This is a genomic window from Amycolatopsis sp. (genome assembly GCF_025464955.1).
In the GTDB taxonomy this organism is placed as follows: Bacteria; Actinomycetota; Actinomycetes; order Mycobacteriales; family Pseudonocardiaceae; genus Amycolatopsis.
Genome location: NZ_JAODNM010000023.1, coordinates 1 through 56,019 on the forward strand (window position 1 = coordinate 1; position 56,019 = coordinate 56,019).

Genomic DNA, 56,019 nt, shown 5'->3' on the forward strand with positions numbered 1-56,019 from the left:
GCGGACCCTAACTACCGCAACTCGACGGCGAGTTGCGATGGTTGCGGACCCTAACTACCGCAACTCGACGGCGAGTTGCGATGGTTGCGGACCCTAACTACCGCAACTCGACGGCGAGTTGCGAGTGGGGGTTATGGCCAGGGGGTGATGATGTAGGCGATCCCTCCGGGGCCGCTCGCGACCGCGCCGGTGGCGGTGTAGCGCTGCGTGCGCTGCCAGATCTTCTCGAACTGGGCCCGCTGGTAGACGTTGCGCACGCGGCCGTCGTTGCTCGACGCCGGGTCGTTGACGATCACGTCTCCGGCCTTCGTGAAGCCGACGACGACCATGATGTGCCCGGACGTGCCGTACCCGGCGCCGTCGAGCTCGCTGGAGAGGAACGACTGCGACGTGATCACCGGGATCCCGCGCGCGATGTACCCCTCGAGCTCGTTCAGCGAGTGCAGCCGCGTGATGTGCCCGTGGAGGCCGAGGCTGGCCGCGTAGGCGGTGTTGAACGGCCAGTTCCCGGTGCCCTCGTAGCTGTAGTCATAGGTATAGCGGGCCGCGTAGTCGACGGTCGGGTCGACGGAACCGGTGGGAATCCACGACATGTCGGCCGTGCTCGGGTGCTTGCGCCAGTATTCGGCGACCATCTCCGTCGACGTCGGGCTGCACCAGTTCTCACCGCCACCGCCGTACTCCGGGAACTGACCTTTGTGCAGGTTCTGCGCGTACTCGGGCACCTTCAGTTCGATGCCGGAAGCGATGCCGGGCTTCGTGGCCTGCACGTCGAACCGGTCCGGGACCATCGACGTCATCGCGCCGACGGACTCGACCGACGGCGTGACGTGCGTGCCCGCTTCGCGGTACAGGCTGACGCGCAGCTGGTACGACCGCAGCGTGACGCCTGGTTTGGTGCTCAGCGTGTCGACGTCGATTCCGGCGTTGGAGTCGCTCTGGCCGTCGACGCTGGTGCGCTGGATGTCCGCGTCACCGCTGGCCCAGCGGCCCATCACGTACCAGGCCGTCTCCGTGCCGGTCGACGTCGTGCCCCTGGCCTCGACCTGCAGCCACGTCTTCGCGGGCGTCGAGGCGTTCCAAGACGCGATGAGCTGCGTGGCGTCGAAGCCCTGCCGGTAGGCCGGCGACGTCCATTGCCCGAATTCGTACGTCTTCGTCGTGCCGAGCGCGGGTTCGGTGTGCTGGATGCTGCCGATCGGCCGGCTGATGCGGAGCCCGCCGCGATCGGTGGTCAGCCCGTCGAGCTTCCCCTCGCGGAACGCGCCGGACCCCGTCCACTGGTGGTAGTTGATCGACTCGTCGTCGGCGTGGCCCGGCTGCGCCTGGGCGACTTGGACGGTCATGCTGGTCATCATCGCGACCGTGACGAACGTGATCAAACGACGTGCGCGCATCCGGACTCCATCCCTCAGTATGTCGAGGATTTTCACCCTTTCGTGAGGCCGTGTAAAGAACTACCTACAGGACAGCCTGGGTTTGTGTCGTCTTCGCGACCAACTTGCCGTCGCCGTCGCGCAGTTCGGTCTCGACGACGATCACTCTGCGTCCGGCGTGTAGCGCGCGTGCGGTCGCCACGACGTGCCCTTCGCGGACCGCGCGCAGGAAGTTCGTCTTCGACTCGATCGTCGTCGTGCCCTGGGCGCCTTCGGGCAGGTTGAGGAACGCGCACACCGCGCCGGTGGCGTCCGCCAGCGACATCAGCGCGCCACCGTGCAGCGCCCCGCCGAGCGTGCAGAGGGAGTCTTCCCAGGTCAGCCGTGCGCGGACGAGGTCGGCGGAGTGCTCCAGCGCCTCGATGCCCAGCCGTTCGGCGAACGGCATCGTCTGGTGGAACAGGGCCGTGCCTTCGGTGTCGGTCATACCGGCGAGCCTGCCGGACGCGCTGAGCCGCGTCGATTACCCCTCGGGTAATGGCTGCCGCTTGACTCGGCCGTCTGCTGCCATGATCCAACCGGCAGGCCAGGCGTGCTCGACGTCGTCCGGCAGAGGTCCGGCGTGCGCGTCGTCGAATTCCACGGCGTCGTCGAACTCGGCGCCGTTGAAGTACGCGCGGCCGTCGAAACGGGCTTGTTTGAACTCCGCGAAGGAGTCGAAGTGCGTGTAGGCGAAGCGGGCTTCGCCGGTGAAGTGTGTGCCGCGGAATCGCGCCGGGCCGACGAACTTGGTGCGGGTGCAGAGCATTTTCCGGACCTCGCGGTCCACCAGGTGCCAGTCGAACAGCGTGGCTCCGCGCAGGTCCAGATCGGTGTCCGGCCAGAACTTCGGGTCACCCGGAAGCAGGTGGGCTTGGAGGATGCGCTGGGCGGTCATCCGCACCTGCTGTTCCTGGATCTCGGCAGGCTTTACGGACCGAGGGTTCTTGCTGGGCATCCGGAGGTACGCACAGAACACCTCGACGACGGTCTGCCGGTGCTCGGGACTGTTCTGCGCGAGCCGCTCAAGCGCGTAGAGCCCGGCGAGACGCACCGGCGCCTTGTCCGAGCCGAGCTGCTCAGCGGACTTCGAGTACAGGTCGGTGATCCGCCGCTCGGTGGCGTCGTGGCGGACGTCAGCGGCTGCGCGTTCCTTCTGCTCAAGGTCCAGCTCGGTCGATCGCTGGCGTCGTGCGGCCAGCAGCAACGCCACCGCGCCACCCGTGCCGACCACGATGCTCCCGGCCGTCTTGATGGCGTCCAGGCTCGCATTGTCCCGGGCGTCGCCGGACCCGAACTCGCCCAGCAGCAACCACGCCGACCCGATCGCCACCACGATCAGCACCGCCGCCCCCGCCCAGATGGCGGTGGTGGACAGCGCTCTTGTTTTCCGCATCTGTGCATGATGCCGGTACTAACCCCGCAGCCCCGACTCGGCGACGCCCTTGACCAGGTAGCGCTGGAGGGCGACGAAGACGAGCACGATCGGCAGAATCGACACCGCCGCGGCCAGGAACAGCAGGTTGATCTTCGGGTTCTGCGAGGTCAGCAGGCCGGACAGGGCGACCTGCACGGTCCATGTCGACGGGTCCTGGGCGATGATCAGCGGCCACAGGAACGCGTTCCAGCTGCCGATGAAGTTGATCACCGCGAGCGCAGCGAAGAAGCCCTTCGAGTTTGGCGCGACGATCCGCCAGAACACGCCCCACCGGCTCAACCCGTCCATCCGCCCTGCCTCCTCGAGCTCCCTCGGGAAGTCCAGGAAGTACTGGCGGAACAGAAAAGTGGTGAACGCGCTGAACAGGCCAGGGACGATCAGCCCGCGCAGGTCGGAGATCCAGCCCAGCGTCGACACCACCACGAACGTCGGCACGAAGGTGACCGACGTCGGGATCATCAACGTCGCGATCACCCCGTACAGCACCTTTTTCGCGTGCCGGTAGGGGATCCGGGCCAGGCCGTAGCCCGCCAGGGAGCACAGCAGCAGCTGCCCGAGGGTCTGCAGCGTCGCGACGACAGTCGAGTTGACCAGGCTCCGCGCGAACGGCACGGTCTCGTCGTCGAAGAGCTGGCCGAAGTTCTCCCAGTGGATCTTCGACGGGAAGAACGTCCAGTTCGGCGCGGTGATCTCGGCACGCGTCGCCAAGCCGTTGCGCACGAGCAGGTAGAACGGCAGCAGGAACAGGACCGCCGCGATCACCAGTGCCGTCCACCGCGCGACCGCGCCGGTCGCGCTCCTCACTCGCCCACCCTGGTGAACCGGAAGACGCGGCCCTGCAACAACGTGACCAGCGCGATCAGCAGCGCCAGGATGATCGCGCCGGCACTGCCGCGCCCGAGGTCCTGGCCGCCGGAGCCCAACGACGTGTAGTAGAGATACACCAGCGGCGGCCGCGCGTACGGCGGATAGCCGCGGGAGTCGCCCATGATGTTGTAGAACTCGTCGAACGCCTGATATGCGTTGATCAGGTTCAGCAGTAGCACCGCGACAGCCGTCGCCCGCAGCTGCGGCAGCGTGATGTACCGGAAGATCTGCCAGCCGGGTTTCGCGCCGTCGAGCCACGCGGCTTCGTACAGCTGGTCCGGGATCCGGTGCAGCGCGGCGATGAACAGGATCATGTAGAACCCGAGCTGCAGCCACAGCCGCGCGGTCACCAGCACGATCCAGTACAGCGGCGGGCTGACCGTGCCCGTCCACGCGACCGGGTCGAGGTGGAACAGCCCGAGCACGCTGTTGACCAGGCCGTACCGCACGCCGGAGAACAGCGAAACCTTCCACACCAACGACGCCACGACGTACGAGCAGGCGAACGGCAGGAAGAACACCGAGCGGAAGAACGCCCGCGCGAACCGGAGCCGGTTCACCGCGAGCGCGAGGGCCAACGACAGCACGAACGTCACCGGCACGATCAACACCGCGAACACGCTGAACGTGCCTAGGCTGGACAGGAACGCGTCGTTGCTCAGCATCGCGACGTAGTTGTCCAACCCGACGAACGTCGTCGGGTTCACGGTGTTGCGCGCGTCGAAGAAGCTGAGGTACGCGCTCCAGCCGATCGGCAGGTACACGAACACCGCGAGACCGATCACGAACGGGCCGACGAACAGCCAGAACGCCCGCGCATCGCGGCGGGCCGTCTTCCGCGCCACTAGCCGTACAAGCGCTTGAGCTCGGCCTTGGCGGCGTCGACAGCGGTTTTCGTGGTCGCCACCGGGTCCGCGCCCTCCTTGGCGATCTTCGCGACCGCGTCCGACAGCGCGGTGTTCGCCTGCGCAGTCCAGACCGGACCGCCGACGAGGTGGCTGCTCTCCTTGACGAACTTCGCCGCGTCCGCCGCCGGTCCGGTTTTGAGGTTCGTGGCCCCCTCGATCAGGCTCTGCCTCGCGGGGACGTGGAAGCCGAACTTCGTCGCGAACTCGAGCTGGTCGGCGGTCTGGTCGATCCAGAGCCACTTGACGAAGTCCTTGGCGGCACCGACGTTCGGGCTCTTCGCGTTGATCATCGAGCCGTACGCGCCGACCGGGACCGACACCGCGCCGCTGTCGTCGAGCTTCGGGAATGGCAGCACCGCGAAGTCGTCCTTCAGCGCGGCCTGGATCTTCGGCATGTTCCACAGCCCGGTCCACTGCATCGCGGCGAGCCCGTCGATGAACGCGGCCGGGTCGGACCAGTCCGTCGGTGCCCCGAGCAGCAGCGAGTTGTTCGTGTTCAACGCCCTCAGCTTGCCGAACGCCGTCGCCGCGCGCGGGTCGTCGAAGCCTGCGGACTTGTTGTCCTTGCCCAGGTAGTCGAGCCCGGCCGACCACAGCAGCGGCCCGGTCAGTGTGCCGACGCCGCCGTCGTTGCCGACGAACAGGCCTTTGACGTTACCGGTGGTTAGCTTGGCGGCCGCGTCGATCAGCGCGTCGACGGTCTGCGGCGGTTGGAGCCCGGCGGCCTGCAGCAGGCTCTTGCGGTAGAAGAGGACCTGCGTGTCGGTGGCCTGCGGGATGCCGTACACCTTGCCCTCGACGGTCTGCGCGGCGAGCACGGCCGGGCTGAAGTCGCCCTTGACCGGGTTGATCAGGTCGTCGAGCGCGACGACCTGGTTCTGTCGCACCCAGTCGATCTTGACCTGCGCCTCGAACACGTCCGGGACCGCGCTGTTCTGCAGAGCGGTGACGATTTTCGAGTCGTAGTCACCCGGGTTCCACTGCACGGTGACCTTGGCTTTGGTGTACGCGGCCGCGTAGCGCTTGACGGCGTCTTGCACGCCGTCCTCGCCGTACGCGTGGTACCACTGCTGGAGATTCGCCGGCGGTGGCGGGGCGGGCGTCGCGGAAAACGCCGTCGACGGCGGCGGATCACCCGCCCGGCCCGTGTTGGAACCGCACGCGGCGGCGAACGCGCCCGCGGCGGTCATCCCCGCGACTGAAAAGAATGAACGCCTGCTTCGCGGCGACCCAGAAACCATGCCCCACACCCCATCCCCAGCGCGCCGGAAAATCCATCCGACGCGCCGGAGACTTTCCACCTAGAGGTGGGAGATGTCGAGCTTTCCCTCGTTGTGGAACGCGCGGAGGCGCTTTTTGTCGAACTTGCCGACGCTCGTCTTGGGCACCTCGTCGACGAAGGTCCAGTTCTCCGGCAGCTGCCACTTCGCGACCTTGTCGGTCAGGTAGTCGCGCAGTTCCTCGGCCGTGACGCTCTGGCCTTCCTTCACCACGACGGCGACCAGCGGGCGCTCGTCCCACTTCTCGTCGGGGATGCCGACGACGGCCGCCTCGGCGACGGCAGGGTGTCCCATCACCGCGTTTTCCAGGTCGACCGAGGAAATCCATTCGCCACCGGACTTGATGACGTCCTTCGCGCGGTCGGTCAAGGTCAGGAAGCCGTCGTGGGTGATCTTGCCGACGTCGCCGGTGCGCAGCCAGCCGTCGTGGAACTTGTCCGGGTCGACGTCCGCGCCACCGAGGTAGGCACCCGCGATCCACGGGCCCTGGACCTCGAGCTCGCCGACGCTCTCGCCGTCCCACGGCAGGACGTCGCCGGAGTCGCCGACCAGCCGCGCGGTGACCGATGCCGGGAAACGCCCCTGGCTGTAGCGGTACGCCCAGGCGGCGTCGCCGGTCGCGGCCTTCGGTGGCCGAGCGACGCTGCCCAGCGGCGAGGTCTCGGTCATGCCCCACGCGTGCACGACCGTGACGCCGTGGCGTTCCTGGAAGGTGTGCATCATCGACGGCGGCACCGCCGAACCGCCGATGACGACCTCCTTCAGGTAGGAGATGTCCTGCGGGTTGGCGTCGAGCTGCTGCAGCAGGCCCTGCCACACGGTCGGGACGGCGGCGGCGAACTCGGGCCGCTCGACTTCGAGCATCTCTGCGATCGGCTTCGGCTGGAGGAACCTGTCCGGCATAAGCAGCGACGCGCCGACCATCAGCGCGGCATACGGCAGGCCCCACGACATCGCGTGGAACATCGGGACGATCACGAGCGCCTTGTCGCCCTGGGCGAGCCGCATGCTGTCGCTCATGCAGACCTGCATCGAGTGCAGCCAGATCGAGCGGTGCGAGTACGCGACGCCCTTGGGATCACCCGTGGTGCCCGAGGTGTAGCAGATCGCGGCCGCGGAACGTTCGTCGATCTCCGGCCAGTCGAACTCGTCGGACTGCGCGTCCAGCAGCGCGGAGTAGGAGTGGACCTGGACGCCGGCGGGTGCTTCGAGCGTCGACGCGTCCCCGTTGGCGACGATGACGTGCTTGACGGTCTTCATCTCCGGCAGCTGCTTCGCCAGCAGCGGCACGAGCGTGCCGTCGACGATCACGACGTGGTCCTCGGCGTGGTTCGCGACATAGACGAGCTGCTCGGGGAACAGGCGGATGTTGAGGGTGTGCAGCACTGCGCCCATCGCCGGGATGGCCGCGTAGATGGTCAGGTGCTCGGCGTTGTTCCACATGAACGTGGCGACGCGCTGATCTCCTGTGACACCCAGTCCGCGAAGCGCGTTTGCCAGCTTCGCTGCCTTCTTGCCGACCTCGCCGTAGGTCTCGCGGCGGGCACCTGAATCGGTCCAGGTGATCACTTCGGCCTCGGAATGCACGGTGGACCCGTGGCGCAGCAACCGCGCCAACGACAGCTGCCCGTCCTGCATAGTGCTCAACATCGTGTACTCCCGCTGGTCTGTTCGGCGGTGAACTCCTGGTTGACCGCGACTCTAATCCTGATCAGCGGGGGCGGGCATGCCCGGCGGAAAGCAACCGTTTTGTCACGGCTACCGGTCAGTAGCCCGCAATTCGACGGCGACTTGCGGTCGTTGTGCACGCTAAGTATCGCAACTCGACGGCGAGTTGCGGGCCGGTTCTGGGGCATTCATCCCACTTGCGCGTCGGCGCACGGCGATCGGACGCGTGCGAGCTTGTCCTACTAACGGGTGTCTCGCGCCACGGCTTCGGGACCGTTCGGGACGTCTTTTGCCGACGTCGGGGCGGGGTCTGCAGGTCGCTGACAAGCCGGTCCGGCAGCCTGACCAGCGGTGGCCGCCGCGCTCGTTCGGACTGGGCGTCGCCGGGCGGTTCGGGGGCCCGGCGCCGCCGCCAGGGCGATCGGATCGGCGCGACGCCGCGTGCTTGCCTGAGCTCGGTGCCGAGTGGTTCAGCCGGGTTCACCGGCCACTGTGGTCACGAACCGTGATCATCGGCCGGAACCGTTGAGCGGCAAGCGGAATTGGAGATCCACAACGGATCGGCACGCCCGACGGCCCCGGGTCGGCGCGGGACGGTCAGTCGGCCGGAAATCGGGGGTGACAGGCGCCGTTGATGATCATCCACAGTGGACTAGCGCGGGTCGGGATCGGTCTGCTGTGGGGCCGGCGGCAGGGTGTCCGAAGCCTCGCCCGGCGGGGTGATTCCCCGGCTGCCGACGGCTCGACGAACAGTGTTCGCCGATGCTCCTGAACGCTGTTTTCGCTGGCCGGGGGCCGGGCGCGGCGGGTTGCCCGAAGGTGGGTACCCGGGTAGGAAGTGCGTGTCGGTTTCACGCCCCTGATCTGGGTGGCGTTTACTGGGGCCGTGGTAAGAGACGGCTTGGCCAGCGCTTGCATGAGCAAGCATTGGAGAAGCGAGTCGTCGCCGCGATAAGCGGAACTCGAGATGGAAAGGACTAATACGTTGGCTCTGCCCACGTTGACTCCGGAGCAGCGCGCCGACGCCTTGGCCAAGGCGGCCATCGCTCGTAAGGCCCGCTCCGAGCTGCTTGCCTCGATCAAATCCGGCCAGGAGAGCATCGACAAGGTGCTCAAGAAGGCCAAGGAAGACAAGACCATTGGCAAGACCAAGGTCATGCAGCTGCTCAAGGCCGTGCCGGGACTCGGCGCGGTAAAGGTCGCGGCCCTGCTCGAGCAGGCCGGCATCGACCCGGACCGGCGCGCAGCCGGTCTCGGCGAGCGCCAGCGCGAAGCCCTGCTCGACGCGCTCAAGTAAGACATTTCCGCAGCTCAGCGGGCATGGGTGGAAAGTGTTGCCCCGGTGACACTTTCCACCCATCACCCCGAAATCCTGGGACGCTGGGAAGCGTGACTACTGAGGCGATGCCCCGTACTGGGGCGCAGCTGGTCGAGGCCTACGCGCGCGGCGACTTCCTGTTCGCCAACCCGCGGCGGACCATCCTCGGCCAGGGCGTCGCCCGGTCCCTGACCGATCCGGATCCGGCCAGGCTGGCCGAGTCCGTGGCTGCCGCGCTGGCCGAATCGGCGACGCCGATGGCCGTGGGCATGCTGCCCTTCGACACCAGTCCAGGCTCCGCCGAAGCGGGCCTGGTCGTCATTCCCCGCACGCTGTCGCACACCGGCCCGGCACATCCCGCCGCGGAGGCGTTGCCGCGTGAGGTCCTGCCGGCTCCCGTTGCCACTCGCGAGGTGCCTTCACCCGCGCGTCATCTCGTCGCCGTAGCCGACGCCGTGGCCGCACTTTCCGACCGTGACCTGCGCAAAGTCGTGCTCGCCCGCGCGCTGGACCTCGAGTTCGCCGCTCCCGTGCGGCCCGAACAGATCGTCCGCAACCTGGTCAAGGACAACCCGCGCCACTACAGCTTCGCCGCCGAGCTGCCGAACGCGCGGACGCTCGTCGGCGCCACCCCGGAGCTGCTGCTCGCACGTCAGGGCACCCGTGTCGTCTCCCATCCGCATGCCGGCTCGATGCCCCGGTCGGCTGACCCCGTCGTCGACCGGGCGACCGGTGAGGCGCTGCTGGCGTCGAAGAAGGACCACGTAGAGCACGCCGTGCTGACCGAAGCCGTCGTCGAAATCCTGCGGCCGTTCTGCCGGAAGCTGTCCGTGCCCGCCGAGCCCGCGCTGGTGTCGACGCCCGCGGTGTGGCACCTCGGGACGACCATCACCGGCGAGCTCATCGACGCCGACATCACCGCGCTGCGCCTCGCCGCGGCCCTGCACCCGACGCCGGCGATCTGCGGCACCCCGACGGCCGAGGCTCGGACGCTCGTGGGCGAGCTGGAGCCCTTTGAGCGCGGTTTCTACGCCGGTGCCGTCGGCTGGGTGGACGCCGCGGGCGACGGCGAGTGGGCCGTCGCGATCCGCTGCGCGGAGGTCGCGGGCACGTCGATGCGGCTGTACGCCGGTGGCGGCATCGTCCCGGCGTCGGACCCGCAGGCCGAGCTCGACGAGACGTCGGCGAAGTTCCGCACCCTCCTCCACGCCATGGGCCTGACCCTGTAACTCCTCGCTCGACCCCCGACGTGGGCACTTTGTCCAAAAGTGCCCTGCTTGAGTGTTCAACCAGGGCACAAAAGTACAAAAGTGGTTCTTGTGTCGTATGTGTGGGTCCGCGACGCCTCAGTGGCTGGTGAGGTTCCTGAGGTCAGCGGGTGTGGTCGGCTGTCAGTGACTGTGGGACTCGTCGGCTTGAACGTGGGACTCGCCGGGCCGGAGTGTGGGACTCGCCGACGCGCTGTGCGAGTCCCACGTTCAGCCAGGGCGAGTCCCACAGTCAGAGCGGCGAGTCCCACACCCGGCTCCGGACGCCGGCATTCGCCGTACACCGGACACGACCCGGCCCTTGCTGCGGTAAAACGCAGCCAGTCCACAGCAACCAGCACCCACACATACGACCGAAGAACCACAAAAGTGCCCGCTAGGGCGACCAGGGGAGCTCGATGGCGGACAGGGTGTCGGTCGAGAGGACGGCGACGGCGGCACGGTAGCCGTCGGCGGCCTTCAGGTCCGTCAGGCGGGTGCTGGCCGGGTCCAAGACAGGATCCCCGGACTCCACAAGCACCGCCAGCTCGTTGTACGGCGAGAACGTGATGCTCTGCAGCGGGATCTTCAGGCCTTTGCCCGTCGCCTTCATGACCGCTTCCTTGCGCGTCCAGTACGTGAAGAACGCCGTCGCGCGCTCGTCGTCCGTCAGTCCCTTCAGCGCGTCCCGCTCAGCTGGGCTGAGGGCGTACTCGATCAGCGACGCGTCCGCGCGCCTCTTCACCGTCTCGACGTCGAGGCCGACCGGTGTCCCGTCGGTGGCCGCGACGCCGATCAGCTCACCGGAGTGCGAGATCGACAGCATCAGGTCGGCTCCTGGCACCCGCGGCCTGCCGTGCGGCTTCCCGCAGTCGTCGCAGGCCGAGTCGAACTTGATCTCCGCGGCGGTCGTCCCGAGGCGCTCGGCGGCCAGCGACTTCGCCAGCACCCGGCCGGTCAGGAACCGGCGTTTGTCCAGCTCCTGGCGGTACGCGTCGTAACGGCCTTGCTCGGTCTCGTCCAACAGGCCGAGGAACCGCTCCTCCACGGCCAGCGGGGCCGACCACCACACCACAACATCGATCACGAAGTCTTCTCCAGTGCCGTCTCGTCCAGCGGTGTCGTTTCGTCGAGCAGTGTCGTTTCGTCGAACGGGGCTTGCCCGGAGAGGACGCGTTCGACCTGCTCAGTGTCGACCTCTTTCACCCAGGTTCCCACCAGCAGTGTGGCGACCGAGTTGCCGGCGAAGTTCGTCAGCGCGCGAGCCTCCGACATGAACCTATCGATACCGACGATGAAACCGACACCGTCGACGAGCTCCGGCCGGTGTGACGAAAGTCCTCCCGCGAGCGTCGCGAGCCCCGCGCCGGTGACGCCGGCGGCGCCCTTCGACGCGATGATCATGAACACCAGCAACGAGATCTGCTCACCGATCGACAGCGGTTTGTCGAGCGCGTCGGCGATGAACAGCGAGGACATCGTCAGGTAGATGGCCGTGCCATCGAGGTTGAACGAGTACCCCGTCGGCACGGTGATGCCGACGACGGGCTTGCTGACGCCGAGGTGCTCCATCTTCGCGATCAGCCGCGGCAGCGCCGATTCGGACGACGACGTCGACAGGATCAGCAGGAATTCGCGGCCGAGGTAGCGGAACAACCGGAAGATGTTGACCTTCGCGACGAGCTTGGTCAGCGCACCCATGACAACGAAGACGAACAACAGGCAGGTTATGTAGAACCCGATCATGATCACCAGCAGGCCCTTGAGCGCCTCCCAGCCGGACCCGCCGACCACCGCGGCCATCGCGCCGAACGCCCCGATCGGCGCGGCCCACATGATCATCGACAGGATGCGGAACACCAGCCGCTGGATGTGCTCGATCCCGCGCCGGATCGGCTCGCCTTTGGGGCCGAGCTTCTGCAGCGCGAACCCGGCGAGCAGCGCGACCAGCAGCGTCTGCAGCACCTGGCCCTGCGTGAACGCCGAGACCAGCGTCGTCGGGATGATCCCGAGCAGGAACTCCGTGGTGGTCTGGCTTGCCACGACCTGCGACTGGCCGGCCTTCGCCACCGACGTCGTCAGGTGCAGCCCGGCGCCCGGGTGCAGGATGTTGCCGACGAGCAGGCCGACGGCCAGGGCGACCGTCGACATGATCAGGAAGTAACCGATCGCCAGCCCGCCGACCTTGCCGACGCTCGTGGCCTTCGCGACCGAGCCGACGCCCAGCACGATCGAGCAGAAGATGATCGGCGAGATCATCATCTTGATCAGGTTGACGAACCCGGTACCCAGCGGCTTGAGGTTCGTGGCGAAATGCGGGAACAAGAGCCCCACGAGAATGCCGAGGATCACCGCGCCGATCACGGCTAGGTAGAGGTACTGCGTGCGATCCCGTTTGACGGGCGGCTGCGTAGACATGGTTCTCCTCGACAGTGAGCGGGCTGCGCGAAACCTACTCGATCTCCTTCCCCGCGCGCGAGGTCAAGAAGGGCAGGTACGCTGCACTAAGCAAGCGCTTAGTGCCCGCCAGTGCCAGTTGTCGAGGAGCCGATCACCATGGATTTCACCCTGAGCGTCGAAGAGCGGGAGGTGCGTGACTGGGTCCGCACCTTCGTCCAGCGTGAGCTGGTGCCCCGGGAGCAGGAGGTCCTTCGCCGTGAGCGTGAGGGCAAGCCGGGCATCACCGGTGACGAGCTGACCGAGTTGCAGCTCAAGGCCAAGGAGTCCGGGTTCTGGGGCATCCAGACGCCCGAGTCGCACGGCGGGATGGGCCTGTCCGCGGTGATGACCGCGCTGCTGGAGGCCGAGCTCGGCCGCACGTTCGTCCCGTTCCGCTTCGGCGGCGCCGCGGACAACATTCTCTTCCACGCCAACGCCGAGCAGCAGGAGCGCTACCTCCTGCCGACCATCTCCGGCGAGCGCCGCTCGTGCTTCGCGATCACCGAGCCCGGTGCCGGCTCCGACGCGCGCGCCATCCGGACGTCGGCCAAGAAGGACGGCACGGACTGGATCATCAACGGCGAGAAGACGTTCATCACCGGCGGCAACGAGGCCGACTTCGTGATGGTCTTCGCCGTCACCGACCCGGAGAAGGGCGCCGACGGCGGCGTCACCTGCTTCCTCGTCGACCGCGACATGGGCTGGCGCTCGGAGTTCATCGACACCATGGGCGAGTGGGGCCCGGCCGCGCTCGTCTTCGAAGACGTCCGCGTGCCCGAAACGCAGATCCTCGGCGAGGTCGGCCACGGCTTCGACCTGGCGATGCAGTGGATCGGCCGCGGCCGCTACATCCTCCCGGCCCACGCGATCGGCTCGTGCGAGCGGCTGATCACGATGGCGATCGAGCACGCGAACAACCGCGAGACCTTCGGTCAGAAGATCGCCGAACGCCAGGCCATCCAGTGGATGATCGCCGACTCCGGCGTCGAGCTGGAAGCGCTGCGCTGGCTCGTGCTCCACGCCGCATGGCAGGTCGACCAGGGCATGGACTCGCGGCACGCGCAGTCCATCGCGAAGCTGTACGGCGGGATCAAGGCGAACGAGATCGTCGACCGGGTCCTGCAGATCCACGGCGGCATGGGCTACACGCGGGAGCTGCCTGTCGAGCGCTGGTACCGCGAGCTGCGCCTGCTGCGGATCTACGAGGGCACCGACGAGATCCAGCGCCGCACGATCGCGCGCAACCTGCTCAAGGGCCACGTGAAGATCGGCGGTTCACTGGGCTGACGTGGTGGTTCCCTCGGGGCCATCCTGATGGCGGCCGCCGCATTGGCGTCGGCCGCCACGAGGGTGGCCCCGAGGGGTCTTTTCAGCGGTGGGGGGTCAGTCGGACGACGTTCGCATGGCGATGGGGACGCCGGCGAGATCCTCCTCGTTGCACAGCAGCTTCACGTCGTAGTACGGGGAGCCCTTACGGTCGTCGTAGTCCAGATGGATCGAGAGAACGTCGACCGGTTCGCCTAGCCACTCCTGGGCGTTCCGCAGCCATGTCGAACAGCGTTCAAGAGCCGTCGGCAGGTCGTCGTCGCGGAATTCCACCGGGCGATAGGGCACATCCTGTACTTGATCCCGAGGGTTTGTCGGCACCGGCAGGCCTGGTGAGAGACCCGAGTCATCCAGTTCCAGTTGGATCGTTTGCTCAGTCACCCTTCGAGCGTCCCCCAGTAACGCCCCGGGGGCAAGGCGTACGCGGTTAAACTCCCGCCGTTCGTATGCCCCACACCTGCGAAACCACTGCTCGGCACCCGGCCAGGTCAGGGTTTTCGCCCGTTCCGGTGTGGGCCAGCGCACGCATAACGAGTTGTGCGTAGTGCGCCGCGAGTTCGTCCAAAACGAGCGTTCCCCGAGGTGAGTACCACCTTGCGACGCCGTTGCACATCTCCAGCAGCGCCAGCCTGGTCACCGTCGGGTGTTCGGTGTGGAAGACGCCTTCGGCGACCCCGTCGTCGATCGCGGACGCCCAGAGCTGTTCGTAGGCATCCCGCAGTTCGACGACGATTTTCCGGGCCGCCGGCGACAGCGCGTGCACCTCGTTGTCCACAACCCGGGTTTCGTCCGGCTGGGTGGCGTGGGTCAGCACGTGCAACGCGACCAGCGTGGTCAGGCGTTCGGCCGGCGCGGTGAGTCCGCTGGTGGCCAAAGCCGCCGCCTCGAGCAGTCGTTCGAGCGACTCGCGCATGATCTCGGCGAGCAGTTCTTCCTTGGTGCCCATGTAGTGGTAGAGGCTCGCCGACGAAAGTTTGGCGGCCTGGGCCAGATCCCGAATACCCGTCCCGTGAAAACCTTTACCCGCGAACAAAGTGACGGCGGCCCGGTGAACGCGCTCCCGGCTGTCTACCGCCATCGCCGCTCCACCCGGTCGTAGCTGCCGGCCACGAGGTCCGCGGCCTTGCGCAACTCGCCCTTCGCGACCCGTTCCGACGGCGTCATCGGCAGGGAGTCGGCGAAGACCCAGTAGCGCGGCACTTTGAAGTATGCCAGCTTGGTCGCGCAGAACTCGGCGAGCGCGGCGGGATCCGTGGCGGTTCCGACGATGTACGCCTTGATCTCTTCGCCGCGCAGGTCGTCGGGTACCGCGATGACCGCTGCGACCGTGACTTCCGGATGCAGCAGCAACGCGCGTTCGACCTCGTCGGCGGACACGTTTTCGCCGCTGCGGCGGATCATGTCCTTGGTGCGGCCGACGTAGTACACGCGCCCCTGCGCGTCCATGGTCGCGAGGTCGCCGGTGTGGAACCAGCCGCCGGAAAACGCGCGTGCGGTGGCTTCCGGATCGTCGTGATAGCCCTGCATCAGGCCGATTCCGCGCAGCAGGAGCTCGCCGGTCTCACCGCGTGGCAACGGTTTGCCGTCCTCGCCCGCGATCATCGCTTCGCGGTCGCGCGAGGGGCGTCCGATGCATCCGGTGCCGACCAGTTCGTCGTGGTCCTCGTGGCTCATCCGGATGTCGCCGCCGGTTTCGGTCATCCCGAACGCCTCGAACCACGGCACGCCCCACCTCGCCTCGAGGTCGGCGTGCAGATCGCGCGGGATCGCCGACGCGCAGATCGCCCGGACCTTGTGCTGCTTGTCGGCGTCGGACGCGGGGATGCGCAGCAGCAGTGTGGGCATCAAACCCAGGCAGTAGAACCACGTGACTTCGTGCTCACGGACCTTGTCCCAGAACACCGACGGGTGGAACCGGTCCAGCACCACCAGTGTCGCGCCGGCAGCGAGTCCCAACGCGACGTTCCACTGTGGATCGATGTAGTGGAACGGCTGCGCGGTCAGCAGGACGTCTTCGTCGTTGACAGCCGGGTAGTCCGTCGCGAGGCCGACGGCCAACGTCGTCCAGTAGCGGTGCGGCAGCACGCAACCCTTCGGTGCGCCGGTGGTGCCGGACGTGTACTGGATGTTGGCCGGCTGCTCGGCCACGGCGCTGAAAACCGCGTTTTCCCTGCCTGAGTAGGCCAGATCCTCGATCCTCAGCACGCGTTCGAGCTTGGTCTGCGGCGCGATCGTCGTCAGCAGCTCGACGAACTCGTCGGCGGCGACAGCGAACCGCGCGCCCGAATGTGCCAGCACATGGGCGCCGTCGAACTCACGGTAGTTGATGTTGACCGGCACCAGCACGGCCCCGAGCTTCGCCAGCGCCAGCCAGGTCAGCGGGAACTCGGGCACGTTGCGCAGCATCACCGCGACCCGGTCGCCAGGCTCGACCCCGATCTCGCGCAGGGCCAGCGCGATCCGGGTGCTTCGGATGCCGACCTCGGCGAAAGTCAACCGTTCGTCCGTCGCGTCGAACATCCACGCGACCTTCTCCGGCCACAGTTCGACGGCCCTTTCGAGCAGCGTGACGAGGTTGTCGACCTCCTTCAGCGGCTTCACACCCGGCTCCGGAACGCCTCGGTGGACGCTTTCACCGCGGCCGAGTGCTCGGTGATCAGGGCGTGGCTGACCTCCAGCTCAAGCGCGCTTTCGAGGGAGCCGTCGAGGCCGGAGTCGATCACGCGCTTCGCCATCGCGGCTGCCGCGGACGGGTGGCCGGCGATGCGCGTCGCCCAGTCCGTCGCCTTCGCCATGAGCTGGTCCGCGGGCACAACGGCGTTGACCAGGCCGATCTCGTGCGCTGTGCGACCGTCGACACGCTCGCCGAGCAGGAGCAGTTCCTTGGCTTTCATCGGCCCGACGAGCAGCGGGAGCAGCCGCGACGCGGCGCCCGTGACACTCAGGCCGAGCGAGACCTCGGGGAAGGCGAACACGGCGTCTTCGGCGGCCAGCACCAGGTCGCAGCCGAGCGCGAACTCCGCGCCCGCGCCGATCGCGTACCCGTGCACCGCGGCGATCACCGGCTGCGGCAGCGCCCGCAGGCGGCGCGTCACGTCCTGCAGCCTGTCCAGCCTGGCGCGTGAATCGCCGTCCGCAATGGGCTCCTTGAGGTCGTGCCCGGCGCAGAACGCGCGGCCCCGGCCGGCCAGCACGACGGCGTGGGCGCCCGACCGGGCGACGGCGTCCAAGGCGATCAGCAGGTCGTCGACCAGCTCGGAGACCACCGCGTTCAGCCGTTCCGGGCGGTTCAGCCAAATCAGCGCGACGTCGTCATCGACGGAGAACTCGACTGTGCTCATGCCTCGGAGCCTAGACGACCGATCGATCGATCGATAGAGTTCACCGCATGCAGGTCGATGTGATCTACGAGAACATGCAGGTAGACGGCGGTTTTTCGACGCTGGCCGTGCTGCACGGCCGGATCGTCGCGCTGGGCGACGGCGTCGCGGGCCTGACCGCGCGCAGCCGCGTCGACCTCGGCGGCGCGTTCGTCGTGCCGGGGTTCCACGACGCGCACAACCACATGGCGCACTTCGGCATCGGGCTCGGCGAGGTGCAGCTCGGCGCGGACGTCTGCAAGCACGTCGACGACGTCTACGACGCGGTCGCGCGGCGCGCGGCGGAACTGCCGCCGGGCAGCTGGATCGTCGGGCGCGGGTACGACCAGAACAAGCTCGTCGGCGGTCACCCGACCCGCCACGGCCTCGACCGCGCCGCGCCGGGGTATCTCGTGCGCGTCAAGCACACGTCGGAGCACATGACCGTGGTCAACACGGCCGTCCTCGACCAGCTCGACCTGGCGAACGTCCCGCCTGGCGGTGATGTCGTCCTGGACGCCGACGGCTCGCCGACCGGGCTGCTGCGGGAGCAGGCGCAGTTGCTGCTGCGGCCGTTCAGCTACCCCGTCGACGTTGAAACCGTGGTCGACGGACTGGCGAAAGCGAGTCGGCAGTACCTGTCCGAGGGCATCACGAGCGTGCAGGAAGCGGGGATCGGCGGCGGGCTCGTCGGGCAGACGCCGATCGAGCTCGCGGCGTACCAGCTGGCGCGTGAGCGCGAGGTGCTCGGTGTCCGGAGCACGCTTATGGTGTCGTCGACAATGCTGCACGAGCTGGGCCACAACACCGGGTTCGGGCTGGATTTGGGGCTGCACACGGGTTTCGGTGACGACTGGCTGCGGATCGGCGCGATGAAGTTGTTCGCCGACGGCTCGCTGGTCGGCCGCACGTGTGCGATGCACGAACCGTTTGCCGGGGAGGCCGACAACGTCGGCTACTTCCAGACGCCTGAGGACGAACTCGCGCGGACGATTCTCGCGGCGCACCGAGCGGGTTGGCAGATCGCGACACACGCCATCGGCGACCGCGCGATTTCGGTGGTGCTGGACGCTTATGAGGCCGCGCTGGCAAAGTACCCCCGCGCCGATCACCGCCACCGCATCGAACATTGCGCCGTCCTGCAGCCCGACGAGCTGACGCGGTTGGCGGGGTTGGGGCTGATCGCGTCGCCGCAGGGCCGGTTCGTCAACGAACTCGGCGACGGCATGCGCGCCGCGCTGGGGCCTGAGCGGGAAGCCTGGTGCTACCGGCTGCGCAGCGTGCTCGACGCCGGATGCGTGCTGCCGGGCAGCTCCGACCGACCCGTCGTCCAAGGCGCGCCGCTGCTCGGCATCGCCGACATGGTCCGCCGGCGCACGTCGTCTGGCGAGCTGCTCGGCCCCGACGAGCGTCTAACACCACGTCAAGCCCTCCGCGCGTACACGCACGGCTCCGCGTACGCGGCCTTCCGCGAACACGATGTCGGCACTCTCGACCTCGGCAAGCTCGCCGACTTCGCCGTCCTGTCCGCCGACCCCACCGTCGACGCCAACCTTGACGACGTCCGCGTCCTCGCCACCGCCGTCCATGGCACCCTCGCCTACGAAGCCTGAGTGCACTTGGCGCGCGGCCGTGTGCAGCTCACTCGCGTCGGTGAACGTGGGACTCGCGGGCGGCGTCGGCGAGTCCCACACTCCGAGTCGGCGAGTCCCACGTTCAGGTCGGCGAGTCCCACCTTCATCGACCGCCGGCCACGCCCGCCCACAGCACAAGACAGGCCCTCAGATCCGCTCCACGAGCTGCACACGACAGGAGAGCCTCAAATGCGCCCCGGCGGGCCGTAATCTCTTCCCTGGCGGGCACTGTATTAAGGTCCTTCGGGCGGGTGGCGGGAGAATGGAGTGAACGGGTGATTCTCCGCTCGCGGTAGCGCCCTCGATTTCTGTACCGTGCAGGGCATGACCGAGTTGACCAAAAGTGCCACGGATGCCGCGGTAGAGGCCTTTTTCGAGACCCTGGCCCACATTGCGGAGGTCGTGCCCGGGGCATACGGTCGCCGCGGTGCCAACGGGACGAGGGTGGTGGCGCTCGGCCTCCCCATGCCGACGGTGAACAGCGTGTGGGTCGATCACCAGTCACCGATCGCCGAAGTGGAAGAATTCGCGAAGGAACTGTCCACGACTGGGTTGCCCTGGAGTATTCAGGTCCGTGGCGAGGTCGATCCGGCGTTGAAGGAGTTGGCTGCCGGATTCGGTATGATAAGTTCCATGCCACTGCCTTTGTTGGTGTGGGACGCCGAATTGCTGCCGTCGCTGCCCAGCGGTGTCCCGCAGGGCACCACGGTGCGCAAGGTTCCTGGAACGGAGACCGATCTTTACGCGTCCGCTCTCGTTGCCGGGTACGGTATGCCGCGAGAAGTCGCAGATTCGTTGTCCGCGCCGGCTCTGCTCGACGATCCGGACCTGGCCGGGTTTGTTCTCGACCTGAACGGTGAAGCCGTCGCCACCGGATTCAACATGATGGCCGGTGACTACGTGGCGATGTACAACGGTTCGGTGCCGCCCGAGCACCGGGGTAAGGGCTACTACCGCGCGCTGGTCGCGGCGCGCCTGCGGTACGCCGTGGAATCGGGAGCCCGTTACGCCGTTTCACAGAACACGCCGATGTCCCGGCCCCTGTATGAGTCGTTCGGTTTCCAGCTCGCGGAAACCTGGACTTGCCTCCTGCCCGCGGGCTGACGGGCTATTTCGCCCAGCGTTGGCAGGCTTCGCAGCGGTGGTGGCGGTGGAAAACGAGGCCGCAGCGTAGGGGTTCTTCGCCGACATAGTGGGCGAGACGGCGTACGCCTGGTGGGGTGCCGCCTTCGGGGATCCATCGGCTTCCGGGCAGTTTCTCGAGGGTGATGGTGTTGAGGTCGGCGGCCCTGGCTGTCAGGTCGCCGCCGAGGTCGCCGAGTCGCTCGCCCAGGTCGCGCAGCGCGTCGGGGCGGAAGTGCTCAGTCAGCCAATCGACGTCCTGGCCGAGCACTTTCTGCAGGTCTCTTCAACACGTTGTCAAGCTTTCCAAACTGCCGAATGTGACCGTGCAGATTCTGCCGTTCAGCGCCGGTGCGCATCCGGCGATGACGGCGCCTTTCGTCCTGCTCGGATTCGATGATCATCCGGGGATGAACACCGTATATCTGGAGAACGGACGCGGTGCGCTCTATCTGGAAGGCGCTGCCGATCTCACCAAGTACGACTTCTTCACCTCCGCCGAATGGGCCGCCTTCGTGAAGGGCGTCAAGGGCGGCGAGTTCGACTGAGTGCGCCGGCTGTACGAGCCACCCACTCAACGCGCGCTACGAGAAGTAGGCCTCGACGGCCTTGGCCATGACCTGGTCGGCCAGGGTCGCCTTCGTCGCGTCGAGCGGGTCGATCTTGCTGCGGAGGACGCCGCGGGGCTCCGAGGTTTGCACTTGGAGGTGCACGTAGCCGGGCTTGTGGATGTCGTTGTACGGCGAGAGGTAGATGTCGTAGTCCGACTTCTCCGTGTTGGAGAACGTGACCGCCTGCTTGCCGCCGATCGTCGTGACCTGGTAGCCGGTGTACAGGTCGGCACCCCTGCCAAACAGGTAGGGCGCGGCGCGGGAATTGACCTCGACTTCGAGGCTCAGGCCGGCCGACGCCTGGACGTAGTAGCAGTTCTGGTTGTACGTCAGCGGCTCCAGCGTCGGCCCGAAAGCGGCCTTGACCTGCGCGTTGAACATCGCGCACAGCACGTTCGTGTCGGTCTGGGGCTGTTTCATCCGTTCGTCGAGTGTCTGGGGGATCGGCACGTTCTGGTACGGCTGGCAGTCCTCACCGGTGGCGCCGGAGAAGTTCACGCAAGGGCCGGTGAAGGCGTCGTCGTGCTCGGCCTCGGTGTAGAACAGCGGGCGAGACGGCTTTGTCGTATCGACCGGCGGGGCCTGCGTGGCCAGCGTGACCGCCTTCTGCACGGCCGCCTGGACGACGTCGCAGCCGTTGTCGGATTCGAGTTCGAAGACGAGGTCGCCGAGCCATTCGTTGCCGGTGCCGGACGAACCCTGGTCCCATTTCACCTGGCAACCGAGCGACGATGTGCTGATTGACGCCTGCTTCCCGCCCAACTGCGCGTCCTTGCCGCCGTAGATCGGCTCCCACTTCTCGTAAGCGGCGCTGAAGGACACGCCGTTGCTCGTCGGGTACTCGCCCTGCGCGCGGCTCAGCGTGGCGTGACAGCCGCTGAGCGGGTCGGTCAGGCCGTCGGGCGCGAAGTCGAACGGCCGCCCCTTGCCGAGCAGGCCGCGGATGAACGTGCAGCCGTCCCACGCCGAGAACGGCCGCTTCGACGTGTCGAGCGCGTTCTGATCCGGAGCGCGCAGGCCGGCGATGATGCTCTTGGCGACGTCCTGCACGGTGCCGCACGTGTCGGCCTGGCCGTCGACCCGGTCCGAAAGGCTGACGCCGAGCCGGAAACTCGTCGGGATGTTGATCGTGCAGGAGCTGCGGTCATCCTCCGAGGCATCCTGCAGGTACGCCTTGACGCCGTCGACCGTGACCGGTTTCTGCATGAGCCGGTCGACGTGGTCCAGTTTCACCCCCACGGCCAGCGTCATACTGGGGTCGAGCGGCGACCAGTCGGCTTTCGGGCTCAGCAGGCACGAGTGCGGCCCGTTCGGGATCGCCGCGGAACCCGCATGGGCTTGCAGGTACCCGCCGAGCAACTTGCACGCGTCCAGCCCGCGCAGCGCGGCCGTGACGGCGGGCTCGTCCCTGTCCGGCCACAGCTGTGCCTTCGGATGGTCGGCACGCTGGCCCGGCAACGACGCCGAACCGCTGATCGTCGTCGTGCAGCCCGAGAGCGCCAAAACGCCGATGATGAGCGCGATCAAGCCCGTGAAGTGCGGTTTTCCGCGCATGACTTCGTCCCCCAGGTGATGCAAGATTCACCTGAGACTATTTCACGATGTCCGTTTCGCCCAGGTGTTATTCGTCTCGGGGGTGCTGAACTGCCCGGTCGGGCGCCCGTGTGATGGTGTGGGGCGCACCCGTTTGCCAAGAGGAGGAGGTCGGCCGATGCCGGTCCGTGACGCCGAGGTCGCCGACCTCGAGGACATCTGCGCCATGATCGAGGAACATGCCGTCTACGAGGGCAACGACTCGATCAAGCTGGACCGCGCCGCGATGACCAAGCATCTGTTCGGCCCGGACCCGAAGGCGTGGGTGCTGATCGCCGAGTCGCCCGAGGCGCCGGGCGAGGCCGCCGGGTTCGCGTTCTGCTGCTGGAACTTCTCCACCTGGGACGCCCGGCCCGGGATCTGGCTGGACGACCTGTTCGTCCGCCCGCAGCACCGCCGGTTCGGCCTGGGCGGCGAGCTGCTCCGGGCGCTGCGCACGCGTACCGACGGGCGTGTCTCGTGGGACATGCAGCGCGGGAACGAGAAGGCCGAGGCCTTCTACCAGCAGCTCGGCGCCAAGCCCGCCCCCGAGTGGCTCCGCTACCAGTGGGAGGGCTAGCTATCTTCGCGGCCAGTGGTCCACCCGTATCGTATGCACCATGCCCGATGTTTCGAACCGGCGATCGTCGTCCATCGAGGACTACGTACGCGTGATCTATGGCCTGGTCGAACGCGGCGAAGCGGTCACGAACACTTCGCTGGCCAGCAGGCTTGAGGTCAGCCCGTCCTCGGCGTCGGGCATGGTCACCAAGCTCTCGCAGCTCGGGCTCGTCGCGCACGTCCCGTACCGCGGCATCGAACTCACCGCCGAAGGACGGCTGGTGGCGCGTTCGGTGCTCCGCCGGCACCGGTTGATCGAGACGTACCTGGTCTCCGAGCTCGGCTACACCTGGGACGAGGTCCACGCCGAGGCCGACGCGCTCGAGCACGCGGTGTCGGACAGGCTGGTCGAGCGCATCGCGGCGAAGCTCGGCAACCCGCAGCGCGACCCTCACGGCGACCCGATCCCCGCGCCGGACGGGAGCATCGAGGAGGTCCCGATGCGGATCCTCGATGATCTCGAGCCCGGTGCGGTCGGCGAGATCGTCCGGGTCTGGGACACCGACCCCGAGCTCCTGCGGTACCTCACCGAGCACGCGATCGGGCTCGGTGAGCGGATCGAGGTCGTCGAGCGGCAGCCGTTCGGCGGTCCGATGGTGGTGAAGGTCGGCTCGCCGCCCGATGCCGCGACACACGCGATCGGCAAAGAGATCGCGCAGGCACTGTCGGTCGCACTGCGCTAGCCGACGTACGCGGCAGTGTCGTCCTGAAGCGGATGTGCCGGCGACACGTCCGGTCGAGAATCTGACGTATGAAACCTTTCCGCTTCGGCATCGTCGTCGGCCAAGCCCGTGATCTCGCGTCGTGGACGGGCCTCGCCAAGCGCGTCGAGGACCTCGGCTTCGACACGTTCCTCGCGACGGACCCGGTCATCGACATCGACCCGCTCACCCTCCTGTCCGCCGCGGCCGCGGCGACCACCACCCTGCACGTGGGCACCTTCGTGCTCGCCGACCCGTTCCGCGACCGGCGGTTGCTTGCCTGGCAGTCGGACAGCCTGCACCGCGTCACCGGCGGCCGGTTCGAACTCGGCCTCGGCACCGGGCGGCCCGGCGCCGACGAACGGAGCATCGCCCTGACGGGTGAGTTCGGCGGAAACCGCGAGCGACTGGCCCGCCTCACCCAGACCGTCGACCATCTCGCGCGGCACCCCGGGCCGCCTCTACTGCTGGCCGGGAGCGGCCCGAAGATGCTTTCGCTCGCCGCGCGGGCGGCGGACATCGTCACCTTCTCCTGGAATCCGCGGACCACCGAACCGGCCGCAAAGTCCATTGTGGACAATTTTCGCGAGCTCGCCGGGTCTCGGATCGACGACATCGAACTCTCCGCGAACGTGATCGCCGTCGGGGAGAAATCCTCGCCGCAGGCGGCGAAATGGCTCGGCATCGACGCCACGGAACTCGCCGCGATGGGCGCGGTAACCGTGCTTCCCGAAGACCCCGAACACGCGGCCGACACGCTCCGCCGGTGGCGCGAGACGTTGGGGATTTCCTATGTCACCGTGAATTCCGGTTATCTCGACCAGCTGGCACCGGTTGTCTCGGTACTGAAAGGGACGTGACTCTAGCCCTTTCAGCCCTTCCGATCACCGGGTGACGCGCCTACGCTGCAAAACCCCCAACAGCGTCATTCGGAGCGAAATCATGACCGGGCGAGGAACGCACATCGTCGACCGCGACGCGGTCGCGCACGAAGCCGAACTATTGCTGACGACTGGGCCGTTCGCGCCCGCCCTGCGCGCCGCGATCCGTGCGCGCGGGCTCGGGCTCGAACGCATCCGGTACCGGTTGCGGAGCCGCGGGGTGTCGATCAGCCTCGCGACGCTGAGCCACTGGCAGTCGGGCCGCTGCCGCCCCGAGCGTCAGGAATCCCTGCGCGTGCTACGACATCTCGAGGTCGTGCTGGAGGTGCCGTCGCGTTCGCTCACCCAGTTGCTCGAGATCCCCAGCACCCATGCACGATGTGACGTACGAGGCGAACCCTTCGCGCGAGCGCGGGGGCGCGACCGGGACACGTAGGGAGCAGCGGGTGCGGGCGGTTGTCTTCGACAAGTTCGGTGCACCGCCCGAGGTCCGCGAGGTCCCCGACCCGCACGCGTCGCCCGACGGCGTGGTGATCGAGGTCGAGGCGACCGGTGTCTGCCGGAGCGACTGGCATTCCTGGCAAGGGCACGACTCGGCGGTGCGGCTGCCGCACGTCGCCGGGCACGAGCTGGCCGGACGCGTCGTCGAGCTGGGCGGTCTGGTCCGCGACTGGCGCCTCGGCGACCGGGTGACCGTGCCGTTCGTCTGCGCGTGCGGGTCGTGCGAGCAGTGCGCGACGGGGAACCAGCAGATCTGCGACCGCGAATTCCAGCCGGGCGCGACGCACTGGGGGTCGTTCGCGGACCGGGTCGCGATCGATCACGCCGACGTCAACCTGGTGGCGCTGCCCGATTCACTGGGTTCGGTCCAAGCTGCGGCGCTCGGCTGCCGCTTCGGGACGGCGTTCCGCGCGGTGCTGCGCCAAGGCGAGGTCCGCGCCGGGCAGTGGGTCGCGGTGTACGGCTGCGGCGGCGCCGGGCTCTCGGCGATCATGCTCGCGGTGGCGGCCGGAGCGCGGGTCGTCGCGATCGATCTGTCTCCGGGCGCGCGGGCCCTGGCCACGGAGTTCGGCGCCGTCGCGACGGTCGACGCGGGCGCGTTCGACGGTCACGAGGCGACCGCCGAGGCGGTTCGGGAGATCACCGGCGGCGGCGCGCACCTCTCGCTCGACTGCGTCGGCCATCCGACCACCTGTGCGGCGTCGATCGGCAGCCTGCGTAAGCGCGGCGCGCACGTCCAGGTCGGCCTGATGCCGCCGGCGCAGGGGGTCGCGCCGATCCCGATGCACCGTGTCATCGGCGGTGAACTGCGGATCCTCGGCAGCCACGGCGTCCAGGCGCACGAGTATCCCGAGATGCTGCGGGTGGTCGCCGACGCGAGTCTCGACCTCGACAAGCTGGTCGGCCGCCGGATCGGGCTCGACGGCGTACCGGCCGCGCTCGAGGAGATGAACAATCCGGTACCCGCGCGGGCCGGCGTTACCGTCGTCGATTTTTCGGTTGAATAGGCAACTGCTGACCTGTGGTGAATGGCCGTGCTCACCTGGTGACCGAGTGGTATCCGTAACTTTTCGGGAGTACGGTTTTGGCCTTATCGGTGTAATTGCCCGCAAGCTTGCTGTGGGTGATTAGGGGAATACCTGGAGATACTATGGCGAATCGGCTGCGGGGCGCGCTACTGCGTTTACTGCGCCTGATCGGTGGCTCCGGGGTGGCTTTTCGCGGACACCGGATCGTCGAAAGTCCGCGTGATCCGCTCAGCGAACGTGGGACTCAGGGCGTTGAACGGGGGACTCGCCCGGCGCGAGCGGGGGACTTGCGGGCTTGAGTTCGGATTCGCTGATTCCCCGGCCGCGGCGAGAAATCGCGCCAGGTGCGGTGCACGTTCCCGACTGGCTGGACGTCGATGAGCAGCGGCAGCTGGTCGCGGCCTGCCGTGGCTGGGCCACCGAGCGGGCCGGGTTCCGCGCGGCACGGCTGCCGAATGGTGGCGTGATGTCCGTGCGCACGGTGTGTCTCGGCTGGCACTGGCACCCGTACCGCTATTCGCGCACGATCGACGACGTCGACGGCTCGCCCGTGACGCCGTTCCCGGACTGGCTCGCCGAACTCGGGCAACGCGCTGTGGCAGACGCCTACGCGAAGCCCGCGCCCGGCTACCGCCCAGACATCGCGCTGATCAACTTCTACGACGAAGCCGCGAAAATGGGACTGCACCAGGACAAGGACGAGCGCAGCCTGGACCCGGTCGTGTCACTCAGTCTCGGCGACTCGTGTGTTTTCCGGTTCGGCAACACCGAGAACCGCAGCCGGCCTTGGGACGACGTCGAACTGTGCTCGGGTGACCTGTTCGTGTTCGGCGGCGCGTCACGCCTGGCTTATCACGGCGTGCCGAAAACCTTGCCTGGCACGGGAAATCCGGACATCGGGCTGCCGAAAGGCAGGCTCAACATCACTCTTCGGGTTTCCGGTCTGGCAGCGTCGGACTGAATTCGTCCTCGTCAGGAAGCACGACCAGGCGGATGGCCAGCTGGCGGGCGCCTACCGGCCGGTCGCCGGGGCCGTGGGTGTACTTCCAGAGCAGCGTCTCGTACTCCGCGTAGAACTGCTGGACCTCTTCCTTGGTCATCACCGTGCCGCCGCGGGAGATCTTGATCCAGTTGTCCGAGCTGTCGTACTCGGTGTACGCCCGGATGAGCAGGCCACTGTCGTGGCTCAGCTTCATCGCGCCGAGCTTCATCGCCGCCACCCGCTCTTCGTCGGTCATCTCCAGGCCAGGCGGGGTATACAGGCTCTTCGGCAGCCCGCGCCACCAGCGTTCGCGGCCCGTCGAGCGCTCCGGGATCTCCGCGATGAGCTTGAACTCGGCGAGCTTGCGCAGGTGGTAGCTGGTTGTGCCGGTGCTCTCGCCGAGCGCCTTCGCGACGCTGGTCGAGTTCGCTTCGCCGTGCTGGCCGAGGTAGTCGAGAATGGCTCGTCGCAGCGGGTTGTTCAACGTTTTGTAGAGCGTTTTGAGCTCCGCGCCGGACAGCACGCGGGTCTCGGGACGGATGTCAACCATGCCCGTCAGCGTACCGCAGAGACTGTTTGCAAAATATCTCTGCAATCGCTACCTTGGGTTCAGGGGTACGAACGCCGTGCCGGACGACTCGGGGGTCGACATGATGAACGTGCTGGTCAGAGAGCATTTACCGATGTCGCTGGCGGTGTCCCATGCGTAAGACCCTCGACAAGGCGCAGCTCGACGAGATCGACGACCGGGTCGCCGAGGCGCTTGAGCTCTACTACGCCGAGCGCGAGCCGGAACGTCCGCGCGTTGGTTCTCTGCCCATCCTTGTTTCGCTGGCGCTCGGCGCTGTCGCCACCGTGGCTTCGGTCGCGTCTGCCGGAGTGCTGTGCGCGATGTGGGCGTCCATCGCCGTCGTCAACCTCGCGTACTTTCTGCTGTTGCGGCGGCACTCACGTCGGCGGTGAGCTTTCCCGCGCGGCCCCAGCTGTCGGTGGGGACTTCCTGGATCCAGACCTCGACGGCCTCGGCGGGGATCGCGTAGGCGTCGACGAAGGCTTCGGTGATCCGCTTGACGAGGTCGCGCTTGAGCTCGACGGTGCGCGGGCCCTGCAGGACGGTCACGGTGGGCATGGAGTTCTCCTTGGTGAGTAAGGCTTTTGCTGTCATGAACAGTGGACAGTGAAAAGCCCGGCGGACCAAGGAGCGGTTGGCGGTCGTATTCATCACGGGGCGTGATGAATACCGGCAAGCCTTCGGAAGGCTTCGTCGAGGGCATCCGGGAGCCGCTCGGGCTGGCCGCCGGCAATGACCTGCGCGGTCAGGTAACACGCGGCGGCGAGGCCGGCAGCGAGCGCCGCGGTCTCGGTGGTCGCGCCGTGGCTGATCAGGGTCTCGATCGACGCCTGGACGTACCGGCGTTCCTTCAGCGCGTTGGCCGCTGGACGGCGTGGTGTGCAACGCCGGTATTCAGGTGATCGACGGCGTGGGCAAATCCGAGGACGGCTTCGAGTTGACGTTCGCCACCAACCATCTCGGGCACTTCCTGCTGGTGACGTCGCTGCTGGACAACCTCACCGAGGACGCACGGATCGCCGTCGTCAGCAGTAGCTCGCACTACGGGCCGCCGCGGTCGTTGGGCTTCCCCGCGCCGCGCTGGTCGCACCCGCGTGAGCTCGCGGATCCCGAGCAGGACGGGTCCGCGAAGGCGGGCCGGGTCCGCTATTCGACGTCCAAACTCGCCAACCTCTACTTCACCTATGAGCTGTCGCGCCGGCTGGACGGCGTCAAGGTCGTGGCGCGCAAGCGTAAGAAGAGCTCGAAGGATTCCTACGACCTCGCGCGGGCGGCCGAACTGTGGGCGGTGTCGGAAGAGCTGATCAAAGCCTGAACCGGATCAGCTGCCCCGGTCTGGCCTGGGCGGCGAGATCGACGTCGTGCTCGTCGACGACGGCGATGACGGGGTAGCCGCCGGTTACGGGATGATCAGCGAGGAACAGGATCGGCGAGCCCGCGGGCGGTACCTGCAGGGCGCCCGGTACGCAGGCTTCCGGTGGGAGCTCGCGGTCGATCCGGCGGTGCAGTGGGGGACCCGACAGTCGGATTCCGACGCGGTTGAGGTCGGCGGTGACCTGGTGGGGCGTCGAACACAAGGTGTCGAGCGCTTCCGCGGTAAACCAGTCGAGCCGGGGGCCCGGGGTCACGTGGAGGACAAGGTTCCGGGGGAACGCGGGTTGCGGCGCCTGGTCGACGTTCGGTTGCCGTGCGGTGCGGTCGCCGATCGGGAGGGTCATCCCGGCGGACAACGGCGGCGGGCCGAGTTTCGCCAGCGTGTCCGTGGATCGGGAGCCGAGCACCGGCTCGACATCGATGCCGCCACGGACTGCCAAATACGTGCGTAGTCCCGTGTGCGGCTGCGAAATTCGCAGTTCTTGACCGGCGTGGAGCTGAATCGGGGAGAACATCCCGTGCGCCCTCGACCCGGCTGTCACCGCACATTCGGCACCGGTGAGCGCCACGACCGCTGGGCCGGAGAACCGGATCACCAAGCCGCCAAGCGTCGCCTCGATCACCGCGTTGCCTTCGGGATTGCCGACCAGCCTGTTGACCAGCTTCAGGCTCCGACGGTCCGCCGCGCCGGACCGCCCGACCCCGAGCGCGGCGAGCCCCGGCCGGCCGAGGTCCTGGATGGTGGCGGCCGGTCCGGGGTTGAGGACTTCGAGTTTTTCCGTCATGCCACCGTTTCCACGAAGCGGACGCGCGTGCCGGGCACGAGAAGCTGGGGCGGATCGCGGTCGATGTCCCAGACGACGAGAGCTGTGTGGCCGAGGAGGTGCCAGCCGCCGGGGGATTCCCTGGGGTAGATCGCGCTGTACTCACCCGCGATGGCCACCGATCCGGGCGGAACCTTGGTTCGCGGTGTGCTTCGGCGCGAAAGGTGCAGCCGCGGGTCGAGTCCGGTCAGGTAACCGAAGCCGGGCGCGAAGCCGCAAAACGCTACGGCGTAGGTCGCGCTCGAATGAAGTCGGACGACGTCCTGTTCGGACAGTCCGGTTTCCCTTGCCACATCGGCGAGATCCGCGCCGTCATAACGAACAGGCACGACCACCTCCGCCCCGGACGTCCGCGGCCGGACGGCGGCAGAGCGTTCGGCGAGCGCCGCACTGATCCGGTCGAACCCGGTGCTCGTGTCGTATCGGACGAGCAGGGTTCGGGCCGCGGGCACGAGTTCGACCATGCCGGGGAGGGGGTCTTCGGCGAGTTCGGTGTTCAGGCCGAAGACCTCCTCCGCGGAGTCCAGGTCGACCAGCGCGGCATGTGATCCGTAGGGCAGGACGCGCATCAGTTCTCTCTGTCCACAAAAGACTCGATGTGAACGTTCGCGGTCGTGAGGTCGGCGCGGATGCGGCGGGCCAGTTCCACCGCGCCGGGTGTGTCACTGTGCACGCAGATCGATCGGGCCGCGATGTCCAGCTCCTGACCGTCCTCGGTGGTCACCTTGCCGGTGGTCGCGATCGCGACCGCGCGCGCGGACACCGTATCCGGATCGTGCAGGACGGCGCCTCGCAGCTTGCGGGAGACGAGCGCGCCGTCCGCGGTGTACGCGCGATCCGCGAAGGCTTCGGCATAGGAGGCGACGCCGATTTTCGCGGCCGCGCGGGACATCTCGGAGTCCGGCGGGCAGAGGATCGCCAGGTGCCTGTCGAAGCGGACGATCCCGTCGACCACGACCCACGCCAGGTCCTTGTCGACGGCCGCGGTGTTGTACAGCGCGCCGTGCGGCTTGACGTACCGCACGCGATCCCCAGCCGCGCGAGCGAAACCCTCCAATGCCGAGATCTGGTACAGAATCTCGTCGCTGAGGTCGTCGGGATCCATCGCGAGCGCGCGCCTGCCGAACCCCGCGAGGTCGCGATAGCCGACGTGCGCGCCGATGACGACCCCGTTCTCCACGGCCTTGTCGCACACTCGCCGCATGGTGCCGGGATCGCCGGCATGAAAACCACACGCGACATTCGCGCTGGACACGAGTTCGAGCATCGCGTCGTCGTCGCCCATGGTCCAGGCGCCGAACCCCTCACCGAGGTCGCTGTTGAGGTCCACAGTAGACATAGTCATCCCGCCCGGTATTCGTCGTCTCGTTTGTCCGATACGAACATGTAGCCCGGCGCGTGCGTGATCGCGAAAGCCGGGCGCGAGGCCATCAGCGCCGCCTGCGGAGTGACTCCGCAGGCCCAGAACACCGGCACGTCACCGGGTTCGGCATCGACCGGGTCGCCGAAGTCGGGCTTCGCCAGATCGGCGATGCCCAGTTCTTCAGGCGCTCCAATGTGGACCGGGGAACCGTGCACCGCCGGCATCGTGCCGCTGATCGCGACCGCCTCCGCGACGCGGTCGGCCGGGATCTGCCGCATCGAAACCACCAGCGGCCCGTGCAGCCGACCGGCCGGCCGGCACGCCCGGTTTGTCAGATACATCGCCACGTTGCGGCCCTGGTCGACGTGCCGCAGCGGAATTCCGGCCGCCGCAAGCGCCGTTTCGAACGTGAAGCTGCAGCCGATCGAGAAGGCGACGAGGTCCGTGCGCCACAGCCCGCTGACGTCGGACACCTCGCCCGCGAGCGTGCCGTTCTCCCAGACCCGGTATTGAGGAAGGTCGCTGCGCAGGTCGGCGCCGGGTGCCAGGATCGTGGTCGGATCGCCGGGATCGCTGACGTCGAGGATCGGGCACGGCCGGGGATTGCGCTGGCAGAACAGGAGGACGTCGTATGCCCAGTCCCGCGGCACGGCGATCAGGTTGGTCTGGGTGAACCCGGCTGACCAGCCGGCGGTCGGGTTGGCGGCACCCTGACGGAACAGGGCTCTGGCCTCGGCCGGGCTCACCTTGGCGGGATCTTCAAAGGTCGTCATCGGGTGCCTCCTCGTCGTTCAGAGTAGTTCGCGGCCGTTGGTTTCGGGCAGGCCGAGCAATGCGAGCGCCGCGATGACGTAACCCAGCGCGCCGAGCCCCAGCGCGCCGCCGACGCCGAGGTAGCCGACGACGGTCGGGAACACCGCACCGACCGCGCGACCGAAGTTGTAGGTGAAGCCTTGGCCCGTTCCGCGCAGGGCGGTGGGGTAGAGCTCGGCGAGATAGGCACCGAAACCGCTGAAGATCGCCGACATCGAGAAGCCCAGCGGGAACCCGAGTACCAGCACGAGCCCGTTGGCGCCGTGGGGGATCTGCAGGTACGCGATGATCAATGCCGCCGACAGCACCGAGAACAGCAGGAAGGTTTTCTTACGTCCCAAGATGTCCGTGAGGTATCCGCCACAGACGTAGCCGACGAACGCGCCGGTGATGAGGAAAGCCAGGTAGCCGCCGGTGCCGACCACGCTCAGTCCACGCGATTCCTTGAGGTAGGTCGGCAGCCATGTCGACAGGGTGTAGTAGCCGCCCTGGACACCAGTGGCCAGCAGCGCCGCGAAGAACGTCGTGCGGCCGAGTTCGCCGGTGAAGATCGCCTTGAAGGAACCGCGTTGGCGGGTCTGTGTGCGGCGCTCGGTGGTGGAGTCGGCGTCTTGCACGAACCGCCGGATCCACAGGACGAGCAGAGCCGGGATGACGCCGGTCCAGAACAGCAGGCGCCAAGCCATGTCCGGCGGCACGAGGCTGAACACGACGGTGTAGACGATCACCGCGAGGCCCCAGCCGACCGCCCACGCGCTCTGCACGAATGCGACCGTGCGGCCGCGGTAGCGCGGGAGCGCGTACTCGGCGACGAGGATCGCGCCGGCCGCCCATTCGCCGCCGAAGCCGAGTCCTTGCAGGGCCCGGAAACCGAGGAGGGTTTCGAAGTTCGGCGCGAACCCGCAGAGCACGGTGAACACGGTGTAGGTGGCCACGGTGACCTGCAGAGTCCGGACGCGGCCGATCCGGTCGGCGAGGATGCCGGCGAGGACCCCGCCGAGGGCGGACACGACCAGCGTCACGGTGGTCAGCAGACCGGCTTGACCCTTCGAGATGCCGAAGTAGGCGATGATCGCGCCGACGCCGAGCGGCAGCACTTGGTAGTCGTAGGAGTCCAGGCCGTAACCGCCGAACGCGCCGAAGAAGGCGCGGCGCCCCCGGCCGCCGAGGGTGCGGAACCAGGCGAACGGGCGTACGTCTTCGTTAGTGGCTTGTGCGTTCATCGGCACCTCGCAGGTTGGTGTGCTGAGTCACACTGAATGAAGACTTGAGAGTAGAGGATTGTTGAACAATCTGACAAGAGTCTGATTGGATTGTTTTACTCGAGGGCGAGTAGCCTGATGGTTGTGATCACTGCTGACGACGGTCCGGTGGGTTTGGAAGCGGATCGGGGTCTCCTCGGGCGGACGAGTACCGCCGAGCGTGTCGCCGACGTGCTTCGGACGCGCATCGCCGAGGGCTACTTCCCGCCCGGCTCACGGCTCGCGGAGCACGAGATCGTCGAGAAGCTCGGGATTTCCCGCAACACGCTGCGCGAGTCGTTCCGGCTGCTCACGCACGAGCGGCTGCTGTCGCACGAGCTCAACAGGGGCGTCTTCGTGCGGCTGCTGAGCGTTGACGACGTCGTCGACCTCTACCGCATACGCAAGATGATCGAGTGCGCGGCCGTCCGGCCGATCACCGCGCCGCCGGCGGGGCTGCGGCGGCTGCGGATCGCCGTCTTGGATGGCGACCAGGCCGCGCGAAGTCAGCGCTGGCAGGAGCTGGGGACCGCGAACATCCACTTCCACCAGGGGCTCGCCGCGCTCGGCGAGAGCCCGCGCATCGACGACCTGATGCAGGGCATCTTCGCCGAGCTCAGGCTGGTCTTCCACGTCATGGCCGACCCCCGGCGCTTCCACGAGCGGTACCTCGTCCGCAACCACGAGATCGTCGCAAAGCTCGACGTCGGGGACGGAGCCGGTGCCGCCGACTTGCTGGCCGTCTACCTCGACGACGCCGAACGCCAGCTCGTCGAGGCCTACGCCGAACGAGCCGCCGAGGACTCCTGACCCCAGCTCTCCCGACGTACTGACTCAGGGGACCCCTGGTACGAATCATTCGTACCAGGGGTCCCCTGAGTCGGATTGCGGAGCGTGCGGAGCGGGGTTAGCCAGCGTAGCGGGCGAAGGTACGGGTGAAGTCCCACGCCTGCTGGGAAACGCCGGAGCAGGTGTCGTCGTTGGGATACGCGCCCGGGCAAGGCCTGTCGCGGTTGGTCGACCAGAAGGTCAGCCGGGCCAGGTGGTGCGCGGTCGCGTAGTTGAGGATGGTGGTGAAGTCCGCGACCGTCACGTTCTCGTTCGCGTCGGTGATGCCGTTCATCGACGAGATGCCGCTGTGCTGGTACGCCTGGTCATCGGTGTAGCCGTAGGCGTTCTTGACCACGTTCTTCAGGCCGTCGGCGGCCTGCATGGTCAGGGTGCCCATGTTCTGGCCGGCCCCGCCGAAGTCGAACGGCATGATCGTGAACGCGTCGACCGCCAGCCCGGAGTTCGCGGCCTTGCTGACCAGGCTGCTGTCCGGCCCTGTCGTGCTGGAACCGAACGTCAGGTAGATCTTGATGCCCGGGTTGTTGGCCCGGATCGTCTTCAACGCGTCGACGGTCCGTTGCTGGATGTTGCCGTCGCTGTAGGCGGTGTCCTCGATGTCGATGTCGATCGCCTTGAACCCGAGCGCGGTGATCACCTTCTGGTACGCCCCGGCCAGCGCGCTCGCGCTCGTGCAGGACTGCTCCAGCTTGTTCCCGCTGTACCCGCCGAACGACGGGATGACGTCGCCGCCCGCCGAGCGGACGTTGGTGACGGTGGTCTGGTCGACGCCGCCGGTCAGGGCGCGGCCGCCGTCCCACTGCGGGTTACACGTGCCGTTGCTCAGGATGAACGCCATCGTGAACCATTTGACCCCGGTGCTCGACATGATCGTCCGCGGGTCCGGCGGGTTGCCCCAGCCGTTGTAGATGTACGGCGCGACGGCGATCGAGCCGGTGCCTGCCGGTGGGGTGGTCGTGCCGCCACCCGACACCGTCCAGGCCTGGTTCGCGCTGGTCGCGCAGGTCCAGATCTGGAGGCGAGTGCCGTTCGCGGACGAGTTCCCGGTGGCGTCCAGGCATTTCCCGGACCCGGTGTTCTTCAGCTGCGAACCGGACACCGTCCACTTCTGCGCGGCCGTGCCATTGCAGTCGTAGGTCTGGATCAGTGCGCCGTTGGCCGTCGACGCGCCCGTGACGTCGATGCACTTGCCGAGCGCCTGAATCGAACCGTCGGTGTTCGTCGTCCACTGCTGGGCCGCGCTGCCGTTGCAGTCGTACAGCTGGACGGCCGCGCCGTTGGCGGTGCTCGCCGACGCGATGTCGACGCATTTCCCGCCGAGGCCGGTGATCTGGCCGGTCGCCGCGCTGGCAGCGGTGGGAGAGAAGGGCATCGCGGTCAACGCGACCGCGGCGAGCACCCCGGTGACGAATGCCGTGGTTCTTCTACGCATGCGGAATCTCCTTGCTAGGTCTCAGGCGGCCTTGGGTGCGGTCCACAGCTGGTTCGCCGTGTTCGAACAGGTCCAGATCTGCAATCTGGTGTTGTTCGCGGAGAGATTCCCGGTGACGTCGAGACATTTGCCGGACCCGGTGTTCACGAGGTTTCCGGTCGCGTTCGCCGTCCATTGCTGCGCGCCACTGCCGTTGCAGTCGTACAACTGGATTTGCGCGCCGTTGGCCGTCGAGGCGCCGCTGACGTCCATGCACTTGCCGAGCGCCTGCAACGAGTTGCCGGTGCCGGCGGTCCATTGCTGGGCAGCCGTTCCGTTGCAGTCGTAGAGATCGACGGCGGTGCCGTTGGCGGTCGCCGCGCCCGCGACGTCCGCGCATTTCCCGGCGAGGCCGGTGATCGGGCCAGTGCCGCCGGTGGTGCCACCGCCGCCGGACTGCGTGCCGCCCCAGGTGAAGGTGGCCGTGGTGTGGGCGGGAATGCTATAGGTGAACGACTGGCCGCCCCAGTTGACGCGGGTGCTCTGGGCGCCGCCGGTGGTGTTGTAGGCGACGAGGGCTTTCGAGCCGTCCGGGTTCTTCCACGCCACGTTGCGCACCGACGAGTTGTCGTTGGAGTCGATTCGCACCGCGCCCGGCTTGACGAACTTCGTCAGCTGGCCCATGTCGTAGTACTCGATGTTGTAGTCGACCTGCCCGGTGCGTGAGTCTCCGTTGTGGACGGTGATGAGCCCGCTGCAGGTGCCGCAGCCGCCGTTGTGCGGGCCCATGTTCTGGTCCACCGCGAGGCTCCACTTGACCACGCTCTGGCCCCAGTTGCGGGTGTAGTCGATGATGTCGGCCATGTCCTGGGCCTGCTGGTCGCCCACCCACGTACCACCGGAGTGCTCGGTATCGAACGCCGGCATGCTCGGGTACTGGTTGTGGATGGTGGTCTGCTGACCGACGCCGCCCTGGGCGTCATAACCGTGCCAGGCGATCCCGCCGAAGTTCGGGTCGTTCCTGACTGACGCGTCGGTCACGGTCGGTGCGGCGAAGCCGTCGTACTGGCTCCAGTTCCAGTCCAGTGCGAGGACCTTTGTGGACAGACCGGCCGCGTGCAGCGCGGGCAGCAGATTCGACTTGGCGAACACGGCCAGCCCGGACCCGTTCCACTGCATCGACGGGTAGCCGCCGCAGCAGGTGGGTTCGTTCTGCTCGGACACGTAGTCGATCGGGACACCGGCCGCGGCGAAACCCTGGATGTACTTGACGAAGTACTGTGCGTACGCGGCGTAGTCCTCGGCCTTGAGCCAGCCCTGGCTGTACGCGCCGCTGTCCTTCATCCACGTCGGCGCGGTCCACGGCGAGCCCATCACCTTCAGCGACGGGTTCAGCTGCTTGGCCTGCTTGGTCAGCGGGATGACGTCGGCCTGGTCGTGCGCGAGCGAGAACTTCGCCATCGACGTGTCGGTCTGGCCGGCGGGAACCTCGTCATAGGTGTAGTTGTTCCTGGCGAGGTCCGACGCGCCCATCGGGTTGCGGAGGAAACTCAGCCCGATCCCGGAGTTCGGATCGAACAGCTTGCTCATGGTGTCGTTCCGGGTCGCCGCGGTCAGTGCCCCGCTGGAGTTCATCAGGTACGCGGCGGTGTCGGTGAACGATGCCCCGGCCCCGCTGAACTGCTGGTAGGTGGTGTTCTCATTGACGTTGATCGTCTGTGCGCCCGAGCCGGTGCCGGCGGAGAACGCGATCGGCGTCTGCTGTTGCAGGCCGCGCGTCACCGACCGGCCGCCGGAGTCGTTGGTCGAGGTGAGCCAGATGTTGACCGGCTCGTTGGCGGCGAGTGCGGGCGCGGCCGAGGCCAGCGTGGCGGCCGCGATCACGACCGCGCCGGCGAGCGGGAAAAGCTTGCAGCGTAAGGGTCTTTTCATGATGCTGGTACCGTCCACTTCTGGTTGGCGCCGGTTCCGCAGGTCCAGATCTGCAGCCTGGTGCCGTTGGCGGAGGAGTTTCCGGTCGCGTCGAGACACTTCCCGGAGCCGGTGTTGACCAACTGCTTGGACGCGTTCGTCGTCCATTGCTGGGCACCGGAGCCGTTGCAGTCATAGAGCTGCACTTTCGCGCCGTTTGCGGTCGAGGCGCTGGTCACGTCGAGGCATTTGCCGAGCGACTTGACCGAACCGCCGCCGACCGTCCACTGCTGAGCGCTGGAACCGTTGCAGTCGTAGAGTTGCACCGCGGTGCCGTTGGTGCTCAAAGCGCCGGCGACGTCGGCGCACTTGCCGCCGATCCCGGTGAGGGTGCCGGCGCCACCGCCGGCGGGCGGGGTGGTGCTGCCGCCGACGAACTGCGACGCCACGGACTCACCGAGGGAGACGGCCGTGTCGTGGTTTTCGATCGGGTTCACCGAAGTGTGCGGGAACACGATGTAGGTCACCGGGCCTTCGGTGCCGCCGTTCTTCGGGTCCGGGTTGATCCCGAGCGCGGACGCCGTCGCGTAGGAGGACTCGCCGATGATGCCGGTCGGCCCGGTATCCCCGACGACGGCGTATTCGACTTGGTTGTTGTAGATGACCGCGACCACCGAACCGCCTTGGATCCCGGAATTCTCGTAGTTCCAGATCCCGGTGGGTTGCGGCAACACGATGTAGGGCAGCTGTGCCGCGTTCAACGGCTGGTCGGTCGAGGTGTGGAACGCGGTGTCGTTGTAGAAGCAGCAGTCGGTGTTCTCGTTGCACTGCGTCGTGCGCACGCCGTCGCAGTCGACGTCCATGTCAGCGGTGAAGAACACCGCACTACCGGACTGGCAGACCGGGATGGTCGGCGAGGCGCCTTCGTCGGTGGCGTACTTGCCGTTGGAGATCTGTTGGCACGACGTAGTTTTGGCCAGCAGCTGGGCCGCGGTCGGGCCGGCTGCCGGCGCGGCAGGAGCCGCGGGAGCGGCGGTAGCCGAGGAGACAAGCGCTGTAAGCGTTATCAGGATACAGCCGAAAAGGACAGTGAGGCGTCGTCGCATGGGGACCTCGCGGGGTAGGACTCGTGAGTGTTCCGGCCGGTAGCTGTGCCCTGCGGGACACCCGCACCCGGGCGGGCCGGAACACTCACGAGCTTGTGGCTCTAGACGGGGGCGTTCCATTTCTGGTTGGCCCCGCCGCCGCAGGTCCAGGTCTGCAGCCGGGTGCCGTCGGCCGAGCTGTTCCCGGTGGCGTCAAGGCATTTGTTCGCCCCGACGTTCGTGATGTCCTTCGCCGCGGTGACCGTCCACTTCTGCGCGTTGGTGCCGTTGCAGTCGTAGAGGTCGACCACCGCACCGTCCGCCGTGGACCCGCCGGTGACGTCCAGGCACTTGCCCAGCGCGCGGATCGTGCCGTCGGAAGCGACCGTCCACTGCTGCGCGGAGTTGCCGTTGCAGCCGGTGATCTGGATGGGCGTGTTGTTGGCCGTGTTCGCGCCTGCCACGTCGACGCACTTGCCGCCGATCCCGGTGATGGTGCCGGTCTTGCCGGACGGCGGAGTGGTCCCGCCGCCACTGGCGTCGGTGGTGACGTGGACGTAGTCGACGACGAGCTGCTGCGGGAAGGTGGTGGCGCCGTTCGGGTCACCGGGCCAGTCACCGCCGACCGCGAGGTTGATGATGATGTCGAAGGGGTGGTCGTAGACCCACCTGTTGCCGTTGAGGTCGGCGGGCGTGCGGGTCTCGTAGACGTTCCCGTCGACCGACCACTTGATCGAGTTGGGCGCCCAGTCGACGGCGTAGGTGTGGAAGTCGTCGGAGAAGTTCGGTCCGCTGTAGCCGGCGCCGATGCCGTTGGCGCCCGAGTAACCGGGGCCGTGGATGGTGCCGTGCACGGTGGTCGGCTCGAAGCCGACGTTCTCCATGATGTCGATCTCACCGTCGGTCGGCCAGTTGCCGCCGCCGAGCATCCAGAACGCGGGCCACATGCCCTGGCCGCGCGGAAGCTTCATGCGGGTCTCGAAATGGCCGTAGGCCTGGGTGAACTTTCCGGACGTCGACAGCCGCGCGGAGGTGTATTGGCAGTAGCCGTACCAGCACTGGTAGTTGCCCGGGTTTTCCTTCTTCGCGGTGATCACCAGATGGCCTTGGCCGTCCATCGCCGCGTTGTTGGTGCCTGAGGTGTACCACTCGCGCTCGTGGTTGTTGACGTTGTCGCCGGTTTCGGCGTTCCACTTGCTCGTGTCGACCCCGCTGCCGGCGGCGCCGCTGAAGTCGTCGGTGAACGAGGCGGCGGCCGGGGCCAGCGGCGCGGCCGGGGCCCCGCTGGCCTGGCCGGTCGACAGGAAGGATCCACTCAGTGCGGCGACGGCCGCGATCGCGAGGACCGCGCCGATTCGGCCGCGTCTGAAGGAAAGTTTGCTAGACACCTTTGTCACCTCTCTTTGTGTTGACGAGGACCGGCGTTTTCGCGCAGGACGAAGCGCCAGAGATATCCGAGAGTGTGTTACCGCCCTAGGGGAGTCGGGCGGGAGAACCTGGTGGGGAGGATCGGGGAGGAGTCGGACCATTTGTTGCAACTGGCAACAAAGTATGCATGGTCCATACCAGTTGGGCAACAGCTAACGGGTACTCCGTTTGCCGGGCGGGTGCTCCCAGTAGCCGGAAGCACACCCCAGGTGCAGCTTATTTCACGTTTCAAAATAGGTCTAGACCTCTCTGACCTGGTCATTTGTTTGACGACTAGGCCAGTCGGGTGATTTTAGGTCCGAGATTGGGGGTTGACCCGGGACCGGTTCCGGGTGTTACCTCCCGGTACCGGAAACGGGCTGACGACGAGGTCAGCTCGTTACTTTTTGCTGTCTGGAGTCCTTTTTGGACGTCGCATGCCGAACCGCGCCGAACCCGGCCGGTGGAAGGTTCAGGCCGCGTCGAAGCTGGTGGTGGTCCGCTTCCTGGGTGTGGTGTCCGGCACCTGACGCCGATCGCCGCCCTGTTCCAGCAGCGCGGCGACGGGCAGCGTGGCCGCGCCGATCGCGACGGCGTCCGCGCCCAGCAGTCCCAGCTCGATCGAGGTCTGGCCGAACGGGTGGCTCAGCGCGTGCGCGGCGGTCACTTCCCGGATCTTGCCGAGCTGCCCTTCGCCGACGGCGAGTCCCGCCCAGCCGCCGACCACTATCCGTTCCGGGTTGAACAGGTTGATCAGGTTGGCGAGCCCGGCGCCGAGATAACCGGCGGTGTCCTCCAGGACCCGCGCGGCGGCCTTCGACTTGTCGGCCGCTTCGACGACCGCCGCCAGCTGCGCCTGCTCGTCGTCGCCGGGCGCCGGGCGACCGCCCCTGGCTTTCCGGTACCGCTCGAGGATGGCCGCCGCGCCGATGTACGCCTCGAGGCAACCGTGGGAACCGCACCGGCACTCCTGGCCGCCGTAGACGATCGTGGTGTGCCCCCACTCGCCGGCGCTGCTGGTCGACCCGCGGTAAGTGACCCCGTCGGTGACCACGGCCGCGCCGACCCCGGAGCCCATCAGCACTATCACCGCGTGCTTGGCCCCGCGTCCGCCGCCGAACCACATTTCGCCCTGGCCCTGGGTTTTCGCGCCGTTGTCGATGTAGAGCGGAAGGTCGATACCGCCGGCCCGCAGGAGCTCCTCCAGCGCGACGGCGTCCCAGCCGACGGTCGGCGCGTGGACGAGCACGTGGTCGCCCTGCTCCACCGTGCCGGGCACGCCGATGCCGACGCCGAGCACGGAGGCCGCGCCCACTCCGGCCTGGGACAGGACTTCCCACAGCCCGCTGGTCACCTGGTCGACGACGGCGGCCGGATCGGAGGTGACCGACGGCAGCGGGTGGTCGACCGCGCCGAGGCGGGTCATCGCGAGGTCGAACAGCTCCACCTTGACGCCGGTTTCGCCGATGTCGACGCCGACGACGTGGCCGTACCCCGGGTCGACCCGCAGCAGCACCCTGGGGCGGCCGCCGTCGGACTCGACGAGCCCGGCCTCGATGATCAGCCGTTCGTCCGACAGCTCACCGGTCACGTTGCTGACTGTCGCCGCGCTCAACCCCGTGAGCTGGCTCAGCTCATGGCGGCTCAATGGCCCATCGAAATAGAGCTTCGACAGCAGCAGTGAGCGGTTGTGTCGCCGTAGGTCACGGACGGTGGTGCGCTTCGGTGCCATGAGGGGTACCTATTCTTGCGGCGGCGTATATGAGACAGCATGCCCCACCACCTTATGTCGTGGCTATAAACTAACTAGTGAATTAAGGCCGTACCAACTGGCCAGAGTGGCTCTCTCTGGCAGAATCAGGTCGGTGACTCGCGTAACGCAGCAGACGACGCGGGATCTTCGCCGCCACAACCGCTCGGCCCTGCTCTCCTATTTGTACCTGCACGGGCCGGGCAGCAGGCTCGAACTGATGCAGGCGTCGGGCCTCAGTTCCGCCACGGTGAGCAATGTGGTGGCCGATCTCGTCAACGACGGCGTGGTGGCCGAGGCCGGTTCGGTGGATTCCGACGGCGGCCGTCCGCGCACCCTGCTGCGGGTTTCCCCCGACTTCGGGCGCGTTGTGGGCGTCGACATCGGTGAGACGCATATCCAGGTCGGGCTCTTCGACTGCACGCTCAACACCATCGCGACGGCCACCCACCCGATCGCGGCCACCGAACTCGTGCCCGAACTGGTCGCCGGGCTGGTCCTCGACGGGATCGACGAGGTGCTGACGAAGGAGCATCTCGACCCGGCCGCCGTCCTCGGCATCGGGGTCGGCGTGCCCGGCGCGGTGCAGGCGGGGCTGGTGTACGCGCCGACTTTGCGCTGGTCCGGGGTGCCGTTCGAGAAGATGCTGACCCCACGTGTCTCGGCCCCGCTCTACCTGGACAACTGCGCGCGCACGCTGGGCCAGGCCGAGATGTGGCGCGGTTCCGGCCGCGGCGCGCAGCGGGCCATCATCGCGCTGCTCGGCGTCGGGGTCGGCGCCGCGGTGGCCACCGGCGGCGACAGGTATCAGGGCGCGACGAGCACCACGAGCGAGTGGGGCCACACAGTCATCCAGGTCGGCGGGGTCGCCTGCCGGTGCGGTTCGCAGGGTTGTCTCGAGGCGTACATCGGCGCCGAAGCGATCCTCGACCGCTATCGCGCGCTTCCCGGCGCGGAGCCGTTCGTCGCGTCGGACACCGAAGCTCGGTTGGCCGAGGTCGTCGAACGGGCGGCCGAGCCGGGGCCCGCCGCCGACGCGCTGAAGGAGACGGCCGAGTACCTCGGAATCGGCATCTCGAACCTGGTCAACCTGCTCAGCCCGGACAGGGTGATCTTGAGCGGCTGGGCCGGCGAGGTGATGGGCCCGGCCATCCTGCCGATGGTCCGCGACGCCGTACGCCGTCACGCGCTGGCGTACATGTACGAGTCGACCGTCGTCCAGTTGGGTGAACTCGGCCAGGAGGCGGTCGCGCTCGGCGCGGCGACGCTGCCGGTCGTCGAGTTGCTGGCGTCGGGCGGGCGTCGGACCCCCTGAACGCCCGTTGACTCCCCAACCCTTAACGACTTATCTTAAGTCATGGACAAAGTCAGTCTTGAGGCGTCCCTCTACGTCGACGGCGTCTTCCGGCCGGCCGCTTCGGGACGCTCAGGCGTGGTCGTGGAAAAGGCGACCGGTGCCAAGATCGGTACGTACGCGCAGGGCCAGGCCGAGGACGTCGATGCCGCGGTCGCCGCGGCCCGCGCCGCGCAACCGGGCTGGGCGGCGCTGTCCGCGCCAGAGCGGGCGGCCTACCTGCGCGCCTTCGCCGCGTACCTGCAGGACAACTACGAGGACCTCGTCGCGCTGAGCATGCGCGAGACCGGTGGTGTGCGGACGAAGGCTGAGGACGAGGTCGGCACCAGCATCCGCCAGCTCGCGATTTCCGCGGTCCAGGCGACGGAGAACGCCGGCGACATCCTGCCGCCGTACAAGGCGGGCAAACTGTCACTCTCGCGCGCGGTGCCGCTCGGGGTGCTGGGCCTGATCACGCCGTGGAACTACCCGATGAACCTGGCGATGCGCGCGGTCGCGCCCGGACTCGCGTTCGGCAACACCATCGTGCTCAAGCCCGCCGAGTTGACCCCGCTCATCGGCGGGCACGTCCTGGCGCTCGCCGCGCACCACGCCGGGTTCCCGCCGGGCGTGTTCAACGTCGTCACCGGTGACGGTCCGGGCGCGGGGAAGCCGCTCGCCGAACACCGCGGTGTCGACATGCTCGACTTCACCGGCTCACGCGAGGTCGGCGTTGCCATCGCGACGGCGGCGGCCGGGCAGCTGCGTGACATCCGGCTGGAATTGGGCGGCAGCAACGCTTTTGTCGTACTGGAAGACGCCGACGTCGAGCTCGCGGCGTCCTGCGCGATGATCGCGTCGCTCGAGTTCCAAGGCCAAACGTGCATCAGCGCGAGCCGGCACATCGTGCTGCGCCCGGTTGCCGACGCGTACCTCGACGCCGTCACGAAACGGGCCGACGCGCTGCGGGTCGGCGATCCGTTCGACGGCGTCGACCTCGGACCGCTCATCAGCGAACGCCAGCGGGACAGAGTGCACAAGGCGATCGTCGAACCGTCGATCGCGCAGGGCGCGCGGCTGGTCACCGGTGGGACGTACGAAGGCCTGTTCTACCGCCCGACCGTGCTCGCCGACGTGACGCCGGAGATGCCCGCGTTCAGCGAAGAGATCTTCGGCCCGGTCATCCCGGTCACCGTCGTCGACACCGAGGAGGAGGCGATCGCGCTGACCAACGGCTACCCGATGTTGATGAACTCCGTGTTCACCGCGGACCTCATGCGCGGCATGGACGTCGCCGAGCGCCTGCACGCAGGCGAAGTCCACATCAACGACGCCCACGCGCGGCACGGCGCGGAAAACCAGATGCCCGGTTTCACCCGGCGCCAGTGGATCGGGGTCCAGCGCGGCCCGTTGGAGCTGCCGGAATGGGCGACACGGTGAAGACCGTGCTGGTCGTCCGCGGCGGCTGGGAGGGGCACTCGCCGGTCAAGACCACGGAAATCTTCATCCCCGACCTCGAAGCCGCCGGGTTCGAGGTGTCCGTCGCCGAGGATCTCGACGTCTACCTCGACGCGGACCGGCTCGCGCGGACCGACCTCATCGTGCAGTGCTGGTCGCAGGGAACCCTGACACCCGAACAAAGTGCGGGCCTGAGGGCGGCGGTGCACGCCGGTACCGGTTTCGCCGGTTGGCACGGCGGGATGGTCGGCACGTTCACGGACGACCCGGCGTACCTCCGCATGGTCGGCGGGCTGTTCCTGTTTCACCCCGACGAGTTCCTGACCTACGACGTCACCGTCGAGCCGGGTCGCGCGGGCCATCCGATCGTCGCCGGACTGCCCGGGTTCACCGTCACGACCGAGCAGTACTGGGTGCTGGGCGACGCGCTGAACGACGTCCTCGCCACTACGGTCTTCACCGGCGAAGCCGCGGAAAACGGGCAGGGGCCGGTCACTATGCCGGTCGTGTGGACCAGGGGCTGGGGCGCGGGCAAGATCTTCTTCTCCGCGATCGGACACCGCGTCGAGGACCTCGAACACCCCACGGTCCGCGAGCTGACCGGACGCGGATTGGCCTGGGCGGCGCGGTGAACGCGGTGGTCCTGGCCATGGCGCCGGACTTGCCGTCGAAGCTTTTCCCGCCGCCGATCGCGGCCCGGCTCGGCGAAACCGGCCCGGTCCTGACGGAGTTCACTTCGGACGCCGCGCGGGCGCAACTCGCCGGCGCGCGAGTGCTGCTGACGGGGTGGGGCTGTCCGATGATCGGCGACGACGTCCTCGCCGCGGCTCCCCGGCTCGAAGCCGTCGTGCACGCAGCTGGCACGGTGAAGGCGCACGTCGGTCCGGCGGTTTTCGCGCGGGGGATCACGGTCAGTTCCGCGGCCGCGGCGAACGCCGTCCCGGTTGCCGAGTACACGCTCGCGATGATTCTGCTGGCCAACAAGGCCGTGCCGATGCTCGCCGCCGCCTACCGCGCGCGGCGTGGCGCACTGGATCTGCGCGCGGGCTTCCCCGATATCGGAAACTTCGGTAAGACTGTCGGCGTCCTGGGGGCATCGAAGATCGGCAGGAGGCTGATCGAGCTGCTCAAGCCATTCGACCTCGACGTGCTGGTGGCCGATCCGTACGTCGACAAGTCGACCGCTGACGAGCTGGGTGTCCGGCTCGTCGGCATCGACGAGCTGTTCGCCGCCGGTGACGTCGTGTCCATCCACGCGCCCGCGGTCCCGGCGACCGACGGGCTGGTGACCGCACGGCTGCTCGCGTCGATGCGCACGGGCGCGACGCTGATCAACACCGCGCGCGGGTCGCTCGTGGACACCGGCGCCCTGATCGCGGAACTGCGTCGCGGGCGGATTTCGGCGGTTCTCGACGTCACCGAACCGGAGGTCACCGAGCCGCATTCACCGCTGTGGGAACTGCCGAACGTGCAGCTCACGCCGCATGTGGCCGGGGCGATGGGCAACGAGCTGGCCCGGCTCGGCGCGGCCGCGGCCGACGAAGTCCGGCGGGTACTGACCGGCGCCCCGCTGCGGCACGCGGTGGACCCGGCCACACTGTCCGTGACCGCGTGATCAGGGCAGGTGGGCGGGTTGACCGAGGACGGGTAACGACTTATCTTAAGTCGTAGAATATGTGCTGAGTCACACGGGCCTTCGCGGGTCCATCCACCATCACAGATGAGGACCAGGGCATGGTGAAGAGTCACTGCCGACTCGCCGGAGTGGTGCTGGCCGGCCTTCTGCTCACAGCCGGCTGCAGCGGCAGCGGGACAGCGAACGCACCCGCCGGGGCCGCACCCGCGGGCGCCGCGCCCGCCGGTCAGAAGGTCGACCTGACGTTCTGGGACTGGGACCCGCACATGGACGCGGTGGTCGCGAAGTGGAACACCGCGCACCCCGACATCCACGTGACGCTGACCAACCCCGCCGGTGGTGACCAGCTCGTCGCGAAGATGATCACCGCGCACCAGGCGTCGAACGGCCCGGACATCGCGAAGGTCGAGTACCAGTCGCTGCCGGCGCTGGTGTCCAACGGCGTCGTCCGCGACATCACGGAGTACACGAAGGACACTGTCGGCCAGTACGACGCGGCCACGCTGAAGTCGACCAAGTTCGAGGACAAGGTGTACGGCGTCCCGCAGGACGTCGCGCCGCTGATGTTGTTCTACCGCCAGGACTTGTTCAAGCAGTACGGTCTCGCCGTGCCGACGACGTGGGACCAGTACGCGCAGGAGGCCGCGACGCTGAAGCAGAAGGCGCCGAAGTCCTCGATCACGAACTTCGACGCCGCCGACCCCGGCTGGTTCACCGGCCTCGCGCAGCAGGCCGGCGCGGACTGGTGGTCGTCGACCGGTACCGACTGGCACGTCGCGATCAACGGCCCGGAGACCAAGAAGGTTGCCGGCTACTGGCAGGGCCTGGTCAAGAGCGGCGACGTCGAAAAGAGCCCGTCGTTCTCTCCACAGTGGAACAAGGAGATGAACGACGGCACGCTGCTGACCTGGATCTCGGGCGCGTGGGCGCCGGCCCAGCTCGGCGGGATCGCGCCGGCGACGCAGGGCAAGTGGGCCGCCGCGCCGCTCCCGGCGTGGACCGCGGGCGACCCGGCGACCGGCATCTGGGGCGGCTCCGCGACGACGGTGACGTCCGATTCGAAGCACCCGGCCGAGGCCGCGCAGTTCGCGTCGTGGCTCGACACCAACCCGGACGCGCTCACCGAACAGATCAAGGACATCAACATCTACCCGGCGGCCACCGCCGGCCGCTCGCTGCCGATCCTCAAGACCCCGCCGCCGTTCCTGCCGAACCAGGCCGGCTTCTATGACGTCGTCAAGCAGGTCGCGCCCGGCGCTCGGTCGTTCTCGATGTGGGGGCCGAACGTGACGGTGACGTTCAGCGGGTACACCAACTCGTTCGGCGCCGCGCTGCAGTCGGGCAGCGCGTTCGACGCGGCGCTCGACTCCATGCAGGCGACCACGACCGCGGACATGACGAAGCTCGGGTTCACGGTCAACTGATGACTGCCACAGTTACGCCTCACCGGGAGGCCTCGACGTCGGAACCGGGATCGGCACGGCGTCCCCAATCGACGCTGAAGAAGACCCCGGTCCCGTACTTCCTGGTCCTCCCGGCGGTGGCGCTGCTGGTGCTGTTCGTCATCGCGCCGGCGGTCTACGCGCTCTTGCTCAGCTTCCAGGCCCGCAAGGTCGTCGGCGGATTGCTGGGCGCCGGCAGCAAGATCGTGTTCACTGGTTTGGACAACTACGCGAGCGTGTTCGGCGACGGCGAGCTGTGGTCCAGCCTGCTGCGGATGCTCCTCGTCGGCGTGATCGTCGTGCCGCTGACGGTCGGGCTCGCGTTGCTGTTCGCCCTGCTGCTCGACATCCCGCGGACACGGCTCAAGCGGTTCACCCGGCTGGCGATCTTCCTGCCGTACGCCGTGCCCGGGGTCATCGCTTCGCTGATGTGGGGGTTCCTGTACTTGCCGGCGACGAGCCCGATCGGCGGCGACCACTTCGACTTCTTCGGGGCGACGACGGTGTTCTTCTCGGTGGCCAACATCGCGGTGTGGGGTGCGGCGGGATTCACCATGATCGTCGTTTTCACCGCGCTGCGGGCGCTGCCGCCGGAGATCTACGAGGCCGCGAAGATCGACGGCTGCTCGGAGTTCCAGATCGCCTGGCGGATCAAGATCCCGCTGCTGCGGCCGGCGCTGGTGATGTGCGGGATGTTCACCGTGCTGGCCGCGCTGCAGCTGTTCAACGAGCCCAACACGCTGCGTCCGCTGTCCAACGCCATCTCGTCGACCTGGGTGCCGCTGATGAAGATCTACAACGACGCCTTTGTCGACTCGGACATCTACCGGGCCGCGGCGACGTCCGTCGTGTTCGCGCTGGCGACGGTGGTCGTCTCGGTCGCCGGCGCCCGGGTCGTACGCGCCAGGGCCACCAAGGGGGCGAAATGACCGCCGCGGTGGCCCCGCGCGAGACGCGCGGGAGGATCGCGTTCCTGCCCACGGCCGGGCTCGTGCTCGGCGCGATCTACTGCGTCGTGCCGCTGCTGTGGATCGTCATCGCGGCGACGAAGTCCCGCAGCGAGCTGTTCTCGACGCAGACGTACGTGCCGTCGTCAGGGCTGTTCCAGAACATCGGCGACCTGTCGGCGTATCAGGGTGGGATCTACTGGCACTGGATGCTGAACAGCTTCATCTACGCCGCGGCCGGCGGCGTTCTCGGCGCGCTGTTCTCCGCCGCGGCGGGGTACGCGCTGGCGAAGTACACCTTCCGCGGCCGCGCGACGCTGTTCAACATCATCCTCGGCGGCGTCCTGCTGCCGCAGATCGTGCTGGCGATCCCGCAGTACCTGCTGCTGTCGAAGGTCGGGCTGACGGACAGCTACTTCGGCGTCCTGCTGCCGCAGCTGTTCAACCCGTACGGCATCTACCTGTGCCGCATCTACGCGGCGTCCGCCGTGCCGGACTCGCTGCTGGAAGCCGGCCGGATCGACGGCGCGAGCGAGTTCCGGCTGTTCGGCTCGGTGGGACTGAGGCTGATGGCGCCCGGCATCATCACGGTGTTCCTGCTGCAGTTCATCAGCATCTGGAACAACTTCCTGCTGCCCTGGGTGATGCTGACCAGCGCGGACAAGTTCCCGCTGACCGTGGGCCTGTACAGCCTGCTGACCAGCGGCGCGAACCAGGCGTCGCTGTACTCGCTGGTGATCGCCGGGACGCTGCTGTCGATCGTCCCGGTGGTCGCGCTGTTCCTCTCCCTGCAGCGCTATTGGCGGATCGACCTGGTGACCGGCGCCGTGAAGTAAGGAAGCTTAGGTGCGGTGGGTGTGTGGGCTCTTTGGAGCCGCACCGACCGCCATCCTGAGCAGGGCTGATGACCCATTAGCAGGCTTGATCGTTTCAGGCCAGTTTCTTCAAGGCTTAAAATTAGGCTAAATTCGTTACCGGGCCGTGATTGACGTGAGTCAAGTCACCCGGGTTGACTCTGCCTAATCGCGCGGCCGTTTCGGCTCGCTCAATCCTCTGTCGTAAGCAGAGGACGACAAAGGAGGATCGATGCGAGTCAAACGCTCCATCGTCGCTGCCATGGTGGGCACGCTGGCGGTGACCGGGCTCGCCGCATGCAGCAGTAGCGGAGGTTCGGCGGGTTCGGCGAACACGGCGGCCGTACTGAACGTGGGCATGCCGGACGGCCCGCAGTCGGAGAACAACAACCCGTTCCTGCAGACGTCGGCGGCCACCAACCTCGGCTACCGGTTCATGATCTACGAGCCACTGGTGATGCTGAACGACATCAAGCCGGCCGAACCGGGCAAGCCGTGGCTCGCGACCAAATGGGACTGGTCGGACAACTACAGCAAACTGGTCTTGACCATTCGCGACGGCGTCAAGTTCTCCGACGGCACGCCGATGACCGCCGCCGACGTGGCGTACACCTTCCAGCTGTTGAAGGACAACGCATCGCTGAACATCGACGCCGTCCCGTTCAAGGACATCACCACGACCGGGAACACGGTCACTCTCGGCTTCGCGGCGTCACAGTTCGTGAACCAGGTGAAGATCCTGCGCCAGGTCATCGTGCCGAAGCACATCTGGTCGACCTACGCGAGCCCGACGACCGAGGTCGTCAAGAACCCGATCGGCACTGGCCCGTACACGCTGAAGTCGTTCTCGACGCAGACCGTCACGATCACCCGGCGCGACGGCTACTGGCAGAACGAGCCGGAGGTGAAGGAGATCCACTACACCTCCTACACCGACAACAACTCGCAGACCGCCGCGCTCGTCAGCGGCGCGGCCGACTGGAGCTTCGTCTTCATCCCGAACGCCAAGGCCGTCTTCACCGGCAAGGACCCGGCGCACTACAAGCTGTTCTTCCCGCCGGTCCTCGCCGTCCACGGCCTCTGGTTCAACACCACCACGGCGCCGTACAACAACCCGGCGCTACGTCAGGCGATCAGCAAGGTCCTCAACCGCGACGACATCTTCAACCAGGGTGAGGCCGGCTACTTCTACCCGAAGGTCGACAACGTCACCGGTATCCCGACCCCGGCGGGCGACAGCTTCATCGCGCAGAAGTACCAGGGCAAGATCATCACCCCGGACGTCGCCGCGGCCAAGGCCACGCTGACCGCCGCGGGTTTCACCTACCAGGGCACCAAGCTGATCGACCCGACCGGCAAGCCCGTCACACTGAAGCTGACCGTCCCGAGTGGATGGTCCGACTACATCACCGACCTCACCATCATCAAGGACAACGTCTCGGGCATCGGCATCGACGCGTCGGTCACCACGATGAACCAGGACGCCTGGACGAAGTCGGTCGACACCGGCCAGTTCGACGCGATCATGCACTGGACCGACCCGGGCGCGACGCCGTACGACATCTACAAGGACGCCATGTCCGGCGACCTCTTCAAGCCGATCGGCACCGGCGGCACCACCGGTAACTACGGCCGCTACCAGAACCCTGACGCCACAGCGGCGCTGGCGACCTACGCCAACGCAGCGGACGCCCCGAGCCGCACCGCGGCCATGGAAAAGCTGCAGGACATCATGGTTCAGCAGCAGCCGATGGTCCCGACCTCGGCCGGTAACGAGGGCGGCGAGTACAGCACCAAGCACTGGACCGGCTGGCCGGATGAGAACAACCAGTACGGCCCCGCGCAGCCGACGTTGCGCAACGCCCTTGACATCGTCCTGCACCTGAAGGCTGCCTCCTAACAGTGAACGAAGAAAAAGCGGTGGTCCTCGAGGCCGACGGACTCACCAAGCACTTCCCGGTTCGACGGAAGGGGCGCGCCGCATTGACGGGCCCCCGCCGGAGTGTCCAGGCAGTGGACGACGTCAGCCTCAAGCTCCGCCGCGGGCACGTCACCGCGCTGGTGGGCGAGTCCGGATCGGGGAAGTCGACGGTGGCGCGGCTGCTCGCGCAGCTGCACCAGCGGACCTCCGGCGACATCCGACTCCACGGCGAGTCCGTCAAGGTGAAGGGAGGTCGTCCCTTTCGGGCCTATGTCCGAAAAGTGCAGATGATCTTCCAGGACCCGTTCGCATCGCTCAACCCGGTGCACACGGTTCGCTACCACCTCACCCGCGCGCTGAAGATCCACGGCAACGCGGGCAACAACGCCAAAGAGCTCGAAGAGGCGTTGCATGCCCTGTTGCTGAGAGTGCAGCTGACGCCGCCGGAAAGGTACGTGGACAAGTTCCCTCACGAACTTTCCGGCGGCCAGCGGCAGCGGGTCGCCATCGCCCGCGCGCTCGGTGCCGACCCGGAGGCGCTGCTCGCCGACGAACCGGTGTCCATGTTGGACGTTTCGATCCGGCTCGGCGTGCTGAACCTCCTGCGTGACCTCAAGGAACGGCTGCACCTGGCCATCCTGTACATCACGCACGACATCGCGTCCGCGCGGTATTTCGCGGACGACACGCTGGTGATGTACGCGGGACGGATGGTGGAAGGCGGGGACAGTGAAACCGTCACCCAGCACCCGGCCCACCCGTACACGCAGCTGCTCATCGACTCCGCTCCCGATCCCGACCGCCTGGGGGTGGACGGGGTCGGGAGCGGGTCCACCCCCAAGGACAGCGCCGGCGGCGAGCCGCCGAGCCTGATCGACCCGCCGACGGGCTGCCGGTTCCACCCGCGGTGCCCGAAGGTCATGGCCCGGTGCAGCACTGAGCTGCCGCCGCGCTTCGACGTCGGCGACGGCGAAGGACACTGGGCTGCCTGCTGGTTGTTCGACGGGGAGGTGCACGCCTCGTGAGGTACCTCTTCCAGCGGATCGGGTTCTACCTCTTCACCGCGTGGGCCGCGGTCACGATCAACTTCTTCATCCCGCGCCTGATCCCCGGCGACCCGGTGCAGTCACTGGTCGCCAAGGCGCAGGGGCAGCTGAGCGCGGACGCCATCCAGTCGCTGTACGTCCTTTTCGGACTCGACAAGAACGAGAGCGTGCTGACCCAGTACTTCCAGTACTGGGGACGGCTGTTCCACGGCGACCTCGGCCTGTCGTTCACCTTCTATCCGACGCCGGTGTCCACGATCATCGGCCAGAGCCTGCCGTGGACGATCATCCTGGTCGGGCTCACCACCGTGATCGGCTTCCTGATCGGGACCTCGCTCGGCGTGATCGCCGGTTGGCGGCGCGGCTCCTGGGCTGATGCCCTGCTGCCGATCACGACGTTTCTCTCCTCGGTGCCGTACTTCTGGCTCGGCCTGATCGCGATCGCGGTACTCGCGGGGCCTGGCAGCTTCTTCCCCGCGTCCGGCGGCTACGACCCGGGCCTGGTCCCGGACTGGAGTCCGGCGTTCATCAGCAGCGCGATCCAGCACAGCCTGCTGCCCGCCATCACGATCCTGCTTTCGTCGATGAGCACGTGGATCCTGGGCATGCGTAACATGATGGTGACGGTCGCTTCGGAGGACTACATCACCGTCGCGCACGCCAAGGGGCTCTCCGAGCGGCGCGTGATGGTCAACTACGCCGCCCGGAACGCGCTGCTGCCCAACGTGTCCGGCTTCGCACTGGCGCTCGGGTTCATCGTCGGCGGCACGCTGCTGGTGGAGATCGTCTTCTCCTACCCCGGTGTCGGCTTCGAGCTGTTCCAAGCCGTCGGCTCGAAGGACTACCCGCTGATGCAGGGCATCTTCCTCATCATCACGTTGTCCGTGCTGGTCGCGAACCTGCTGGCCGACATCGCGTACCTGGCCCTCGATCCGCGCACCCGAAGGGATGGCTGAGCCATGGCCGTGCCCACCGTAGACCTCACTTCGGTCGCCCCGGAAGGACCGCCCGTAGTCGTCGGGAGTGCCCCCGGCAAGCGCAAGCGTTTCCGGTTCATCGCCAACGCCAAGGCCGCCATCGGCCTGATCGTCGTCGGCATCTTCGTGCTGATGGCGGTCTTCGGTAAGTGGCTTGCCCCTTACGATCCCTCGGCGCGTAGTGCCGACCTACTTCAAGCACCGTCGGGCAACCACTGGTTCGGCACCACGCACCTCGGCCAGGACATCTTCAGCCAGGTGCTGGTCGGTGCTCGCAGTGTCATGCTGGTCGGGGTCACTGCCGGTATCGTCGCGACGCTGCTTTCGATCCTGGTCGGCGTCACCTCGGGCTATCTCGGTGGCGCGTCCGGTGAAGGCCTCTCCGCACTGTCCAATGTGTTCCTGGTGATCCCGGCGCTGCCGCTGATCATCATCGTCGGCTCGGCCCTGCCGAGCGGCGGTGACTTCCTGGTCGCGGTGGTGATCGGGCTGACGTCGTGGGCCTGGGGCGCAAGGATCCTGCGTGCGCAGACGCTCTCGCTCAGACGCCGGGACTACGTCGAAGCCTCCCGCGCGAGCGGCGAATCGACGTGGCGCATCATCATGTTCGAGATCATGCCGAACCTCAGCGCGGTCATCGCGTCCGGTTTCGTCGGCACGGTGATCTTTGCCGTCATGTCGGAGATCACCCTGGCGTTCGTCGGCGTCTCCGGCTTCTCCGACTGGAACTGGGGAACGATCCTGTTCTGGGCGCAGAGTCAGCAGGCGCTCGCGCAGGGCGCGTGGTGGTGGTTCGTGCCGGCCGGGCTCGCGATCGCGTTGCTCGGCACGGCGTTGTCGCTGGTCAACTTCGGGATCGACGAGTTCGTCAGCCCGCGTCTGCGCGGCAACGGCAAGACGAAGGTCAAGACCAACGAGGGCCACACCGTCCGCATGCGGGTCGGCTTCACCCCGGTCCTGGCGCAGGCGCGGGAAAAGGAAGACGTCAAGTGAGCAAAGCACCCGTACTCGAGATCAAGGGGCTCAACGTCGACTACGGCCTGGGCGAGGAGGCCGTGCACGCCGTCCGTGACGTCAACCTGACCCTGCACCGCGGTGAAGTCCTCGGCCTGGCCGGGGAAAGCGGCAGCGGCAAGTCCACTTTGGCCTATGGGCTGACGCGGCTGTTGCCGCCGCCCGGGGTGATCAGCGGCGGCCAGGTCATCTACCACTCCGACGACGGTGAACCGGTCGACGTGCTCAGTCTGTCCAATGAGGACCTGCGCGCGTTCCGCTGGGCGGAGACGTCGATCGTGTTCCAGGGTGCGATGAACTCGCTCAACCCGGTGCACAAGGTGTCCACGCAGCTGCTCGACGTCATCAAGGCGCACGACCCGACGAGCACCAAGGCCGCCCGGGTCGCCCGTGCCAGGGAGATGCTGAAGCTGGTCGGGATTTCGGCCGACCGGATGGACAGCTATCCGCATCAGCTGTCCGGCGGGATGCGGCAGCGGGTGATGATCGGCATGGCGCTCGCGCTCGAGCCGCGGGTCGTCATCATGGACGAGCCGACCACGGCACTCGACGTCGTGATGCAGCGCCAGATCCTTTCGCAGCTCATCGAACTGCGTGAGCGGCTGGGATTCTCGGTTCTGTTCATCACGCACGACCTTTCGCTGCTCGTCGAATTCTCCGACCGCATCGCGATCATGTACGGCGGCCGGATCGTCGAAGAGGCGCCGGCTGCCCAGCTTTACGGCGAATCGCTGCACCCGTACAGCGATGGCCTGCTGCATTCTTTCCCCGCCTTGCGGGGGCCTCGGCGTGAACTGACCGGGATTCCCGGCTCTCCGCCGGACACTCGCGGGATGCCCAGCGGGTGTTCGTTCCATCCGCGGTGTCCCAAGGCGTTCGAGCCGTGCGCGGACAAGGTGCCGCTGCTCGGCTTCCCTGACCGGCCGGGTGAGCAGACCCGCACCGTCGCGTGCTGGCTGCACCCCGCACACGAGCCGGTTTCCTGAGCCCCACCAGAAAACTCTGTAACTTTCCACGCCAGGAGGAGATATTTTGGAAGCGACCGAAACCGCCGTCACGACCAGCGCCGATTCGGAGCTCATCACCAGCCTGCCGTCGTCGTTCCGGTGGGGTGTGGCGACAGCTTCCTACCAGATCGAGGGCGCGGTGACCGAGGACGGCCGCTCACCGTCCATTTGGGACACCTTCAGCCGGGTTCCCGGGGCGATCGACAACGGTGACAACGGTGACGTCGCTTGTGATCACTACCATCGGATGCCTGCCGATGTCGAACTCATCCGCCAGCTCGACGTCGACACGTACCGGTTTTCCGTGGCCTGGCCCCGGATCCAGCCGCACGGTCGCGGCCCGGTCAACGAGGCGGGGATGGCCTTCTACGACCGGCTCGTCGACGAGCTGCTGGCCAAGGGCATCGACCCGTGGCTGACGTTGTACCACTGGGACTTGCCACAGGAGCTCGAGGACGCGGGCGGCTGGCCGGAGCGGGACACGGCTTTCCGGTTCGCCGACTACTCGATGCTGGTCTTTGACCGCCTCAAGGACCGGGTGCGGCACTGGACCACGTTGAACGAGCCGTGGTGCTCGGCCATGCACGGGTACGTCCACGGCATCATGGCCCCGGGTCGCCGCGACCTCGGTGCCGGCGCCGCGGCCGTGCACCACCTGTTGCTGGGGCACGGCCTGGCGATGCAACGGATGCGTGAGGCGGCACCGGAAGGCACCGACTTCGGCATCACGCTGAACATGGGCACGGCCGATCCGGAGACCGACAGCGACGCCGACCGCGATGCCGCGCGCCGCGCGGACGGCATGGGCGTCCGGATCTACACCGATACGCTGATCAACGGTCACTACCCCGAGGACGTCGTCGAAGA

56 protein-coding genes (1 of these 56 only partly in view) are annotated in these 56,019 nt (G+C 67.4%); 29 read left to right on the forward strand and 27 right to left on the reverse strand.

All coding sequences use genetic code 11. From position 1 onward, the window contains the following. Positions 1-131: 131 nt before the first annotated feature. From JWQ81_RS02990 to JWQ81_RS03020, 7 genes are all read right to left on the reverse strand, one after another. The gene (locus tag JWQ81_RS02990) at positions 132-1,397 is read right to left on the reverse strand and encodes a peptidase C39 family protein (RefSeq protein WP_297537205.1); all 1,266 of its coding nucleotides are present in this window, start codon (positions 1,395-1,397) and stop codon (positions 132-134) included. Positions 1,398-1,461: 64 nt separating this feature from the next. Continuing rightward, the gene (locus tag JWQ81_RS02995) at positions 1,462-1,863 is read right to left on the reverse strand and encodes a PaaI family thioesterase (protein WP_297537206.1); all 402 of its coding nucleotides are present in this window, start codon (positions 1,861-1,863) and stop codon (positions 1,462-1,464) included. A gap of 36 nt (positions 1,864-1,899) precedes the next feature. Then, positions 1,900-2,811 (reverse strand): pentapeptide repeat-containing protein, encoded by a 912-nt coding sequence (locus JWQ81_RS03000; RefSeq protein WP_297537207.1) that lies wholly within the window; start codon positions 2,809-2,811, stop codon positions 1,900-1,902. 18 nt (positions 2,812-2,829) lie between these two features. Beyond that, a complete protein-coding gene (locus tag JWQ81_RS03005; protein ID WP_297537613.1) occupies positions 2,830-3,612 on the reverse strand; it encodes a carbohydrate ABC transporter permease in 783 nt (260 codons plus the stop codon). Between the two features lie 41 nt (positions 3,613-3,653). Next, complete coding sequence (locus JWQ81_RS03010; protein WP_297537208.1) at positions 3,654-4,565, reverse strand: carbohydrate ABC transporter permease; 912 nt, start codon at positions 4,563-4,565, stop codon at positions 3,654-3,656. Further along, a complete protein-coding gene (locus tag JWQ81_RS03015; protein WP_297537209.1) occupies positions 4,565-5,818 on the reverse strand; it encodes a sugar ABC transporter substrate-binding protein in 1,254 nt (417 codons plus the stop codon). The genes JWQ81_RS03010 and JWQ81_RS03015 overlap by 1 nt, the downstream gene beginning before the upstream one ends. 111 nt (positions 5,819-5,929) lie before the next feature. Next, positions 5,930-7,558: a long-chain fatty acid--CoA ligase gene (locus JWQ81_RS03020; protein ID WP_297537210.1), complete on the reverse strand. Its 1,629-nt coding sequence runs from the start codon at positions 7,556-7,558 to the stop codon at positions 5,930-5,932. A gap of 1,003 nt (positions 7,559-8,561) precedes the next feature. Here JWQ81_RS03020 and mihF point away from each other — a divergent pair. Together mihF and JWQ81_RS03030 are read left to right on the forward strand one after the other, a co-directional pair. Then, entirely contained in the window at positions 8,562-8,873 is a 312-nt protein-coding gene (gene mihF, locus JWQ81_RS03025; RefSeq protein WP_297537615.1) for an integration host factor, actinobacterial type, read from the forward strand. 107 nt (positions 8,874-8,980) lie between these two features. Beyond that, complete coding sequence (locus JWQ81_RS03030) at positions 8,981-10,123, forward strand: isochorismate synthase (protein ID WP_297537617.1); 1,143 nt, start codon at positions 8,981-8,983, stop codon at positions 10,121-10,123. 415 nt (positions 10,124-10,538) lie between these two features. Here JWQ81_RS03030 and JWQ81_RS03035 read toward each other — a convergent pair whose 3' ends face one another. Both JWQ81_RS03035 and JWQ81_RS03040 read right to left on the reverse strand, forming a co-directional pair. Continuing rightward, positions 10,539-11,228: a 4'-phosphopantetheinyl transferase superfamily protein gene (locus JWQ81_RS03035; protein ID WP_297537211.1), complete on the reverse strand. Its 690-nt coding sequence runs from the start codon at positions 11,226-11,228 to the stop codon at positions 10,539-10,541. Continuing rightward, the gene (locus tag JWQ81_RS03040) at positions 11,225-12,559 is read right to left on the reverse strand and encodes a cation:dicarboxylase symporter family transporter (RefSeq protein ID WP_297537212.1); all 1,335 of its coding nucleotides are present in this window, start codon (positions 12,557-12,559) and stop codon (positions 11,225-11,227) included. The genes JWQ81_RS03035 and JWQ81_RS03040 overlap by 4 nt, the downstream gene beginning before the upstream one ends. 138 nt (positions 12,560-12,697) lie before the next feature. On the opposite strand from JWQ81_RS03040, the gene JWQ81_RS03045 reads away from it, so the two are divergent. After that, positions 12,698-13,867, forward strand: coding sequence for an acyl-CoA dehydrogenase family protein (locus JWQ81_RS03045; RefSeq protein WP_297537213.1), 1,170 nt, complete (start codon positions 12,698-12,700; stop codon positions 13,865-13,867). Positions 13,868-13,963: 96 nt separating this feature from the next. Here JWQ81_RS03045 and JWQ81_RS03050 read toward each other — a convergent pair whose 3' ends face one another. From JWQ81_RS03050 to JWQ81_RS03065, 4 genes are read right to left on the reverse strand one after another with little or no spacing between them, the layout of a single operon-like run. Next, positions 13,964-14,287 carry a hypothetical protein gene (locus JWQ81_RS03050; RefSeq protein WP_297537214.1) on the reverse strand — a complete coding sequence of 108 codons (324 nt, stop codon included), beginning with the start codon at positions 14,285-14,287 and terminating at the stop codon, positions 13,964-13,966. 46 nt (positions 14,288-14,333) lie between these two features. Beyond that, a complete protein-coding gene (locus JWQ81_RS03055) occupies positions 14,334-14,984 on the reverse strand; it encodes a TetR/AcrR family transcriptional regulator (RefSeq protein ID WP_297537215.1) in 651 nt (216 codons plus the stop codon). Then, positions 14,975-16,507, reverse strand: coding sequence for an ATP-dependent acyl-CoA ligase (locus JWQ81_RS03060; RefSeq protein ID WP_297537216.1), 1,533 nt, complete (start codon positions 16,505-16,507; stop codon positions 14,975-14,977). Before JWQ81_RS03060 ends, JWQ81_RS03055 begins: the two co-directional genes overlap by 10 nt. Continuing rightward, positions 16,504-17,247 (reverse strand): enoyl-CoA hydratase/isomerase family protein, encoded by a 744-nt coding sequence (locus JWQ81_RS03065; RefSeq protein WP_297537217.1) that lies wholly within the window; start codon positions 17,245-17,247, stop codon positions 16,504-16,506. The genes JWQ81_RS03060 and JWQ81_RS03065 overlap by 4 nt, the downstream gene beginning before the upstream one ends. A gap of 47 nt (positions 17,248-17,294) precedes the next feature. On the opposite strand from JWQ81_RS03065, the gene JWQ81_RS03070 reads away from it, so the two are divergent. Beyond that, the gene (locus tag JWQ81_RS03070; protein ID WP_297537218.1) at positions 17,295-18,878 is read left to right on the forward strand and encodes an amidohydrolase; all 1,584 of its coding nucleotides are present in this window, start codon (positions 17,295-17,297) and stop codon (positions 18,876-18,878) included. 345 nt (positions 18,879-19,223) lie between these two features. Beyond that, a complete protein-coding gene (locus tag JWQ81_RS03075; RefSeq protein ID WP_297537219.1) occupies positions 19,224-20,003 on the forward strand; it encodes a GNAT family N-acetyltransferase in 780 nt (259 codons plus the stop codon). Between the two features lie 4 nt (positions 20,004-20,007). Here the strand turns inward: JWQ81_RS03075 and JWQ81_RS03080 are convergent, their stop codons facing one another. Next, positions 20,008-20,292, reverse strand: a complete 285-nt coding sequence (locus tag JWQ81_RS03080; protein ID WP_297537641.1) for a hypothetical protein — start codon at positions 20,290-20,292, stop codon at positions 20,008-20,010. Here JWQ81_RS03080 and JWQ81_RS03085 point away from each other — a divergent pair. Continuing rightward, positions 20,174-20,569, forward strand: coding sequence for a Scr1 family TA system antitoxin-like transcriptional regulator (locus tag JWQ81_RS03085; protein WP_297537220.1), 396 nt, complete (start codon positions 20,174-20,176; stop codon positions 20,567-20,569). The two genes, JWQ81_RS03080 and JWQ81_RS03085, sit on opposite strands and share 119 nt — an antisense overlap. Positions 20,570-20,605: 36 nt before the next feature. Here the strand turns inward: JWQ81_RS03085 and JWQ81_RS03090 are convergent, their stop codons facing one another. Further along, positions 20,606-22,186 (reverse strand): DUF3558 family protein, encoded by a 1,581-nt coding sequence (locus JWQ81_RS03090; RefSeq protein ID WP_297537221.1) that lies wholly within the window; start codon positions 22,184-22,186, stop codon positions 20,606-20,608. Between the two features lie 157 nt (positions 22,187-22,343). Between JWQ81_RS03090 and JWQ81_RS03095 the strand changes: the two genes are divergently transcribed. The 6 genes from JWQ81_RS03095 to JWQ81_RS03120 all read left to right on the forward strand — a co-directional run bounded on the left by JWQ81_RS03095 (position 22,344) and on the right by JWQ81_RS03120 (position 26,897). Continuing rightward, positions 22,344-22,784 (forward strand): GNAT family N-acetyltransferase, encoded by a 441-nt coding sequence (locus JWQ81_RS03095; protein WP_297537222.1) that lies wholly within the window; start codon positions 22,344-22,346, stop codon positions 22,782-22,784. Between the two features lie 40 nt (positions 22,785-22,824). Further along, positions 22,825-23,508: a metal-dependent transcriptional regulator gene (locus tag JWQ81_RS03100; RefSeq protein WP_297537223.1), complete on the forward strand. Its 684-nt coding sequence runs from the start codon at positions 22,825-22,827 to the stop codon at positions 23,506-23,508. 68 nt (positions 23,509-23,576) lie between these two features. Beyond that, entirely contained in the window at positions 23,577-24,386 is an 810-nt protein-coding gene (locus JWQ81_RS03105) for an LLM class flavin-dependent oxidoreductase (RefSeq protein ID WP_297537224.1), read from the forward strand. Between the two features lie 82 nt (positions 24,387-24,468). After that, positions 24,469-24,843: a transcriptional regulator gene (locus JWQ81_RS03110; protein ID WP_297537225.1), complete on the forward strand. Its 375-nt coding sequence runs from the start codon at positions 24,469-24,471 to the stop codon at positions 24,841-24,843. 10 nt (positions 24,844-24,853) lie between these two features. After that, positions 24,854-25,915 (forward strand): zinc-dependent alcohol dehydrogenase family protein, encoded by a 1,062-nt coding sequence (locus tag JWQ81_RS03115; protein ID WP_297537226.1) that lies wholly within the window; start codon positions 24,854-24,856, stop codon positions 25,913-25,915. A gap of 370 nt (positions 25,916-26,285) precedes the next feature. Continuing rightward, positions 26,286-26,897: an alpha-ketoglutarate-dependent dioxygenase AlkB gene (locus JWQ81_RS03120; protein ID WP_297537227.1), complete on the forward strand. Its 612-nt coding sequence runs from the start codon at positions 26,286-26,288 to the stop codon at positions 26,895-26,897. Here the strand turns inward: JWQ81_RS03120 and JWQ81_RS03125 are convergent. Continuing rightward, on the reverse strand, positions 26,860-27,468 hold the full coding sequence (locus tag JWQ81_RS03125; protein WP_297537228.1) for a helix-turn-helix domain-containing protein: 609 nt from the start codon (positions 27,466-27,468) through the stop codon (positions 26,860-26,862). The two genes, JWQ81_RS03120 and JWQ81_RS03125, sit on opposite strands and share 38 nt — an antisense overlap. A 152-nt stretch (positions 27,469-27,620) precedes the next feature. On the opposite strand from JWQ81_RS03125, the gene JWQ81_RS03130 reads away from it, so the two are divergent. Continuing rightward, positions 27,621-27,881, forward strand: coding sequence for a hypothetical protein (locus tag JWQ81_RS03130; protein WP_297537229.1), 261 nt, complete (start codon positions 27,621-27,623; stop codon positions 27,879-27,881). Here JWQ81_RS03130 and dmpI read toward each other — a convergent pair. Beyond that, complete coding sequence (dmpI, locus tag JWQ81_RS03135; RefSeq protein WP_297537230.1) at positions 27,832-28,047, reverse strand: 4-oxalocrotonate tautomerase DmpI; 216 nt, start codon at positions 28,045-28,047, stop codon at positions 27,832-27,834. The two genes, JWQ81_RS03130 and dmpI, sit on opposite strands and share 50 nt — an antisense overlap. 104 nt (positions 28,048-28,151) lie before the next feature. Between dmpI and JWQ81_RS03140 the strand changes: the two genes are divergently transcribed. Continuing rightward, positions 28,152-28,391, forward strand: coding sequence for a hypothetical protein (locus JWQ81_RS03140; protein WP_297537231.1), 240 nt, complete (start codon positions 28,152-28,154; stop codon positions 28,389-28,391). 8 nt (positions 28,392-28,399) lie between these two features. Next, positions 28,400-28,804, forward strand: a complete 405-nt coding sequence (locus JWQ81_RS03145; protein ID WP_297537232.1) for a hypothetical protein — start codon at positions 28,400-28,402, stop codon at positions 28,802-28,804. Here JWQ81_RS03145 and JWQ81_RS03150 read toward each other — a convergent pair. Genes JWQ81_RS03150 through JWQ81_RS03170 form a run of 5 tightly spaced genes read right to left on the reverse strand, consistent with a single transcriptional unit; the run spans position 28,794 to position 33,086 of the window. Then, positions 28,794-29,648, reverse strand: coding sequence for a biotin-dependent carboxyltransferase family protein (locus JWQ81_RS03150; protein WP_297537234.1), 855 nt, complete (start codon positions 29,646-29,648; stop codon positions 28,794-28,796). The two genes, JWQ81_RS03145 and JWQ81_RS03150, sit on opposite strands and share 11 nt — an antisense overlap. Then, positions 29,645-30,256: a 5-oxoprolinase subunit PxpB gene (gene pxpB, locus JWQ81_RS03155; protein WP_297537236.1), complete on the reverse strand. Its 612-nt coding sequence runs from the start codon at positions 30,254-30,256 to the stop codon at positions 29,645-29,647. The genes JWQ81_RS03150 and pxpB overlap by 4 nt, the downstream gene beginning before the upstream one ends. Beyond that, positions 30,256-31,017, reverse strand: coding sequence for a 5-oxoprolinase subunit PxpA (locus JWQ81_RS03160; protein ID WP_297537619.1), 762 nt, complete (start codon positions 31,015-31,017; stop codon positions 30,256-30,258). Before JWQ81_RS03160 ends, pxpB begins: the two co-directional genes overlap by 1 nt. Positions 31,018-31,028: 11 nt before the next feature. Then, positions 31,029-31,823: a putative hydro-lyase gene (locus JWQ81_RS03165; protein ID WP_297537238.1), complete on the reverse strand. Its 795-nt coding sequence runs from the start codon at positions 31,821-31,823 to the stop codon at positions 31,029-31,031. A gap of 18 nt (positions 31,824-31,841) precedes the next feature. Next, a complete protein-coding gene (locus tag JWQ81_RS03170; protein ID WP_297537240.1) occupies positions 31,842-33,086 on the reverse strand; it encodes an MFS transporter in 1,245 nt (414 codons plus the stop codon). A 117-nt stretch (positions 33,087-33,203) separates the two neighbouring features. Between JWQ81_RS03170 and JWQ81_RS03175 the strand changes: the two genes are divergently transcribed. Next, the gene (locus JWQ81_RS03175; RefSeq protein ID WP_297537242.1) at positions 33,204-33,914 is read left to right on the forward strand and encodes a GntR family transcriptional regulator; all 711 of its coding nucleotides are present in this window, start codon (positions 33,204-33,206) and stop codon (positions 33,912-33,914) included. 97 nt (positions 33,915-34,011) lie between these two features. On the opposite strand, the gene JWQ81_RS03180 is transcribed toward JWQ81_RS03175, so the two are convergent. The 5 genes from JWQ81_RS03180 to JWQ81_RS03205 all read right to left on the reverse strand — a co-directional run bounded on the left by JWQ81_RS03180 (position 34,012) and on the right by JWQ81_RS03205 (position 41,499). Next, positions 34,012-35,385 carry a ricin-type beta-trefoil lectin domain protein gene (locus JWQ81_RS03180; RefSeq protein ID WP_297537244.1) on the reverse strand — a complete coding sequence of 458 codons (1,374 nt, stop codon included), beginning with the start codon at positions 35,383-35,385 and terminating at the stop codon, positions 34,012-34,014. A 21-nt stretch (positions 35,386-35,406) separates the two neighbouring features. After that, positions 35,407-37,296 carry a ricin-type beta-trefoil lectin domain protein gene (locus tag JWQ81_RS03185; RefSeq protein WP_297537246.1) on the reverse strand — a complete coding sequence of 630 codons (1,890 nt, stop codon included), beginning with the start codon at positions 37,294-37,296 and terminating at the stop codon, positions 35,407-35,409. Beyond that, positions 37,293-38,381, reverse strand: a complete 1,089-nt coding sequence (locus JWQ81_RS44770) for a ricin-type beta-trefoil lectin domain protein (RefSeq protein WP_366942247.1) — start codon at positions 38,379-38,381, stop codon at positions 37,293-37,295. Before JWQ81_RS44770 ends, JWQ81_RS03185 begins: the two co-directional genes overlap by 4 nt. A gap of 101 nt (positions 38,382-38,482) precedes the next feature. Beyond that, positions 38,483-39,679 carry a family 16 glycosylhydrolase gene (locus JWQ81_RS03200; RefSeq protein WP_297537623.1) on the reverse strand — a complete coding sequence of 399 codons (1,197 nt, stop codon included), beginning with the start codon at positions 39,677-39,679 and terminating at the stop codon, positions 38,483-38,485. Between the two features lie 560 nt (positions 39,680-40,239). After that, entirely contained in the window at positions 40,240-41,499 is a 1,260-nt protein-coding gene (locus JWQ81_RS03205; RefSeq protein WP_297537248.1) for an ROK family transcriptional regulator, read from the reverse strand. Between the two features lie 133 nt (positions 41,500-41,632). On the opposite strand from JWQ81_RS03205, the gene JWQ81_RS03210 reads away from it, so the two are divergent. The 13 genes from JWQ81_RS03210 to JWQ81_RS03270 all read left to right on the forward strand — a co-directional run. Beyond that, positions 41,633-42,832, forward strand: coding sequence for an ROK family protein (locus JWQ81_RS03210; RefSeq protein ID WP_297537249.1), 1,200 nt, complete (start codon positions 41,633-41,635; stop codon positions 42,830-42,832). A 42-nt stretch (positions 42,833-42,874) separates the two neighbouring features. Then, positions 42,875-44,290 carry an aldehyde dehydrogenase family protein gene (locus JWQ81_RS03215; protein ID WP_297537251.1) on the forward strand — a complete coding sequence of 472 codons (1,416 nt, stop codon included), beginning with the start codon at positions 42,875-42,877 and terminating at the stop codon, positions 44,288-44,290. Next, positions 44,275-44,940, forward strand: coding sequence for a ThuA domain-containing protein (locus tag JWQ81_RS03220; protein WP_297537253.1), 666 nt, complete (start codon positions 44,275-44,277; stop codon positions 44,938-44,940). Before JWQ81_RS03215 ends, JWQ81_RS03220 begins: the two co-directional genes overlap by 16 nt. Continuing rightward, a complete protein-coding gene (locus JWQ81_RS03225; protein ID WP_297537256.1) occupies positions 44,937-45,923 on the forward strand; it encodes a hydroxyacid dehydrogenase in 987 nt (328 codons plus the stop codon). Before JWQ81_RS03220 ends, JWQ81_RS03225 begins: the two co-directional genes overlap by 4 nt. 119 nt (positions 45,924-46,042) lie before the next feature. Continuing rightward, the gene (locus tag JWQ81_RS03230) at positions 46,043-47,368 is read left to right on the forward strand and encodes a sugar ABC transporter substrate-binding protein (protein WP_297537258.1); all 1,326 of its coding nucleotides are present in this window, start codon (positions 46,043-46,045) and stop codon (positions 47,366-47,368) included. Then, positions 47,368-48,315, forward strand: coding sequence for a carbohydrate ABC transporter permease (locus JWQ81_RS03235; protein ID WP_297537260.1), 948 nt, complete (start codon positions 47,368-47,370; stop codon positions 48,313-48,315). Before JWQ81_RS03230 ends, JWQ81_RS03235 begins: the two co-directional genes overlap by 1 nt. Then, a complete protein-coding gene (locus JWQ81_RS03240) occupies positions 48,312-49,169 on the forward strand; it encodes a carbohydrate ABC transporter permease (RefSeq protein ID WP_297537262.1) in 858 nt (285 codons plus the stop codon). Before JWQ81_RS03235 ends, JWQ81_RS03240 begins: the two co-directional genes overlap by 4 nt. A gap of 250 nt (positions 49,170-49,419) precedes the next feature. Then, positions 49,420-51,087 carry an ABC transporter substrate-binding protein gene (locus JWQ81_RS03245; RefSeq protein WP_297537264.1) on the forward strand — a complete coding sequence of 556 codons (1,668 nt, stop codon included), beginning with the start codon at positions 49,420-49,422 and terminating at the stop codon, positions 51,085-51,087. A gap of 2 nt (positions 51,088-51,089) precedes the next feature. Beyond that, a complete protein-coding gene (locus JWQ81_RS03250; protein WP_297537266.1) occupies positions 51,090-52,133 on the forward strand; it encodes an ABC transporter ATP-binding protein in 1,044 nt (347 codons plus the stop codon). After that, positions 52,130-53,110, forward strand: coding sequence for an ABC transporter permease (locus JWQ81_RS03255; protein ID WP_297537268.1), 981 nt, complete (start codon positions 52,130-52,132; stop codon positions 53,108-53,110). The genes JWQ81_RS03250 and JWQ81_RS03255 overlap by 4 nt, the downstream gene beginning before the upstream one ends. A 3-nt stretch (positions 53,111-53,113) precedes the next feature. Further along, positions 53,114-54,124, forward strand: coding sequence for an ABC transporter permease (locus JWQ81_RS03260; RefSeq protein ID WP_297537270.1), 1,011 nt, complete (start codon positions 53,114-53,116; stop codon positions 54,122-54,124). Beyond that, the gene (locus JWQ81_RS03265; RefSeq protein WP_297537272.1) at positions 54,121-55,131 is read left to right on the forward strand and encodes an ABC transporter ATP-binding protein; all 1,011 of its coding nucleotides are present in this window, start codon (positions 54,121-54,123) and stop codon (positions 55,129-55,131) included. Before JWQ81_RS03260 ends, JWQ81_RS03265 begins: the two co-directional genes overlap by 4 nt. Positions 55,132-55,177: 46 nt before the next feature. After that, positions 55,178-56,019: the 5' portion of a GH1 family beta-glucosidase gene (locus JWQ81_RS03270; RefSeq protein ID WP_297537275.1), read on the forward strand. It continues 547 nt past the right edge of the window; the window shows 842 of its 1,389 coding nt (coding positions 1-842); the start codon lies at positions 55,178-55,180; its stop codon lies beyond the right edge, outside the window.

What these genes read in the sequence shown, in the direction of transcription:
- JWQ81_RS02990 (WP_297537205.1), bottom strand. Translation starts at nt 1,397, where the DNA reads ATGCGCGCACGTCGTTTGATCACGTTCGTCACGGTCGCGATGATGACC.
- JWQ81_RS02995 (WP_297537206.1), bottom strand. Translation starts at nt 1,863, where the DNA reads ATGACCGACACCGAAGGCACGGCCCTGTTCCACCAGACGATGCCGTTC.
- JWQ81_RS03000 (WP_297537207.1), bottom strand. Translation starts at nt 2,811, where the DNA reads ATGCGGAAAACAAGAGCGCTGTCCACCACCGCCATCTGGGCGGGGGCG.
- JWQ81_RS03015 (WP_297537209.1), bottom strand. Translation starts at nt 5,818, where the DNA reads ATGACCGCCGCGGGCGCGTTCGCCGCCGCGTGCGGTTCCAACACGGGC.
- JWQ81_RS03020 (WP_297537210.1), bottom strand. Translation starts at nt 7,558, where the DNA reads ATGTTGAGCACTATGCAGGACGGGCAGCTGTCGTTGGCGCGGTTGCTG.
- JWQ81_RS03030 (WP_297537617.1), top strand. Translation starts at nt 8,981, where the DNA reads ATGCCCCGTACTGGGGCGCAGCTGGTCGAGGCCTACGCGCGCGGCGAC.
- JWQ81_RS03040 (WP_297537212.1), bottom strand. Translation starts at nt 12,559, where the DNA reads ATGTCTACGCAGCCGCCCGTCAAACGGGATCGCACGCAGTACCTCTAC.
- JWQ81_RS03045 (WP_297537213.1), top strand. Translation starts at nt 12,698, where the DNA reads ATGGATTTCACCCTGAGCGTCGAAGAGCGGGAGGTGCGTGACTGGGTC.
- JWQ81_RS03055 (WP_297537215.1), bottom strand. Translation starts at nt 14,984, where the DNA reads ATGGCGGTAGACAGCCGGGAGCGCGTTCACCGGGCCGCCGTCACTTTG.
- JWQ81_RS03065 (WP_297537217.1), bottom strand. Translation starts at nt 17,247, where the DNA reads ATGAGCACAGTCGAGTTCTCCGTCGATGACGACGTCGCGCTGATTTGG.
- JWQ81_RS03070 (WP_297537218.1), top strand. Translation starts at nt 17,295, where the DNA reads ATGCAGGTCGATGTGATCTACGAGAACATGCAGGTAGACGGCGGTTTT.
- JWQ81_RS03075 (WP_297537219.1), top strand. Translation starts at nt 19,224, where the DNA reads ATGACCGAGTTGACCAAAAGTGCCACGGATGCCGCGGTAGAGGCCTTT.
- JWQ81_RS03090 (WP_297537221.1), bottom strand. Translation starts at nt 22,186, where the DNA reads ATGCGCGGAAAACCGCACTTCACGGGCTTGATCGCGCTCATCATCGGC.
- JWQ81_RS03095 (WP_297537222.1), top strand. Translation starts at nt 22,344, where the DNA reads ATGCCGGTCCGTGACGCCGAGGTCGCCGACCTCGAGGACATCTGCGCC.
- JWQ81_RS03100 (WP_297537223.1), top strand. Translation starts at nt 22,825, where the DNA reads ATGCCCGATGTTTCGAACCGGCGATCGTCGTCCATCGAGGACTACGTA.
- JWQ81_RS03105 (WP_297537224.1), top strand. Translation starts at nt 23,577, where the DNA reads ATGAAACCTTTCCGCTTCGGCATCGTCGTCGGCCAAGCCCGTGATCTC.
- JWQ81_RS03110 (WP_297537225.1), top strand. Translation starts at nt 24,469, where the DNA reads ATGACCGGGCGAGGAACGCACATCGTCGACCGCGACGCGGTCGCGCAC.
- JWQ81_RS03125 (WP_297537228.1), bottom strand. Translation starts at nt 27,468, where the DNA reads ATGGTTGACATCCGTCCCGAGACCCGCGTGCTGTCCGGCGCGGAGCTC.
- JWQ81_RS03130 (WP_297537229.1), top strand. Translation starts at nt 27,621, where the DNA reads ATGCGTAAGACCCTCGACAAGGCGCAGCTCGACGAGATCGACGACCGG.
- dmpI (WP_297537230.1), bottom strand. Translation starts at nt 28,047, where the DNA reads ATGCCCACCGTGACCGTCCTGCAGGGCCCGCGCACCGTCGAGCTCAAG.
- JWQ81_RS03140 (WP_297537231.1), top strand. Translation starts at nt 28,152, where the DNA reads ATGAATACCGGCAAGCCTTCGGAAGGCTTCGTCGAGGGCATCCGGGAG.
- JWQ81_RS03150 (WP_297537234.1), bottom strand. Translation starts at nt 29,648, where the DNA reads ATGACGGAAAAACTCGAAGTCCTCAACCCCGGACCGGCCGCCACCATC.
- pxpB (WP_297537236.1), bottom strand. Translation starts at nt 30,256, where the DNA reads ATGCGCGTCCTGCCCTACGGATCACATGCCGCGCTGGTCGACCTGGAC.
- JWQ81_RS03165 (WP_297537238.1), bottom strand. Translation starts at nt 31,823, where the DNA reads ATGACGACCTTTGAAGATCCCGCCAAGGTGAGCCCGGCCGAGGCCAGA.
- JWQ81_RS03170 (WP_297537240.1), bottom strand. Translation starts at nt 33,086, where the DNA reads ATGAACGCACAAGCCACTAACGAAGACGTACGCCCGTTCGCCTGGTTC.
- JWQ81_RS03175 (WP_297537242.1), top strand. Translation starts at nt 33,204, where the DNA reads ATGGTTGTGATCACTGCTGACGACGGTCCGGTGGGTTTGGAAGCGGAT.
- JWQ81_RS03180 (WP_297537244.1), bottom strand. Translation starts at nt 35,385, where the DNA reads ATGCGTAGAAGAACCACGGCATTCGTCACCGGGGTGCTCGCCGCGGTC.
- JWQ81_RS03185 (WP_297537246.1), bottom strand. Translation starts at nt 37,296, where the DNA reads ATGAAAAGACCCTTACGCTGCAAGCTTTTCCCGCTCGCCGGCGCGGTC.
- JWQ81_RS44770 (WP_366942247.1), bottom strand. Translation starts at nt 38,381, where the DNA reads ATGCGACGACGCCTCACTGTCCTTTTCGGCTGTATCCTGATAACGCTT.
- JWQ81_RS03205 (WP_297537248.1), bottom strand. Translation starts at nt 41,499, where the DNA reads ATGGCACCGAAGCGCACCACCGTCCGTGACCTACGGCGACACAACCGC.
- JWQ81_RS03215 (WP_297537251.1), top strand. Translation starts at nt 42,875, where the DNA reads ATGGACAAAGTCAGTCTTGAGGCGTCCCTCTACGTCGACGGCGTCTTC.
- JWQ81_RS03220 (WP_297537253.1), top strand. Translation starts at nt 44,275, where the DNA reads ATGGGCGACACGGTGAAGACCGTGCTGGTCGTCCGCGGCGGCTGGGAG.
- JWQ81_RS03230 (WP_297537258.1), top strand. Translation starts at nt 46,043, where the DNA reads ATGGTGAAGAGTCACTGCCGACTCGCCGGAGTGGTGCTGGCCGGCCTT.
- JWQ81_RS03235 (WP_297537260.1), top strand. Translation starts at nt 47,368, where the DNA reads ATGACTGCCACAGTTACGCCTCACCGGGAGGCCTCGACGTCGGAACCG.
- JWQ81_RS03240 (WP_297537262.1), top strand. Translation starts at nt 48,312, where the DNA reads ATGACCGCCGCGGTGGCCCCGCGCGAGACGCGCGGGAGGATCGCGTTC.
- JWQ81_RS03245 (WP_297537264.1), top strand. Translation starts at nt 49,420, where the DNA reads ATGCGAGTCAAACGCTCCATCGTCGCTGCCATGGTGGGCACGCTGGCG.
- JWQ81_RS03260 (WP_297537270.1), top strand. Translation starts at nt 53,114, where the DNA reads ATGGCCGTGCCCACCGTAGACCTCACTTCGGTCGCCCCGGAAGGACCG.